This is a genomic window from Pseudovibrio sp. WM33, from assembly GCF_001623165.1.
GTDB lineage: Bacteria > Pseudomonadota > Alphaproteobacteria > Rhizobiales > Stappiaceae > Pseudovibrio.
On sequence record NZ_LMCK01000090.1, the window covers coordinates 259078 to 316748 of the forward strand.

The 57671-nt window shown below is 51.9% G+C and carries 47 protein-coding genes and 2 tRNA genes; 17 read left to right on the forward strand and 32 right to left on the reverse strand.

Features of this window, described 5'->3' with window-relative positions; genetic code table 11:
• Positions 1–184 precede the first annotated feature (184 nt).
• On the reverse strand, positions 185–1297 hold the full coding sequence (tsaD, locus tag PsWM33_RS16540) for a tRNA (adenosine(37)-N6)-threonylcarbamoyltransferase complex transferase subunit TsaD (RefSeq protein ID WP_063301121.1): 1113 nt from the start codon (positions 1295–1297) through the stop codon (positions 185–187).
• 127 nt (positions 1298–1424) lie between these two features.
• Here tsaD and hemC point away from each other — a divergent pair, with 127 nt between their 5' ends.
• The 7 genes from hemC (at position 1425) to PsWM33_RS16575 (ending at position 9670) form a co-directional block, all read left to right on the forward strand.
• Positions 1425–2348, forward strand: coding sequence for a hydroxymethylbilane synthase (gene hemC / locus PsWM33_RS16545; protein ID WP_063291779.1), 924 nt, complete (start codon positions 1425–1427; stop codon positions 2346–2348).
• Complete coding sequence (locus PsWM33_RS16550; protein WP_063300940.1) at positions 2348–3058, forward strand: uroporphyrinogen-III synthase; 711 nt, start codon at positions 2348–2350, stop codon at positions 3056–3058. Before hemC ends, PsWM33_RS16550 begins: the two co-directional genes overlap by 1 nt.
• Before the next feature lie 202 nt (positions 3059–3260).
• Entirely contained in the window at positions 3261–5174 is a 1914-nt protein-coding gene (locus tag PsWM33_RS16555; RefSeq protein WP_063300941.1) for a COG4223 family protein, read from the forward strand.
• A gap of 21 nt (positions 5175–5195) precedes the next feature.
• Positions 5196–7004, forward strand: coding sequence for a heme biosynthesis protein HemY (locus tag PsWM33_RS16560; RefSeq protein WP_063300942.1), 1809 nt, complete (start codon positions 5196–5198; stop codon positions 7002–7004).
• Between the two features lie 160 nt (positions 7005–7164).
• Positions 7165–7240, forward strand: a tRNA-Thr gene (locus PsWM33_RS16565).
• Positions 7241–7433: 193 nt separating this feature from the next.
• Positions 7434–8633 (forward strand): AGE family epimerase/isomerase, encoded by a 1200-nt coding sequence (locus PsWM33_RS16570; protein WP_063300943.1) that lies wholly within the window; start codon positions 7434–7436, stop codon positions 8631–8633.
• A gap of 32 nt (positions 8634–8665) precedes the next feature.
• Entirely contained in the window at positions 8666–9670 is a 1005-nt protein-coding gene (locus PsWM33_RS16575) for a Gfo/Idh/MocA family protein (protein ID WP_063300944.1), read from the forward strand.
• 117 nt (positions 9671–9787) lie between these two features.
• Here PsWM33_RS16575 and PsWM33_RS16580 read toward each other — a convergent pair whose 3' ends face one another.
• The 3 genes from PsWM33_RS16580 to PsWM33_RS16590 form a co-directional block, all read right to left on the reverse strand.
• The gene (locus PsWM33_RS16580; RefSeq protein ID WP_057461904.1) at positions 9788–10942 is read right to left on the reverse strand and encodes an alpha-hydroxy acid oxidase; all 1155 of its coding nucleotides are present in this window, start codon (positions 10940–10942) and stop codon (positions 9788–9790) included.
• An 832-nt stretch (positions 10943–11774) separates the two neighbouring features.
• Positions 11775–12611, reverse strand: coding sequence for an RDD family protein (locus tag PsWM33_RS16585; protein ID WP_063300945.1), 837 nt, complete (start codon positions 12609–12611; stop codon positions 11775–11777).
• A gap of 201 nt (positions 12612–12812) precedes the next feature.
• A tRNA-Arg gene (locus PsWM33_RS16590) sits at positions 12813–12889 on the reverse strand.
• A gap of 261 nt (positions 12890–13150) precedes the next feature.
• Here PsWM33_RS16590 and PsWM33_RS16595 point away from each other — a divergent pair.
• Positions 13151–13903, forward strand: a complete 753-nt coding sequence (locus tag PsWM33_RS16595; protein WP_063300946.1) for a hypothetical protein — start codon at positions 13151–13153, stop codon at positions 13901–13903.
• Between the two features lie 84 nt (positions 13904–13987).
• Positions 13988–15394, forward strand: coding sequence for a M48 family metalloprotease (locus PsWM33_RS16600; protein ID WP_082827061.1), 1407 nt, complete (start codon positions 13988–13990; stop codon positions 15392–15394).
• Positions 15395–15419: 25 nt separating this feature from the next.
• Here PsWM33_RS16600 and PsWM33_RS16605 read toward each other — a convergent pair whose 3' ends face one another.
• The 5 genes from PsWM33_RS16605 to PsWM33_RS16625 all read right to left on the reverse strand — a co-directional run bounded on the left by PsWM33_RS16605 (position 15420) and on the right by PsWM33_RS16625 (position 21305).
• A complete protein-coding gene (locus tag PsWM33_RS16605) occupies positions 15420–16289 on the reverse strand; it encodes an RNA polymerase factor sigma-32 (protein ID WP_063290335.1) in 870 nt (289 codons plus the stop codon).
• A 121-nt stretch (positions 16290–16410) separates the two neighbouring features.
• Positions 16411–16998, reverse strand: coding sequence for a CarD family transcriptional regulator (locus PsWM33_RS16610; RefSeq protein ID WP_063300947.1), 588 nt, complete (start codon positions 16996–16998; stop codon positions 16411–16413).
• Positions 16999–17410: 412 nt separating this feature from the next.
• Positions 17411–17749: a ferredoxin FdxA gene (fdxA, locus tag PsWM33_RS16615; protein WP_057461898.1), complete on the reverse strand. Its 339-nt coding sequence runs from the start codon at positions 17747–17749 to the stop codon at positions 17411–17413.
• A gap of 186 nt (positions 17750–17935) precedes the next feature.
• Positions 17936–18337: an RNA-binding S4 domain-containing protein gene (locus tag PsWM33_RS16620; RefSeq protein WP_063300948.1), complete on the reverse strand. Its 402-nt coding sequence runs from the start codon at positions 18335–18337 to the stop codon at positions 17936–17938.
• A gap of 22 nt (positions 18338–18359) precedes the next feature.
• Positions 18360–21305, reverse strand: coding sequence for a helicase-related protein (locus PsWM33_RS16625; RefSeq protein WP_063300949.1), 2946 nt, complete (start codon positions 21303–21305; stop codon positions 18360–18362).
• 959 nt (positions 21306–22264) lie between these two features.
• Here PsWM33_RS16625 and PsWM33_RS16630 point away from each other — a divergent pair.
• The 3 genes from PsWM33_RS16630 (at position 22265) to PsWM33_RS16640 (ending at position 27678) form a co-directional block, all read left to right on the forward strand.
• Positions 22265–22984 (forward strand): LuxR family transcriptional regulator, encoded by a 720-nt coding sequence (locus tag PsWM33_RS16630; RefSeq protein WP_057461895.1) that lies wholly within the window; start codon positions 22265–22267, stop codon positions 22982–22984.
• Between the two features lie 341 nt (positions 22985–23325).
• The gene (gene pyc / locus PsWM33_RS16635) at positions 23326–26772 is read left to right on the forward strand and encodes a pyruvate carboxylase (protein WP_063300950.1); all 3447 of its coding nucleotides are present in this window, start codon (positions 23326–23328) and stop codon (positions 26770–26772) included.
• Between the two features lie 300 nt (positions 26773–27072).
• On the forward strand, positions 27073–27678 hold the full coding sequence (locus PsWM33_RS16640; RefSeq protein WP_063298606.1) for an acetate uptake transporter: 606 nt from the start codon (positions 27073–27075) through the stop codon (positions 27676–27678).
• A gap of 50 nt (positions 27679–27728) precedes the next feature.
• Here the strand turns inward: PsWM33_RS16640 and PsWM33_RS16645 are convergent, their stop codons facing one another.
• Both PsWM33_RS16645 and PsWM33_RS16650 read right to left on the reverse strand, forming a co-directional pair.
• On the reverse strand, positions 27729–28478 hold the full coding sequence (locus PsWM33_RS16645; RefSeq protein WP_063298605.1) for a glutamine amidotransferase: 750 nt from the start codon (positions 28476–28478) through the stop codon (positions 27729–27731).
• A 15-nt stretch (positions 28479–28493) separates the two neighbouring features.
• The gene (locus tag PsWM33_RS16650; protein WP_063300951.1) at positions 28494–28973 is read right to left on the reverse strand and encodes a tellurite resistance TerB family protein; all 480 of its coding nucleotides are present in this window, start codon (positions 28971–28973) and stop codon (positions 28494–28496) included.
• Between the two features lie 365 nt (positions 28974–29338).
• On the opposite strand from PsWM33_RS16650, the gene PsWM33_RS16655 reads away from it, so the two are divergent.
• Entirely contained in the window at positions 29339–32323 is a 2985-nt protein-coding gene (locus PsWM33_RS16655; RefSeq protein ID WP_063300952.1) for an AsmA family protein, read from the forward strand.
• A gap of 109 nt (positions 32324–32432) precedes the next feature.
• Here PsWM33_RS16655 and PsWM33_RS16660 read toward each other — a convergent pair whose 3' ends face one another.
• Positions 32433–34715, reverse strand: a complete 2283-nt coding sequence (locus tag PsWM33_RS16660) for a xanthine dehydrogenase family protein molybdopterin-binding subunit (RefSeq protein WP_063300953.1) — start codon at positions 34713–34715, stop codon at positions 32433–32435.
• Positions 34716–34717: 2 nt separating this feature from the next.
• The gene (locus PsWM33_RS16665) at positions 34718–35182 is read right to left on the reverse strand and encodes a (2Fe-2S)-binding protein (RefSeq protein WP_082827038.1); all 465 of its coding nucleotides are present in this window, start codon (positions 35180–35182) and stop codon (positions 34718–34720) included.
• A 100-nt stretch (positions 35183–35282) separates the two neighbouring features.
• Here PsWM33_RS16665 and PsWM33_RS16670 point away from each other — a divergent pair, with 100 nt between their 5' ends.
• A complete protein-coding gene (locus PsWM33_RS16670; RefSeq protein ID WP_208994594.1) occupies positions 35283–35975 on the forward strand; it encodes a TetR/AcrR family transcriptional regulator in 693 nt (230 codons plus the stop codon).
• Here PsWM33_RS16670 and phnN read toward each other — a convergent pair.
• Genes phnN through phnG form a run of 10 tightly spaced genes read right to left on the reverse strand, consistent with a single transcriptional unit; the run spans position 35965 to position 43838 of the window.
• Positions 35965–36558, reverse strand: a complete 594-nt coding sequence (gene phnN / locus PsWM33_RS16675) for a phosphonate metabolism protein/1,5-bisphosphokinase (PRPP-forming) PhnN (RefSeq protein ID WP_063300955.1) — start codon at positions 36556–36558, stop codon at positions 35965–35967. The two genes, PsWM33_RS16670 and phnN, sit on opposite strands and share 11 nt — an antisense overlap.
• Before the next feature lie 27 nt (positions 36559–36585).
• Entirely contained in the window at positions 36586–37734 is a 1149-nt protein-coding gene (locus PsWM33_RS16680; RefSeq protein ID WP_063301122.1) for an alpha-D-ribose 1-methylphosphonate 5-triphosphate diphosphatase, read from the reverse strand.
• 41 nt (positions 37735–37775) lie between these two features.
• Positions 37776–38474: a DUF1045 domain-containing protein gene (locus PsWM33_RS16685; RefSeq protein ID WP_063300956.1), complete on the reverse strand. Its 699-nt coding sequence runs from the start codon at positions 38472–38474 to the stop codon at positions 37776–37778.
• A gap of 58 nt (positions 38475–38532) precedes the next feature.
• A complete protein-coding gene (locus tag PsWM33_RS16690) occupies positions 38533–39156 on the reverse strand; it encodes a DapH/DapD/GlmU-related protein (RefSeq protein ID WP_063300957.1) in 624 nt (207 codons plus the stop codon).
• A 32-nt stretch (positions 39157–39188) separates the two neighbouring features.
• Positions 39189–39899, reverse strand: a complete 711-nt coding sequence (phnL, locus tag PsWM33_RS16695; RefSeq protein WP_063291759.1) for a phosphonate C-P lyase system protein PhnL — start codon at positions 39897–39899, stop codon at positions 39189–39191.
• Positions 39900–39909: 10 nt separating this feature from the next.
• Positions 39910–40707: a phosphonate C-P lyase system protein PhnK gene (gene phnK, locus PsWM33_RS16700; RefSeq protein WP_063291758.1), complete on the reverse strand. Its 798-nt coding sequence runs from the start codon at positions 40705–40707 to the stop codon at positions 39910–39912.
• Positions 40707–41618, reverse strand: a complete 912-nt coding sequence (locus PsWM33_RS16705; protein ID WP_063300958.1) for an alpha-D-ribose 1-methylphosphonate 5-phosphate C-P-lyase PhnJ — start codon at positions 41616–41618, stop codon at positions 40707–40709. Before PsWM33_RS16705 ends, phnK begins: the two co-directional genes overlap by 1 nt.
• Positions 41615–42730, reverse strand: a complete 1116-nt coding sequence (locus PsWM33_RS16710; protein ID WP_063300959.1) for a carbon-phosphorus lyase complex subunit PhnI — start codon at positions 42728–42730, stop codon at positions 41615–41617. Before PsWM33_RS16710 ends, PsWM33_RS16705 begins: the two co-directional genes overlap by 4 nt.
• A gap of 3 nt (positions 42731–42733) precedes the next feature.
• A complete protein-coding gene (phnH, locus tag PsWM33_RS16715) occupies positions 42734–43366 on the reverse strand; it encodes a phosphonate C-P lyase system protein PhnH (protein ID WP_063300960.1) in 633 nt (210 codons plus the stop codon).
• Position 43367: 1 nt separating this feature from the next.
• Positions 43368–43838, reverse strand: a complete 471-nt coding sequence (gene phnG / locus PsWM33_RS16720) for a phosphonate C-P lyase system protein PhnG (RefSeq protein WP_063301123.1) — start codon at positions 43836–43838, stop codon at positions 43368–43370.
• 195 nt (positions 43839–44033) lie between these two features.
• Here phnG and phnF point away from each other — a divergent pair, with 195 nt between their 5' ends.
• On the forward strand, positions 44034–44774 hold the full coding sequence (gene phnF / locus PsWM33_RS16725) for a phosphonate metabolism transcriptional regulator PhnF (protein ID WP_208994595.1): 741 nt from the start codon (positions 44034–44036) through the stop codon (positions 44772–44774).
• Between the two features lie 8 nt (positions 44775–44782).
• Here phnF and PsWM33_RS16730 read toward each other — a convergent pair whose 3' ends face one another.
• The 5 genes from PsWM33_RS16730 to PsWM33_RS16750 form a co-directional block, all read right to left on the reverse strand.
• Positions 44783–46336: a CYTH and CHAD domain-containing protein gene (locus tag PsWM33_RS16730; RefSeq protein ID WP_063300962.1), complete on the reverse strand. Its 1554-nt coding sequence runs from the start codon at positions 46334–46336 to the stop codon at positions 44783–44785.
• A 197-nt stretch (positions 46337–46533) separates the two neighbouring features.
• Positions 46534–47280 carry an FCD domain-containing protein gene (locus PsWM33_RS16735; RefSeq protein ID WP_063298590.1) on the reverse strand — a complete coding sequence of 249 codons (747 nt, stop codon included), beginning with the start codon at positions 47278–47280 and terminating at the stop codon, positions 46534–46536.
• Between the two features lie 146 nt (positions 47281–47426).
• Positions 47427–48437, reverse strand: coding sequence for a TRAP transporter substrate-binding protein (locus tag PsWM33_RS16740; RefSeq protein ID WP_063300963.1), 1011 nt, complete (start codon positions 48435–48437; stop codon positions 47427–47429).
• Positions 48438–48784: 347 nt separating this feature from the next.
• Positions 48785–50998, reverse strand: a complete 2214-nt coding sequence (locus PsWM33_RS16745) for a heavy metal translocating P-type ATPase (RefSeq protein WP_063300964.1) — start codon at positions 50996–50998, stop codon at positions 48785–48787.
• Between the two features lie 270 nt (positions 50999–51268).
• Complete coding sequence (locus PsWM33_RS16750) at positions 51269–52147, reverse strand: LysR family transcriptional regulator (protein WP_063300965.1); 879 nt, start codon at positions 52145–52147, stop codon at positions 51269–51271.
• A gap of 98 nt (positions 52148–52245) precedes the next feature.
• Here PsWM33_RS16750 and PsWM33_RS16755 point away from each other — a divergent pair, with 98 nt between their 5' ends.
• The gene (locus PsWM33_RS16755; RefSeq protein WP_063300966.1) at positions 52246–53583 is read left to right on the forward strand and encodes a serine hydroxymethyltransferase; all 1338 of its coding nucleotides are present in this window, start codon (positions 52246–52248) and stop codon (positions 53581–53583) included.
• Positions 53584–53682: 99 nt separating this feature from the next.
• Here PsWM33_RS16755 and PsWM33_RS16760 read toward each other — a convergent pair whose 3' ends face one another.
• Positions 53683–54291, reverse strand: coding sequence for a GNAT family N-acetyltransferase (locus PsWM33_RS16760; RefSeq protein ID WP_057461872.1), 609 nt, complete (start codon positions 54289–54291; stop codon positions 53683–53685).
• Positions 54292–54482: 191 nt separating this feature from the next.
• Positions 54483–55382, reverse strand: a complete 900-nt coding sequence (locus PsWM33_RS16765) for a LysR family transcriptional regulator (RefSeq protein WP_063300967.1) — start codon at positions 55380–55382, stop codon at positions 54483–54485.
• Positions 55383–55467: 85 nt separating this feature from the next.
• Here PsWM33_RS16765 and PsWM33_RS16770 point away from each other — a divergent pair, with 85 nt between their 5' ends.
• Positions 55468–56091: a class I SAM-dependent methyltransferase gene (locus PsWM33_RS16770; RefSeq protein ID WP_063300968.1), complete on the forward strand. Its 624-nt coding sequence runs from the start codon at positions 55468–55470 to the stop codon at positions 56089–56091.
• 6 nt (positions 56092–56097) lie between these two features.
• Here PsWM33_RS16770 and PsWM33_RS16775 read toward each other — a convergent pair whose 3' ends face one another.
• Both PsWM33_RS16775 and PsWM33_RS16780 read right to left on the reverse strand, forming a co-directional pair.
• On the reverse strand, positions 56098–56874 hold the full coding sequence (locus tag PsWM33_RS16775) for an endonuclease/exonuclease/phosphatase family protein (protein WP_208985897.1): 777 nt from the start codon (positions 56872–56874) through the stop codon (positions 56098–56100).
• A 305-nt stretch (positions 56875–57179) separates the two neighbouring features.
• On the reverse strand, positions 57180–57635 hold the full coding sequence (locus PsWM33_RS16780; RefSeq protein ID WP_063298582.1) for a hypothetical protein: 456 nt from the start codon (positions 57633–57635) through the stop codon (positions 57180–57182).
• Between the last annotated feature and the right edge of the window lie 36 nt (positions 57636–57671).

The following is a 57671-nucleotide window of genomic DNA, read 5'->3' on the forward strand; positions in this document are numbered from 1 at the left end:
GCCCGGTAGCCCCGCCCAGCCCACGCCGAACTGATGGACGGTCCACCAGCTGCCCGAATACGTGAGCACAACACTGAGAATAAGCGCGGTTGAGGACAGGGGGATAAGTTTTAGCGCTTCAGAACTGAAAAATCCCGCAGGCGAGGCGGGATTTTGGAAGTATGTTTGTGCCGTGTGGTCGTCGCTAAACCTTTGCGCCTTTGCGACCGAAGCCGACGACGCTTTCGGAGTTTTTGTCGAGAGGCCAGCGTGGGCGTGGGGCTTCGTTCATGTCGTCGCCCTTACCGTTTTGCTCCAGAATAGATGGGTCTTCGGCAACGAGTTTTCTCAGACGCTCAGCTCCAGCCCATGCAATCATGGCGGCGTTGTCTGTGCACAGTTTGTGCGGTGGTGCGATTAATTCCGCACTATGTTCTGCGGCAACCTCGTTGAGACGAATCCTAATTGCTTCGTTTGCAGCAACACCGCCTGCGATAACCATTTTGACAGGCGTATCCGGATAGCGATCTTTAAATAATTCGAAGGCTCTTGCACTGCGTTTTCCGAGAACATCCGCGACAGCTTCCTGGAAGGAGGCGCACAGGTTGTTGACGGTTTGCTCGCTGACAGGCTCTTCTTTTAAGGCGGCGGTGCGCACTGCTGTCTTCAACCCGGCAAAAGACATATCGAGGCCGGGGCGGTCCAAAAGTGGCCGTGGCAGTTTGTAAACGGTTGGATCACCAAGTTTTGCAGCTTTTTCTACAGCCGGACCGCCGGGATAAGGCAGGCCGAGCAGTTTGGCTGTTTTGTCAAATGCTTCACCAATCGCATCATCAATGGTTGTGCCCAATCTTTCGTATTCCCCAAGAGCTTTTACGAGGAGATACTGGGTGTGACCACCGGAGACGAGGAGCAGGAGGAATGGGAATTCAACCTGATCCGTCATGCGTGCGGTGAGGGCGTGTCCTTCCAAATGATTCACTGCAATCAATGGCTTATCGATTGCCATGGCGATAGATTTTGCTGTCATCAAGCCCACGATGACGCCGCCAATGAGGCCGGGGCCAGCGGTTGCAGCAACTGCGGATAGATTAGAGTACTTCACATTTGCTGTTTTCATCGCCTGATCTACGATACCATCCAGCAACTGAATGTGGGCGCGCGCCGCAATCTCTGGTACAACACCGCCGAACGGTGTGTGCTCATCGATTTGAGAATGCACCACGTTGGACAAAATTACGCATTTGCCATCTTGATCAATCTCAAGGACAGCAGCGGCAGTTTCGTCACAACTCGTTTCTATGCCGAGGATGGTCAGCACGTTTGGTCTCCTTTGGCCGCTTGGTTTTTGTCGTTCTCTCATGCGCAAAGCATGGTTGATTTCGCGGGCCGATGATTTTATGTCGCTCATCTAACATGAGCCCCTAGCATTGGGAATGTGATCCTTGCAAACAAAACCTATAAGAATTGGTACACGTGGAAGCGCTCTGGCACTGGCCCAGGCGTATGAAACACGCGCTCGTCTCGCGAAGGCACACGGGTTAACCGATGATGACTTCGAGATTGTTGTTATAAAAACAACGGGAGACCAAATTCAAGATAGGCCTCTTTCCGAAGCAGGCGGCAAGGGCTTGTTCACCAAGGAAATTGAGGAAGCTTTGCTGGATAAGTCCATTGATCTGGCAGTTCATTCTTCCAAGGATATGCCGACAGTGCTGCCGGATGGTCTGGGCATGACCGCTTACCTTCCACGTGAAGATGTGCGCGATGCTTTCATTTCTCCAAAGGTAGAAAAACTGACAGATCTTCCACAGGGTGCTGTGGTCGGATCTTCCAGTTTGCGTCGTCAGGCACAGATTAAGCGTCTGCGGCCTGATCTTGATGTGGTGATGTATCGTGGTAACCTACAGACCCGTTTGCGCAAGCTCGGTGAAGGTGTGGTTGACGCAACCTTCCTTGCTTACGCTGGTCTGCGACGTCTGGGACAAGGTGATCTGGTGACCTCGCTGATGGATGTGGAGCACTTCCTTCCTGCTGTCGGGCAGGGCGCGATTGGTATTGAGGCGCGTCTTGGTGATGAAGAGACTGCGCGCATTCTTGCGCCGATCCATCACGCTGAGACTGAAAGCCGCCTTTTGCTGGAGCGTGCTTATCTGGCTGAGATGGATGGTTCTTGCCGTACGCCGATTGCTGGTCTCTCCCATGTGGAAGGGGATCGTATCCGTTTCCGCGGTGAGGTGATCAAACCGGATGGCAGCCAGACGCACACAGTTGAAGGCGAAGGCCCGTTAAGCGATGCTGAAGAGATTGGCCGCGAGCTTGGCAAAGAGCTGAAGGCGAAGTCTGGTCCAAACTTTCTGGAGCTCTAATGAAAATACTCGTGACCCGTCCTCAGCCTCAAGCGGATAAAACTGCACAGAAGCTGATTGCTATGGGACACGAGGTGATTGTTGAGCCGATGCTGAGTTTCCAGCAGCTGACCGTTGACGGTGATGTGGCTGGGGACGCCAAAGCGATTGCTGTGACGAGCGCGAATGCCATTGAAGCCCTTGTCTTCAATGGTCTTGTTTCACAGCTACAGCACCTTCCTCTCTATTCTGTGGGTGAGGCGACAGCCAAAGCTGCAGAGGCTTCCGGTTTCCAAGAGATCATATGTGCGGATGGGGATGTTGATTCCCTTGGCGGACTGATTGCGGACAGCAAACAGGCGGGGCCTGTCTTTTACCCTGCAGCGATTGAACGCAGTGGTGACCTGGTCGGACAACTTGAGCAGCACGGCATTGCCTGCCGTATGGTGGAGGTCTACCAAATGGCTGCTGCGACTGGCTTTTCTGAGAAAACCCGTGAACTGATTGAAGCAGGGATGCTGGATTGTGCGTTGTTTTATTCTCCGCGAACAATTCAAATTTTTCTCAGCCTTTCAAATCTTGAAAAAACCATAGTGTTTCTTAACTCTATGAAAGCATTATGTGTTTCTAAGCGGGTTGCAGAGCAGGCTGGAGCGTTTGGCGAGGTTTTTACTGCGAAAACGCCGCGTGAGGATAGCTTGTTTGAACTTCTCAATGGTTCGATAAGTTGAGAGGAAGTGATTTGCACTTCTCTGAGCCCTATGGAGAAGTCGCAGTTTGTTTGGCAAGGTGCTAATTCTCCCTGATAGCAGTTTGCTAAAGGGATGCTTATGTTAAGAAAGAGGCCTCTTAAGAGGCCTTGTTAAGATTGCGTGACTATGAAAATTGGCGCGGCTGGAAACTGCTTGAAACGCGCCATTCTAGGAGGTTTTGATGGCTGCTGATGACAAAAAGGGTGGGGCGTCCACCGGGGCAGGCTCGGGTGGTGGAACATCATCACGGAAATCTCCGCTCTCCAGTGGATCCCGAAAGCCTGTCACGATTGACCTGCCTGCGAAAGACGTTTCCAAGACTGATAAGCCTGCCGCGAGCGCTGGTCCTGCGGCCAAGCCTGCTGCGAGCAAGGCGACTTCTACCAAGGCGGGCTCTGTGCCGCCAACCGGTAAACAACAATCACAATCATCCGCGAAGACTGAAAATACTGAAGCGACGAAAGCTGCTGCTGCGAAGCCTGCAGCGGGCGCTAAACCAGCTGCGGGGGGACCTTCTGCCTCAACAACAGCCAAGCCGACTGCTGCTGCAAGCGCAAAGGCCGCAGTTGATGAGAAGAAGGACGCTGCTGCATCCAGCACAGTAAAGTCTTCTGCTACGAAGACGACAGGCGCCAGCAAAACTGCTGCCGCGAGCAAAACCTCCACCGCTTCTGCTGCGAAAGAGCCTGTGAAGGGCAAGGACGATAAGGCTGGTTCGGGTGGCAAGGATACGCCTCCACCACCACCTCCTTCCGGTAAAGGCCCCGGCGGGCCTGCTGATAAGCCTCCGCATCCGCCTAAGCAAGGTGCTGGATTTGGCGCGATGCTTGCTGCTGGCGTTATTGGTGCGCTGATTGTTGCAGGTGCTGGCGTTGGTCTGCATCAGGTTGGCATGCTTCAGATGATTGGCGCCGGCTCTGGTCAGAATGCGACCGAGGTTCAGGCTCTTCTGGAAAGCTCCAAGAACCGCTATTCGCAGCTGAGTCAGGAAATTACCGCGCTGAAAGATCATGCGGCGGGTAGTTTTGCGGCTAAGGAAACCATTCAGAACCTGACTGATCAGCTGGATGCGATCCAGAAAGAAACCAGCAGTAAATTGAGTGATGCGACTGCAGGTGTGACCGCGAAGGTGCAAGAGCAGGTTTCGACGCTTGGTGCTGAGATTAAAGAGCTGAACGAGCTGATTTCCAACGGTGCTGCCGGTGATGGTGCTGCTGTTGCCAGTATGAAGAAGACTCAGGATCAGCTGACAAAGCAGGTTGCTGATCTGACCGCAGCGTCCCGAAAAAATGCCGAGCAGGTTCTTAAGGGCGTGCAAGGCAGTCTGACGGATTTGCAGAAACAGTTTCAGGCATTGAAAGAAGCGCCGACACAACTGAAGGATCTTGGTTCACAGTTGGCTGTGACTGGCTCCAAGGTGGATGAAGCGCTTGTGCAGATTGGCAAGTTGACGGCTGAGCAGAAAGTTCTTGAAGGCAAGATTGAAGCGTTGACGCAGGCGAATGCCGAGACAACACAGCAGATTACAGCACGTGTTGACCGGTTGGAGAAGGCTCTGGGGACTGCAAGTGCTCAGGAACGTGCCGCACGTGCCATCGCGATTGCCTCTTTGCGCAATGCTGTGGACTCTGGTGAGACCTATGAAGCGGAACTGGCTGCTGTTGAAGCTGTGCTGCCAGGGGATGCTGCTGAGCTGGCGCCGCTTAAGGCGAGCGCTGCGAGTGGTATTCCTTCCTCTGCGGCGTTGATTGCCGGATTTGGTAAGGTCGCGCGTGATATGAGTGCTGTGTCGTTGACGAGTGAGAATGATGATGTGGTTGATCGTCTGTTCTCCAGTGCCAAGTCACTTGTTTCTGTCCGTACGCCGACTGACAGTGATGGGACGAGTTCCAGCGAGCTGCTTGGCACGATGGAGTCCCGGGTTTCTGCGGGTGATCTTGGTGGAGCGATTAAAGCTTATGATGCTTTGCCAGAGCCGATGCAACAGGTTGGTGCAGCTTGGGCTGAGCAGGTGAAAGCCCGGTTGGCAGCAGATGAATTGGTGAAGAAAATCACCGCTCAAGTTTTGAAGTCGCTTGTTTCTGAAAACAAGTAGTATCGGAAAGGAGCGAAGGACATGGTCCGCGTTCTCATCTTTTTCGCGTTTGTATTTTTACTGGCTCTTGGCGGAGCCTGGATGGCAGATCGTCCGGGCGTCGTTACGCTTGAATGGCAAGGGTATGTTGTTCAGGCAAGCTTGCTGACAGCTGTTGTTGCGTTTGGTGCTTCCATTGTGGCGTCGATTGTGGCCTGGGGTTTCTTCCGGTTGATCTGGAAATCACCAACGCTGGTCTCCCATTTCATGCAGAGCCGCCGCAAAGACAAAGGCTATGATGCCTTGTCTCAGGGACTGCTGGCTCTTGGTTCTGGCGATACGCTACACGCGCGCAAGTTTGGCCTGAAGGCAGACAAACTGCTGGACGGTAACGAGCCTGCTGCACGTCTTCTCTTGGCGCAGACTTCGCAACTGGATGGTGATCATGCAGAAAGCCGTCGCCGGTTTGAGGCGATGTTGGAAGATGATCGCTCCATGGCTGTGGGCTTGCACGGCCTTTACATTGAAGCGGAGCGGGAAAGTGAACCTGCAGCAGCGCGCCACTTTGCTGAGGAAGCCTTTAATCTGGTTCCGGGTCTGCGTTGGGCAGGCAATGCAGTACTTGGGTATCAGGCCGTTTCCGGTGATTGGGAAGAAGCTATTGCAACGCTTGAGCGCAACTATGCCGCTCGCATGCTGGATAAGAAAACCCTTCGTCGCCAGAAAGCTGTTCTGCTGACTGCGCGTGCTCTTGAGCTGGAGAACGAAAATCCGGATCGTGCGCGTACGCTTGCTGTTGAAGCGCATGGCCTTGCGCCTTCGCTGGTGCCTGCCGCGATTGTTGCGGCCCGTCTGCGGACGCGGACAGGTGATGTTCGTAAAGCAAGTAAGATCCTTGAGGCGACGTGGAAGTTGAGCCCGCACCCAGATCTTGCCGATGCTTACGCCCATGTTCGTCCTGGTGATTCCGTCACTGATCGACTGAGCCGTGTCAGAACACTGGCGAGCATGCGCGCTTACTCTTCTGAGGGGGCGATTGCGATTGCTGTTGCCGCGATTGAAGCCAAGAAATTTGATGAAGCGCGTGATCAGCTCAAGCGCGTTCTGCGCTCTGAGCCAACGCAACGTGCGTTCTTGCTGATGGCTGATCTTGAAGAGCGCGAGCATGGTGATCAGGGCCGCATTCGTGAGTGGTTGTCTCGTGCTGTGCGTGCGCCAAGCGACAAGGTCTGGACTGCAGACGGTGTTGTTTCTGCCAACTGGGCTCCTGTTTCTCCAAAGACAGGCCGTGTGGATGCCTATGAGTGGGCAGCGCCGGAAGGTGCCGTGGATCAGGAACAGTTAATCGAGGTTATCGATGACAAGCTGTTTGAGCCGCCTGAACTGGCTGCCCCTGTACAGGTTCTGAAGGAACCGGTGGAGGCGGATATCGTTGTGCCTAAACCGCAGGAGGTAGAAAAACCCACTGCAGTGAAGGACGAGCCTGTGGCAACCCCAACGGCAATGCCTGACGCCGCAGAGCCTGTTGTTGTGACAGAAACGGCGAAAGAGACATCTGCTGAGAAAAAGCCGGATGAGAAAGCCAAGGCTGAAGAGCCTCGTGCCACTGTCGTACCTGTGGAATCTTCTAGCTGGGCGCCGACCAAAGCTAATGAGAAGGCCGAGGAAAAGGTAGAGGAGCCTTCCAAGACTGAGGAGGAAGGCGCGAACTCATCCTATGAAAAGCCTGAGAAGAAAGATGAGAAGCTGGTGGAGTTCCCGCTTTCTCAGCTTCCTGATGATCCTGGGCCTGAACCAGACGATGAAGATCCGAAAACGCCAAAAGATCAGAGTTTTAGGTTCTTCCGCTAAGAAAAATGCATAGGCAAGGCGGGCGTCTCTTTTCGCGTCTCTTGCCTATGTAGATTGTTGGTGGATGCATTCTCTACCAATGCAAATCATACTTGCATCTTATTGGGAGCTTGGGTATCAAACTTCCACTTTCCGGCACACCCCTTGTGCCAGTTGGAACGCCGCTGTAGCTCAGATGGTAGAGCACGTCATTCGTAATGATGGGGTCGAAGGTTCGAGTCCTTTCAGCGGCACCACTAACTCTCTGATACTTCATAATCCCCCAAAAACTTGCTCGTTTGGCTTTGTCTTATCGCCTACTCGTCGTAGGTTCGGATTTGTGTTTTTTGGTCCTTTAGTCGAACCTTTCAGCACGATGATTTCATTTGCATATATGGAGGCCATCTGGGTTTCGTGGGAGCGGGCTGCGGATGGTGTGGAGTACCGGAAGTGATTGTCGATCACCTGAATAAGTTGCGCGCGTGGTTGTTTGAAGATGCATTGCCGCTTTGGTTGAAGGCTGGCGAAGACGCCGCAAATGGTGGTTTTGCTGAGACCATCACACTGGACTGTGAAGGCAGCGCGGATAACAGACGTGGTCGCGTCAACCCTCGTATGGTGTTTGTGTATTGTGAGGCCGGACGTCTGGGCTGGGATGGCCCGTGGATGGATGTTGCTCTGCGCACGCAAGCCTATGTGGAGCGGGTGTACGGCACTGCTGATGGATATATCGGTGCGCTTGCGACACCAAATGGTGAGTTGCTCGACACTTCGTTTGATCTTTACAATCAAGCCTTTGCGCTACTGGCTCTTTCCAGCATTGCTGATGTGAACAGTGAACAGCGTGAGGAAGCCTGTGCGAAAGCTGGGGCTTTGCTTGATGTGTTGAAGAACCGCTTCAAGCACCCTGTTGCTGGTTTTCAGGAAGCTGAACCTGCACGTGCGCCACTGGGTGCCAACCCGCATATGCATCTGTTTGAAATGTGCCTTGAGTGGGAGCGCTCTGAGAATCTGAGCACTGAGCAGAAAGCTGTCTGGTCCGCGCTGGCAGATGAGCTCGGCGAGCTTTGCCTCAAACACTTCATCTGCGAGAAAACGGGCGGTTTGCGGGAGTTCTTTGCGCTGGACTGGTCTCCGATGCCAGGTGATGAGGGCAGGGCGCTTGAGCCGGGGCACCACTTTGAGTGGGCTTGGTTGCTGAGCCGCTGGAACAAGCTGCGTGGTGATGAGCGTGCTAAATCTGCTGCTGCACGTCTCTTTGAGATTGCGGAGGTCTACGGTGTGGATCGTGAGCGCGGTGTTGCGGTGATGGGCATCAATGATGACTTCTCCATGCGTGATCCACTGGCGCGTCTGTGGTCTCAGGCTGAGTGGCTTAAAGGCTCTATCGCCATGCTGGAGAGTACTCCTGAAAGTGAGTGGCCTCGGTATCGCCAATCCATGCAGGATGCGCTGAAGGCGTTGGAGCTGTTCTTTGAGGATGTGCCAGCAGGTCTCTGGAAAGACAAGTTTTTGCCGGATGGTAGCTTTGTGAAGGAAGCGGCGCCAGCTAGCTCACTCTATCACATCATCTCGGCTATTTCTGAACTCGACCGTTTTTCAAAAACTGAAGTTGGGCAGAAAGTGGTTGCTTGTGAGAGCACTAAATAGCGGTTCCTGCAGTATAGATTGGGAGAATTATAATGGTTAAATGGGGTGTGCTCTCGACTGCACGGATTGGCCGCGACAAGGTTATTCCTGCGCTTCAAAAAGCCAAGGGCGTTGAGGTTGTCGCGATTGCTTCTCGTAATGAGGAGAATGCGAAGAAGGTCGCTGCTGAATTAGGTATTGAGAAAGCCTACGGCTCCTATGAGGCTTTACTGGCCGATCCTGATATTGATGTGATCTACAATCCGCTGCCAAACCACATGCATGTGCCAATGACGATTGAGGCTGTGAAGGCTGGAAAGCACGTGCTTTGCGAAAAGCCGATTGCGCTTGATGCAGATGAAGCGCGCCTTCTACTGGAAATGCCGGACAACCGCTTCGTTATGGAAGCCTTTATGGTTCGCGCGCACCCGCAATGGCAGCGAGCGCTTGAGATTGTTGAATCCGGTGAGCTGGGCAAGCTGCAGAGCATTCAGGCGTTCTTTGGTTACAGCAATCAGGATCCGCAGAACATTCGCAATAAAGCAGAGCTTGGCGGTGGTGGGCTGATGGATATTGGCTGCTACCCGATTGTGGCGTCGCGTTACTTCTTTGATGCTGAACCAGAGCGTGTTGTCAGCCTTGTTGATCGTGACAAGAACTTTGGCACGGACCGTCTGACGTCTGTGATGATGGATTTTGGTGAGGGGCGTCAGGCTCAGTTTACGGTCTCAACCCAGTCTGCTCCGTATCAGCGTATCAATCTGGTGGGGACAGCCAAGCGTCTGGAAATCCTTATCCCGTTCAATGCACCTGCTGGTGAGGAGACTATCTTGCGTCTCGATTCTGGCAGTTTGCCGGGAGATGGTGCGATTGAAGTGGAGCGCGTTGCTGCCTGTGATCAGTATACACTGCAGGGAGAGCTGTTCTCTCGTGTGGTCAAAGGTGAAGAAGAGCTGCCTTATGGTGTTGCAGATGCAATCCAGAACATGGAAATCATTGATGCGATTGTTCGTTCTGAACGCAATGACAGCTGGGAGACCGTTGGGTCTCCCGACTGAATGTCTTGCCAGCGTTAGAGCATGTTGCGCTCATTTGCATTCACGCCTCATGCCCTAACTTCTTTATTTTGAGCGAATTCTTGTCGTTTGATTGGATGCAATCAAACGGAACGCGCTCTAGACTTTTTCACCTCTGATGGAATACAGGTTGTCGCGATTGAGTGTATTGAGATCGCGACGGCCACACAGCGCCATGGTGGTATCCAGTTCCTTCTGGATGATTTCCAATGACTGTGTCACGCCTTGCTTTCCGCCTGCGCCCAGACCGTACAGGAATGGTCTGCCGATGTAGGTGCCCTTTGCGCCAAGACAGATGGCTTTCAGTACATCCTGACCTGAGCGAATGCCGCCATCGATATGGATTTCCACCTTATCACCGACCTCGTCCACGATTTCCGGCAGGATTTCGATAGAGGACGGTGCACCGTCGAGCTGACGTCCGCCGTGGTTAGAGACGATAATCGCATCACAGCCAGAGTCGACTGCGTGGCGTGCGTCTTCCTTATCCAGAATGCCTTTGAGGATCAGCGGGCCGCCCCACTGTTTCTTGATCCACTCAATATCATCCCAGCTCAAGCGCGGGTCAAACTGCTCTGCTGTCCATGAGGACAGGGAGGAGAGATCGCCAACCCCTTTTGCATGGCCGACAATGTTGCCGAAGGTGCGGTTTGGCGTTGTGAGCATTTTCATGCACCACATTGGACGTGTTGCCATCTGCCAGATGTGTTTTGGCGTAAACTTTGGCGGGGCAGACAGGCCGTTGCGCAAATCTTTGTGGCGTTGACCCAGGATTTGCAGGTCGAATGTGAGAACCAGTGCAGAACAGCCCGCGTTCTTTGCGCGGTCGATCAGGGCGTTGATGAAGTCTCGATCCTTCATCACGTAAAGCTGGAACCAGAATGGCTTCGTGGTTTTTGCCGCAACAGCTTCAATAGAGCAGATGCTCATGGTTGAAAGCGTGAAAGGTACGCCGAATTCCTCAGCTGCCTGTGCGGCGAGAATTTCGCCATTGGCGTGCTGCATTCCGGTTAGACCGGTTGGTGCCAGCGCGACAGGCATGGAGACATCCTGCCCGACCATCTTGGTGGCAAGTGTGCGGTCTGTCATGTCGACCGCGATGCGCTGACGCAGCTTGATCTTCGCGAAGTCGCTCTCGTTTGCCTGATAAGTGCTCTCGGTCCAAGAACCAGAGTCGGCATAATCGAAGAACATCTTTGGAACGCGTCTGCGAGCGCGCTCTTTGAGGTCACTGATTTCTAGTATTGGTGCCATGTACGGGCCTCCCCCCGAAACATTAGTTTTTATGTATAGAGGGATTGCACGTATCGGTGATATGTCAACATTACATGTATACGACTTCAGTCTACCAGTATTGGGAAAAGCGTTATTCGCATTCATCTATGAATGCCGTAAGTACTCTGAAATATCTTTGAATTGTCAGTCCTGACTAAAGCGTAACGGTCAAATAACTATCTGAATTTGCTTGTTTTGTTTGTTTGCATAAACGTTTGGCGAGTGTCTGGCCGAGACTTCATCTTGCCTAGGTACTATTTGTGATATGTAACTGAAATATATCTCAAAAAGCGACATAGGCTCACTTTGCCGATGCCTAAAAAATAGATTTAGTGAGTGAAAATACGTAGCTTGTCGATGCGTGTTGGTGGGGTGGGGGCCTGTAATCTCATGTAAGAACGAGTGCAGATGAGAGAGGCGATGCTATAAACGAGGGGCGTTGACAGTGAGTGCTTGTCTTGCCGTCTTGTTGAACAATCCGGTTGATGAGTTCTTCTGATTTTGCGCAGCTGAGACGGTGGGAAGCGGAGGTGCAGCTTCCCATTCTTAGTATATGTATGGGAGGATCAGGGAGGCTTTGTGCTCTTATTTCTTCTGCCGACTGATCCAGGCCATCCAATTGTAAAACCAGTTCCGAAGGTTATCTCCGCACCGTTTGAGCACATTGGATATATAGTTCATGGCTTACCCTCCATGTGCAGTTTTGGCTGCCTCAATGGTGGGCTCAATTAGCTAAATGCAAATGAAAGAACTGCTTCAAGATTTAAGTTTGGATGGCGAGCCGAAGAGAGCTCACCATCCAATTGGCGGTTTACTTATCAGCGATAACCTTGTCGGCTTCGGCTTTTCTCATTACCAAGTCTTCTGTCTTACTCGTCGTAAGATTTGCGAACTGGTCCCAATAAGTGTGGCCTCTCCATCGTATGAATGAGCCAAACTCAAACCAAAAGGCAGCGAGACTGAGAACAACCCCGCCTACGATCCAAAGCCAGAAATTTCCTTGTCCGAGGTTTTGAAGTAGTTCCTGAGCTTGTTTTCCTGCTTCTACCAAATCTAACGTGACGATCTGATAGAGTGAGTAAAGCCCAAACAAGGCTGTGATGATGAGAACTGTCGCTTTAAAGTACTCACGTTTTAATGCTGACTTTAGGTCAGGCTTCTGAAGAGAGGCATTATATACATTCAAATTGAGTAGACGCTTTCCTGGGGTCTGACCCATTCTAGCAAGAAACAAGGCAAATACGAATGGGGCGAGCAAATAGAAGAACGGCTCTGATGGGAGGTAAGTTCTTTGATTACCGTATTCATCAGAGTAGTAACTCACTGAGACAGAACGTGTGACATTGCCTTCCTTCCAGATTTTCTGAAGAGCCGTTATGTGGAAGCTACTTGCAAACATGTTTGTTTGCTTGCAGAGAATTTGCTGGCGTTGATGGCCTGGTTCGAGCGGTAAGATCTCATTCATACGCTCTTGCGAGATCATGTCAAATTGAGGTGCACAGGCAGTTGTCTTGAGAAGTTCTGGCGCAAGAAATCGTGTAGAAAAAACACTGTTATATGCGACGACAATAGCGGTAATGACAAAGCCGAGGATAAACAGATCTAGTAGATACGCGAATGCTCTTCGCCAGAAGTACTTTGCAGTCATTGGATATGTACCGGCATTTAATGCTAAGTACCTGAGGAACTAGAGTGATCGCAGATACCGCAAAAACTGATTAAAATTTTGTTTCTATATACAGTCTTAGGTTCAAGGAAATCAAAGAATTAATCGTATGCAGAAGGGAGAAAGAGGCCTGTTCCCGTAGTAATTATTTTCTCATGCCGGGTCATTATAATTTCATATAAATGGTGACCCCGAGTGGATTCGAACCACTGACCTGCCGCTTAGGAGGCGGCCGCTCTATCCAGCTGAGCTACGGGGCCTTTAGGCGTGTCTTGATCCGTGACCGGATCGATCCGCTTAAGATGTTATCATCCGTTGAGGATGCAGCGCGTTTTCAAATATCATGAAATTTGGCTGTAGGCGAGATAGATTGCTTCTCTGTGAACAAGCTAGGTATCAGTTCAAGCAAGAGAATTTGTTCAACCGGCGTCTTTGAGGTTTGCTCTCAGAGAGTTCTCGGGGGCGTTCCGACTGCATCGACCTGATATAATTCCCAAATAGGACTTTGTTGGTGGGTTGTTGTGTTCCGGGGATTTGTTGCTTTTTTCTGCTTTTTGCTGAGCTGTATAGGAACCGTGTTAGCGACGCCGTGTGATGAGCGTTCGGTTCTTGATGAGAGCTTGCCGACCATCATGATGGAGGAGGTGCTCGCAAATCCTTTGAGATTTACCGCGAGTGACGGTGAGTTTTATTATCTCGCAGATTTGACAATGGCAGAGCAGGATTTGCTGCTGGCTGATGACTTTTTTGAGGAACGGGAAGTCAGGGTAAAAGCGTTGATTGAGCAAACGGATCGGTGGGGACGCCGACCTGCGATTCTGGTTGATCCTGAATTGGGTGATTTGTCGGTCAGGCTGGTCAAAGCTGGAATGGTCATTGTTAGGCCACAATTAAGAGCTTTCAATTGCTTGAAATTCCTTATTAAATTGGAGAGTATGGCTCGCGAGAAAAATGTTGGATTATGGGTCATTAAAAATGTAATTAATGACTATAAGTCAATTAGCTACGAGCAAATCGGCCTTTATGGAATTGTGGAAGCCAAGCTGATTTCTGTTGGGCAAACACGATCCAAAACATACTTGAATTTTGGTGAGCGCTGGACAGAGGATTTAACCGGGATTATTCAAAGGGGAACGCTGGCGGATTTTTCGGAGTTCGGGCATGATCTTTCAGTGATGAAAGGTAAGCGAGTTCGCCTCAGGGGCGTTATGCAACTGAACCAAGGACCATTAATAGAGCTAAAGCACCCAGCGCAGTTGGAGCTTCTGGACTAAGGCAAAGAGCCGGAAACGCGAATGACTTTGAGTAGTGCATTGTCTGGACTTCAGACAAGCCTGAGAATGCTAGTGATATCTGCAGTGACCGTAGCTCTTGTTGCGTGTCAGCTGACCGGCTCTGCCAATCAAGGCGCTCAAAAACCAGGTAGCTTGCGAACCGGGCTTGGGAGTGACGTTGGGGCGAGAGAGCATCCGCGTGTCGTCGCGACTTATGGCGGTGTCTATAAGGATGGTAAGGCTGAAGCAGCTATTGCACGTGTTGTTGGTGGTCTTGTTGCAGCTTCGGAAGATCCTGAAGCGCACTACCGCATTACTTTGCTCAACAGCCCTGCAGTCAATGCCTTTGCTCTTCCTGGTGGTTATCTTTATGTGACGCGCGGGTTGCTGGCGCTTGCCAACGACACCTCAGAGCTTGCTGCTGTGCTTGCTCATGAAATGGCACACGTGACAGCGCGCCATGCGATCAAGCGCCAACGTCAGGCTGAAGAGGCTGAGTTCGTCACCAAAGTGATGACCAATATCGGCAAAGATCAGCAGACCATTGATGCAGCAGTCAAAGAAAAGCAGGTGCAGTTCGCGCGCTTTTCTCAGGAGCAGGAGCTTGAAGCTGATGATGTGGGTGTGAGAACGCTTGCTGGCGCTGGGTATGACCCTTACGCCGCAGCGCGCTTCCTGAACACGATGGGGCAATTTGCACGCTATCAGCAGCTTGGTGGGCAAAGCAGTTCAGCGCCAGATTTTCTTTCTTCTCATCCAAACACGCCTGATCGTATTCAACGCGCTGTGCGTAGTGCGCGGCAGATTGGGGCGCCGGGGATTGGTCTGAATGGTCGTGAAGACTATCTGACCAGCTTGGATGGCATGTTGTTTGGTGATGATCCACTGGAAGGGTATGTCCGTGCGCGGCAGTTCCTTCACAAAGGCCTTGGCATCTCCTTCAGTGTGCCAAAGGGATTTGTGCTTGAGAACTCAGCAGAGGCTGTGTTGGCGAGTAATAACTCCGGCACTGCCATGCGTTTTGATGGTGCTGATCTGACGGGATATGCCAGCTTAACTGATTACATGTTATCTGGCTGGATCAATGGCCTGATTGATAACAGTGTTCGCCCAACCACGATCAATGGTCTGCCAGCCGTTATTGGCTCTGCAATTACAGATGGTTGGTCTTTCCGCATCGGTGTTGTTCGCATTGGCTTAACCGGATATCGGTTTATCTTTGCAAATCGTTCGCCAACCGCTGTTTTTACTCGTGATTTTGAAAAGTCGCTTGGTAGCTTCCGACAGTTAAGCCCCACGGAACAAGCTCGACTTAACCCACTTCGAGTTAAGATTATTCAGGCGAAGGGTGGAGAGACAGCTCGCAAGCTTGCTGTTGGCATGAGCGGCATTGAGCCATCGCGCCGGTTGGAGCTGTTCACGATCCTCAATCAGGTTAAGGCGAACCAACGCTTCAAGCCAGGTGAACTCCTGAAGGTCATTACCGACTAAAGAAGCTCGTTTTTCAGGCAGTGCGCTATAAGCCGCTGGCTTCATAGCCATCCGAATGCGTGAGAGCGTCTTTTAACTTTTGCATTGCTCGCGACTCAATTTGCCGGACACGCTCCTTTGAAACACCCAGTTTCTTGCCAAGGGCTTCCAGTGTAACGCTTTCATCTTTTAGCTTGCGATCTTTAATGACGCGCTGCTCGCGTGGTGGCAGCGTTTTAATCGCATTGAAAAGACGACGTTTTGCGCGTTCCTGATCTAAGTGCACTTCGACGAGTTCGTCTGGCAGAGGTTCTTCAGCCGCGAGAGTGTCCTGAAGCTGCAGGTTTGTTTCGCTGCCTTTCAGGCTCGCATTGAGGGATGTGTCTTTCCGGCCTAATCTGGAAGACATCATTCTTATATCCCTCAGTTTTGCTCCCGTCTTTTCTGAGATTTGCTGATGCAGCTGTTCCTCATTCAAATCAGGATGTTTGCTTGAGAGCTCTGCGCGCAAACGCTTGAAGCCGAAAAACAACATTTTCTGGCGAGAGGAGGTTCCTCCGCGAACAATCGACTGGTTGCGGAGCACATAGTCCTGAATAAAGGATTTGATCCACCAAGTTGCATAGGTGGCGAAGCGGACGTCTTTGGAGAGCTGGAACCTATTGGCTGCTTCCATAAGGCCGATATGGCCCTCCTGAATTAGATCAGAGAGCGGGACACCATAGGACTTGAACCGAAGTGCTTGAGCGATGACCAAGCGGGAGTGAGACAGAGATAGCTTATCGAGTGATCTGTGATCGCCTCTGACAATCCAGCCTTCCAAGAGCTTGTATTCTTCTTCTTTTGACAGATATGGGGCTTTTCTTGCCAGACGGGCAAGAGGCCCGAGACTTTGGTCTCTTTCATAATGAGCCATTTACGCCTCCCTCGATTAAACTGAGATACGGCGCTGAAGTTCATTTGGATCTTTTGACAAAAAAAGAAAGCCCCGCTTGGAGCAGGGCTTTCTTTTAATCAGTTAGATTAGGAGAGGCTGATTAAGCTGCCTCTTCCTGACCTCCGCCTTCACCATCAGTTGTTGCTGGAGCAACTTTAGCAGCACGACCTGGAGACGTGGAAAGAACGCCTTCGATCTGTCTGATTGCTTCTGTGTCAGTCTGTTTCTGAACAGCTGCGATTTCACGTGCCATACGGTCTAATGCGGCTTCGTAAAGCTGACGTTCAGAGTAAGACTGTTCAGGCTGGGAATCAGAACGATAAAGGTCACGAACAACTTCAGCGGTTGAAATGAGATCGCCAGAGTTGATCTTTGCTTCGTATTCCTGTGCGCGGCGACTCCACATGGTACGCTTCACGCGAGGTTTACCTGCGATGGTCTCAAGAGATTTCTTAACGGTAGATGCGTCAGACAGCTTACGCATTCCTACAGAAGCAATTTTTGCAACTGGAACACGGAGCGTCATCTTATCCTGTTCGAAGTCAATTACGAGGAGTTCAAGAGAGTATCCAGCTACGGTCTGCTCTTCAATTGCAGTAATCAATCCAACGCCGTGAGATGGATAAATGATGTGCTCACCTGTTTTAAACCCCTGACGCTGCGCGGTCTTTTTTGCGGGTGTGGCCATACGCTATACTTCTCCTGCGCAGTGGTTGTTTGCTGTCTGGGAGACGCAAGCAACCTAGATGCAGCGCGTTCGCCGCATCTTTCTCTTTGGAAAAACGTGAAAAGTCCAATGTATGCGGAAAGCTACTTCTCGCATCAATTGGTTCCGCGTTCAAATGTGATCAGTCGAATTCTATGTTGTGGCTACTTCGGCGAATGCTGGAGTAAATTATTGTGCGCACTTCAATTGAACTGCGACCATAAAAAAACCTCCGAGTGGGGAGGGTGCAACCAGACTGCCAAATGACTGTAAAAAACTGTATAGCACATTATCCACGGATTTCCAACCTCTCTCAAGCAAGAGAGGAATTAAGACATCCGCGGATACTGTCTGGCAAATAATAAATATTTGGTAGCTTTAAGCTTTTGAGACCTTAATCACCAGTGCCAGGCTTATCAGAGAAATACTTTTCGAGTTTTTCTGCAACACCATCAAACTCAGCAGCTTCTGGAAGCTGATCTTTCTTAACGGTCAGATTCGGCCACTTTTCTGCGTACTCAGCATTAAGCTCAACCCACTTTTCCAAGCCAGGCTCAGTATCTGGGAGAATTGCATCTGCTGGACATTCCGGTTCACACACACCGCAATCGATACATTCGTCTGGATGAATGACGAGCATATTCTCGCCTTCGTAGAAGCAATCGACCGGGCAAACTTCAACACAGTCGGTGTATTTGCATTTGATGCAATTGTCTGTGACGACGTATGTCATCGCAATCCTCTTAGTCTCTGGCGCTGCAAATTTGTCTGAAGACAAACGGCACGGGCTCTCGTGGCCCTGACGATTTTCTCGTCCTTTAAACTTGTGCTCTTTGCTACCGGTTTTCAGTGGGTAGTGCAAGCGCTGTCATAGGCGAAGAGATTGCAATATTGGGGCAAAATTTGCGTAAAGTTGCCGCTAAAAAGGATCAATTTCGTTGAAGCCCCGAATCCGGGCGATTTGGCGTCGATCTCGTTTCGTTGGGCGTCCTGCACCGGCCTCGCGCTTGGCAACCTGGACCTGTGTTTCCTTGGGTGGTGGAGGGGGAGACATGTCCTCATAAAGCAGCTGTGCTTCAGGGGCTGGACCGCGCCGGGTGCCAAGTTTTAAAACCTTAAGGATCAAAAGGCGTCGCGGCATTGTGATGGTCAGTACATCACCGGGCTTTACAGCTGTTTTGGCGGCCGCAATCTTATCTTTATTCAATCTAACATGCCCGGACACTGACAGTTTTTGTGCCAGTGTCCGAGATTTTGTAATGCGGGCATACCAGAGCCATTTGTCGATGCGAAGAGACTCTTGTGCTTCTGGTATTGCCATATCAGTTAGCCCGAAGGGGCGACTATTTGTCGCCCTTTTCCAAGTTCTGTTTCAAGGACATCAGTGCTGCAAACGGAGAATCCGGATCCAACGGCTTGTCTTTGCGTGGAGCAGGCTTGCCTTGCTGGCCGCGGTTCTGGTCTTTGCTAAAGCCACGGCCTTTACCGCCAGGCTTACCAGGATTGCGACGCTGCTGAGCGTTGTTGCTGCGAGGACCGCCACGACGTTCGTTGCCACTGCGTGTATTGCGCTGACGTTCGTTGTTGTTGCGACGTCCACCGAAACGACCCGGGCGCCAGATTTCAACAGTAACTGTTTCCATCTCTGGCTCGCCAGCTTCGTCCTCAGAAGCTTCAGCAGGTGCTGCTTCTTCAACTGGTTCAGCTGGAGCCTCTTCGGTTGCAGGTTCTTCCGCTATCGGTGCTGCAGTTTCGCCTTCAACCTGTTCCGCTTCCACACCTTCAGGTGCTTCAACTGGAGCTTCAGGCTTTTTGGCGACAGGGCGCTGTTCTTCGCGTGTTTCCAGACGGTAACCGAGAGACTTCAGGATGTTTGTGAAGTCTTCGCCTGCACAGCCGAGCAGGGAGGTCATGGAAACAGTGACGGTGAATGCGCCGCCTTCTGTTAGGGCACCTTCTGGCGGCTCAATGCCTTCTTCCAGAGGTTTCCAGGCTACCAGCGGACGAATGATGTCTGCCAGGCGCTCCAGAATATCGACGCGTACAGCACGTGGACCACAAACGCGGAAGCCTACGACGCGATACAGCGCGCCTTCGATCTCCGGATCTACTGGAACGGACGTACGGCCAGATGCGGACAGCTGAGGAAGTTCAGTCAGGCCTTTGATCTCGCCTTTGCCTTCTTTCAACGCCCAGAGCTGCGCGAGCAGCTGGCTTGGTGCTGGTTTCAGAAGAGCAGGGACATAGATGTGATAGGCGCCAAAGCGAACACCGAGCTTGCGGAGTGAACCGCGCATCTGCTGGTCGAGCTGACGGATGTCATCAGAAATTTCCTGACGCTCAAGGATACCAAGGCTCTCGGTCAGGCGGTATGCCACGCCACGAGCGATGCCTTCGATCTCTTCGCCCTGTTCCAGGTCGAAAAGCGGCTTCAGGAGTGTTTCGATGTGTGTCTTGATCCATAGATCAAGGCGCTCCTGCACCATATCGCGTGCAGGTCCCGTCAACTGCTCATCAGCAAGAATGATCAGGGATGGGCGCAGGGTCTGTTCACCAGCTATCAGGCGGGCGATAGATTCACCCTGCCATCTTAATGTGCCGTCTGCGGAGAGGATGAACTCTTCGTTGGGCGCGCGGGATAACCGTTCTGCACGGTTTTCAATCTCGCTAGCTAGTGCTTTTTGGGCCGCAGCACGGACAGCTTTTTCTTCCTGTCCTTCTGCCGTTGCATCCGGAGCAAAGCGGAAGCCGTGAAGCTGGCCAATGTGCTGTCCTTCTACAAGGACATCTCCGGTTGCGGTGATCTCCGCTTCGAGCATTTTGTTCTCTCTCAGACGTCGCATCAATACGCTGGTTCGCCGATCCACAAACCGCTGTGTAAGCCGTTCGTGAAGGGCATCTGATAATCGATCTTCTATGCCGCGCGTCACTTCCTGCCAATGAGCAGGGTCGTTCAGCCAGTCGGCACGGTTTGCCACAAAGGTCCACGTACGGATATGTGCTATCCGGTTCGCCAGTGTGTCTATATCCCCATCGGTTTTGTCTGCCAGTTTTATCTGACTGTTAAACCAATCATCCGGAATGGCTCCATCCCGGATCAGATGGGAATAAATCCCTGTTACGAGATCTGCATGGTTTGCCGGAGCTATCTTGCGATAGTCTGGAACCTGACAGGTATCCCACAGTAATGAAACTCTTTCTTGCGTCGTCGCGAGGGAAAGAATGTCCCTGTCACGATTAGCAAGTTCGAGAACACCGATATCCTCCGCCGGAGGGGCTTTGGTCAAGCCCTCTTCTCGCGGAGAATGCTCCAAACTGCGCAAAAGTGCGCGAATCGAGGAAAAATCGAGATTTGGGTTGCGCCATTGCAGCACTTTGAGGGGCTCAAACTCGTGAGATTCGAGTTGATAGACAAGTTCGTCGTCAAAACCGGGGACCCGGCCCGTTACACCAAAAGTACCATCTCGCAGGTGTCGACCTGCTCGTCCGGCGATCTGGCCGGTCTCTGACGGGGTCAACTGGCGGTACTGATAGCCATCAAATTTGCGGTGCCCGGCGAACGCGATGTGGTCTACATCCAGATTGAGACCCATACCTACAGCGTCGGTGGCAATGAGCCAGTCAACGTCACCGTTCTGGAACAGGTCAACCTGAGCGTTGCGCGTTCTTGGAGAAAGGGAGCCGAGGACAACTGCTGCACCGCCGCGCTGACGGCGGATTAGTTCTGCGATGGCGTAGACTTCATCGGAAGAGAAGGCGACGATTGCAGAGCGACGCGGGAGGCGGGTGATCTTTTTAGACCCTGCGTATGTCAGAATGGACATGCGTGGGCGGGTGATCACATTCAGACCTGGCATCAGCTTTTCGAGCAGGGGGCGTATTGTCGAGGAGCCAAGCAGCAGAGTTTCCTCTCTGCCACGCAAATGCAGGATGCGGTCGGTAAAGACATGGCCACGTTCCAGATCGCCAGCCAGCTGCACTTCATCAATGGCGACGAAGTCCACGTCGAGATCTTTTGGCATTGCCTCTACAGTAGAGACCCAGAAGCGTGGGTTCTTCGGGATGATCTTTTCTTCGCCTGTAATCAGCGCGACAAGATCGGGTCCCTTCTTCTCAACAAGACGCCCGTAGACTTCTCTGGCCAGCAGACGGAGTGGTAATCCGATAAGGCCAGACGAGTAAGCGCTCATCCGCTCGATAGCCAGATGCGTCTTACCAGTGTTCGTTGGCCCCAAAATCGCAGTGACAGACCGTGATCTTGTTGTTCGGTGCAGCGTGTTCTTGTTCATCTAGAAGTGCAATTCCGTAGTCTATGGCCAAACGTATCTCGGTACCCAATTCTTCGGCTGGGATACTGAAAATGCCCGTGCGGTGCCTCACCCAATGAAGTGGCATTTATATGGCAGAGAAAATCGCTGTAAAGCTCTGGAATGAATAAAGACGAAAAATGCTGATGATGAGTGCTGGAATGAAGTTTCAGTTTCATACCGGCATAAAAGGGTTTTTTGCGTATACGTGATTATCTGCCTGCTGGTTTCGCTGAATAAGATGCATGACTATAACGTGCAGTATATGCCGTTTTGGGTAGGTTACATCGTGTTAAATGGTTACAAGAAGCCTGAAGTTTTGCGGGTTATGTGTAACACATTCGCCGTTGTTACTAGCCGATTTCATTAGTAAATGTCTTGTATTAGCATAAATTTTGCCAGTTCTAATTGCCCCCAGACATGCTGCGGATAAGTGTTAGATAAGGCTTGTTGCCACTTCTGTTTTAACCAGTGAGTTTCATCGGGGAGGAGTTATCCCCGCTTTCCCCTCAGCTGTATCGTTAAGTTTTTTGCATCTATGCAGAATGAAAAGAAACACGGAATCTAACTGCGATACCTTGCTAATTGCTGGAATATTTTTCCTATATTACATACGCATCCGTATTGGTGAGTGTGCAATCTAAGGTTAATGTTTTATTAACCTGCTCCTAACAATAGCTTTTTTCAAAGAAATACTAATTCGATCTTTAAGTTTAAAGTTTTTCCTTCAGAGCTTTTCGAAAAAGACATAGTGCAATTTAACAATGTCAATATATATGGACGTAATTCTATTGGTATAGAAGTTAAATTGAATAGATTTCTTTCCCAATATGAAAACAATGAGCCTCGAATAGAAGATGGGTGATAGATACACCTTCTATATTGAGTGGATATTGCGTAGAGTAAGGTTGTTGGAGGCATAATATGTAGGGGTGTATAAAATGAATCCGTTGACTGCTGCACTAGAATTTGTTGAATCTATTAATAATGAAGAAACATCCGAAGGTGTTTCTAAGCGTATTGCTGAACTTGGCCAGTCTTTTGGCTTTACAAGCTTCTGTCTCGCTGCGATCCCCGAAGCTGGCGCATCTTTTGATGGGTCAATTATGTTGAGTGGTTGGCGCCCTGAGTGGCAACAACGTTATCTCGACCGTGATTACGTACAAAATGATCCGATTGTTGCGAAGGCGCGTACCGCAAGCCGTCCATTCTTATGGTCAAGCGTTGCTCGTGATCGCAATATTACTGCCGCTGCACAGCAAGTTCTGTCAGAAGCGCGCGATTACGGAATGTATGACGGCGTCTGCGTGCCAGTGCATGGCCTTCAAGGCTATCAAGGCATGTTGATCTTTGGTGGGCCGGAAGTACGTCTGAATGAACGCGAAATCAGTGTTCTTCATCTCGTTGGCATTTACTCGAGCAATAAGGTGCGGGAATTGATTGGTGCTAATACCAGTCGGCCCCGCCATCGCCTTACCCCTCGTGAACTTGAATGCCTGAAATGGTCTGCTGCAGGGAAGACAAGTTGGGAGATTAGTCAGATCCTGAGTATCTCTCAGCATACAGCAGATTGGTATCTGGCTTCCGCTGCCAGAAAACTGCATGCTGCAAACAGAACACATGCTGTGGCCGAGGGTTTCCGGCTGGGCTTAATTCGTTAAGCCAAAATGACACCTACCTATGCTCTCGGCAGGGTTCGCATCGCGAATCCTGCTGTTTGCACATGAGCGATCGGATAAAAGTTGCACCTTTAGTCGTAAAAGTAGAAAATTTTTTGTGAGATATATTAGATAAGTCAAAATTTAAGGTGTGTGTGTATATATTTTTACGTGTTTAGTTTTTCTCAATTGTACGATAAATTCCTTAGAATTTCCCCGTTTTCTTAATGTTTTGTGACCCGGTAAATATAGTAATGGCTCATGTGACTATAAATTAATCTTTCCATAGAGGGATTTGCTCGACTATAAAGCCCCAAAATACATAGAGACTGGGGGACCTAACTTTGGCTATTCAACGAATATTGGTTGCTAACCGCTCAGAGATTGCAATTCGAGTTTTTCGAGCTGCAAACGAACTTGGTCTCCAGACAGTTGCTGTCTTTGCTGAAGAAGACAAGCTGGCTTTACACCGTTTTAAGGCTGATGAAGCTTATCAGGTGGGTAAAGGCCTGGGTCCAATCGAGGCTTACTTGTCTATCGACGAGATTATCCGCGTCGCGAAAGAGCAACGCGTTGATGCAATTCATCCGGGTTATGGCTTCCTTTCCGAGAGTCCAGAGTTTGCTGAAGCATGCGCTGAGAACGGCATTATCTTTATCGGCCCATCGCCAGATACAATGCGCCGCCTGGGTAACAAAGTAGCAGCACGTGAACTGGCGATTAAAGCTGGCGTTCCTGTTATGCCTGCGACGGATCCGCTTCCTGAAGACATGGAAGAAGTGAAGCGTCTTGCTTTGCAAATTGGCTATCCGGTGATGCTCAAGGCGTCATGGGGCGGTGGTGGCCGCGGCATGCGTGTGATCCGTGATGAAGAGACGCTTCTTCGCGAAGTTGTTGAAGCGAAACGTGAAGCGAGAGCAGCGTTCGGCAAGGACGAGGTTTACCTCGAGAAGCTTGTTGAGCGCGCCCGTCACGTTGAAGTTCAGATCCTTGGTGATCAGCATCGCAATCTCGTACATCTGTTTGAACGCGATTGTTCTATTCAGCGCCGCCATCAAAAAGTGGTTGAGCGTGCGCCTGCACCATATCTTGATGAAGAAAAACGTCGCGAGCTTTGCGAATACGGTCTGAAAATTGGCCGTGAAGTGGATTATTGCGGTGCGGGCACCGTTGAGTTCCTGATGGATGCGGATACCGGCAAGGTTTACTTCATTGAAGTGAACCCACGTATTCAGGTAGAGCATACCGTTACTGAAGAAGTTACCGGCATTGATGTGGTTCGCGCGCAGATCCGCATTGCAGAAGGTGGCCGCATTGGTGATAAAACGGTTACCGGTGTTCCTGAGCAGAACGCGATTGAGTTGAATGGTCATGCGCTTCAGTGTCGTATTACGACGGAAGATCCTGAGCACAACTTCATTCCAGATTATGGTCGCCTGAGCGCTTATCGTGGTGCGACCGGATTTGGTATCCGTCTTGATGGTGGCACGGCTTATGCCGGTGCGGTGATCACCCGCTTCTATGATCCACTGCTTGAGAAAGTGACTGCCTGGGCACCAACACCAGAGGAAGTATGCGCACGTATGGATCGTGCACTGCGCGAATTCCGTATTCGCGGCGTTGCGACCAACCTGATTTTCCTTGAGCGGATCATTGGGCATGCGTCCTTCCAAAACAATTCTTATACAACGCGCTTTATTGATGACACGCCTGAGCTGTTTGAGAACATTAAAACAGCTGACCGTGCGACGAAACTACTGAACTACATTGCTGATGTCACTGTAAACGGCCACCCTGAAACAAAGGGACGTCCGAAACCACCAGCTGATGCACCGGCACCTGTGGCGCCGAAGTTCAAGCTGCCAGTAATGGATGGGACGCGTCAGAAGCTGGAGCAACTTGGCCCTAAAGAGTTTGCCAAGTGGGTAAAAGCTCAGCCGCAAGTGTTGGTTACCGACACGACGATGCGTGATGCGCACCAATCTTTGCTTGCTACACGCATGCGTACCTACGATTTGGCGCAGGTTGCTGATAGTTATGCGCAGGGTTTGCCTGAGCTGTTCTCTCTGGAATGCTGGGGTGGCGCGACCTTTGATGTGTCCATGCGCTTCCTAACTGAAGATCCGTGGGAGCGTCTGCGTCTTGTCCGCGAGAAAGCACCTAACCTGCTAATGCAGATGTTGCTTCGCGGATCCAACGGTGTGGGTTACGCGAACTATCCAGATAACGTTGTTCAGCATTTCGTGCGTCAGGCTGCAGAGTCTGGTGTTGATGTGTTCCGTGTGTTTGACTGCCTCAACTGGGTTGAGAACATGCGTGTGTCTCTGGATGCCGTTCAGGAGCAAGGCAAGCTGTGCGAAGCAGCGCTTTGCTACACTGGCGACATTTTGAACAGCGCACGTCCGAAGTATGATCTGAAGTACTACGTCAACCTAGCGAAAGAGCTTGAAACTGCGGGTGCGCATATTCTTGGTATTAAGGATATGGGCGGTGTGTTGAAGCCGCAGGCTGCGAAGGTTCTGATTAAGGCGCTGAAAGATGAGATCGACATTCCGATCCACTTCCACACCCATGACACCTCCGGTATTGCAGCCTCTACAGTTTTGGCAGCTGTTGAGAGCGGTGCTGACATTGTTGATCTGGCGATGGATTCTCTATCAGGTCTGACATCTCAGCCGTGTATGGGCTCTGTTGTTGAAGCTCTGAAGGGAACGTCTCGCGATAGCGGTCTGGACACAGATCGTATTCAGCAGATTTCCTTCTACTGGGAAGCAGTTCGTACTCAGTATCGTGCATTTGAGAGTGATCTGCGCTTTGGGGCTTCTGAAGTTTATCTGCATGAGATGCCTGGTGGTCAGTTCACCAACCTGAAAGAACAGGCGCGTTCGCTTGGTCTTGAGATGCGTTGGCACGAAGTGGCGAAAGCCTATGCGGACGTGAACATGATGTTTGGTGACATCGTAAAGGTGACGCCAAGTTCCAAAGTTGTCGGTGACATGGCGGTGATGATGGTGTCTCAGGGTATTACACCGGAAGATGTTATTGACCCGAACAAGGAAGTCTCTTTCCCAGAATCCGTTGTCAACATGATGCATGGTGACCTTGGTATTCCTCCGGGCGGCTGGCCTGTTGAGTTGCAGAAGAAAGTTCTGAAGGGGCAAGAGCCGATTACGGTTCGTCCAGGTTCTTTGCTTGAAGCTGAGGACATGGATGCCAAGCGTAGTGAGCTGACAGGTATTCTGGGTCGCAAAGGTTCTGAGCAAGAGCTGTCCTCTATGCTCATGTATCCGAAGGTTTACACTGAGTTTGCCAAGGCTCAGGACAAATATGGTCCGACCAGCGTGCTTCCAACGCCAACCTACTTCTATGGTTTGAAGGTTGGTGATGAGATTATGGCAGAGCTGGAGCCGGGTAAGACAATGGTTATCTCTTGTCTTGCGATTGGTGAAACTGATGAGCACGGTGAAAAGCGTGTGTTCTTTGAACTGAACGGTCAGCCTCGGAACATCCGTATTATCGACCGCACTCATAGTGCTGCAAACACACCTGCGCGTCGTAAAGTTGATGACGACAATGAGCTTCAGATTGGTGCACCAGTACCGGGCGTTATCTCCACGCTAGCTGTGAAAGCTGGTCAGGCTGTGAAAGCTGGTGATCTGCTTGTCTCCATTGAGGCAATGAAGATGGAAACATCTGTTCATGCCGAGCGTGACGGTGAGATCAGCGAAGTCTGTGTGGCTCCGGGTGATCAGCTTGATGCGAAGGATCTGATTGTTACCTTTAAGGGATAAGCCCTGAAGGTATTTACTAGTTTGGATTAACCAGCAATGCGTTTGGTGCATGAGCACTATGCATTGCTGGTTTTTTCGTTTTAGTGACGAAAATATATATAATTATCAGAATGTTATGTGTTTTCGATTGCGATGCGTGACGTTAGGTATTGCTACGTTCCGTAGTAGTGCGGTTGTTCCTGTCTGTGTCCTTCTGTACTCAGCGCTCCAACTAATTCAACAATGTGTTTCCCAATTTCTGATCTTTAGGAACTGCCTTCCTACCAGGCCAGAGTTGGGTTTTTTATTGAGGGTGCAACCGTGCAAACTAAAACAGGAAACCCAGCAGTTATCGGCCTTGCTGGATTTGGTATGACGACTTTTGTTCTGCAAATGGTGAACATTGGTCTTCTGGAAAACATGGGCCCAGTGCTCTGGCTTGGCGTTTTTGTTGGTGGTCTTGCGCAGTTGGTTGCTGGTTTCCAGACAGGAAAGACCGGCAATAACTTCGGTTACAGCGCTTTCACCATTTACGGTGCATTCTGGCTGGCGTTTGCAGGCATCCTTGTTGGCAACAAACTGAGCTTTTATACATCTTCCCATTCTGACATCGGCTTCTTCTTGCTGCCATTCACCATCTATACCGGCATCATGTTCTACGGCGCGTTGCACATTCACACTGCAGAAGCTTCCATCTTCGGCAGCCTGCTGCTCGGTTTCATTCTGTTGGTTCTGGGCCATTTCGGTCCGGCGTTCTTCAACGTGATTGCTGGTTACGTGCTGATCCTGTGTTCATTTTGCGCTTGGTACGTTATGGCGCACATCATCTACAAAGATGTTTGTGGTCGTGATGTTTTGCCAGTTGGCTCGCCAATCCTGCAGCCGGGAGAAAAGATGTCTGGCGCAGAGGCTGTTGCAGCTGAATAACTAGAGTGTAAACTTATATGAAAAGGCCCGGCAACGCCCGGGCCTTTTTGCTATTTAGCTGAGTGAGATGACCAGTGACTGGCGGGTTCGGATGCGTAGCCGATCCAGTTGTCCATGAAGTTTTCCAGCCAATGTAGAACTGCCGGGTCGTACACAAAGCGCTCGCGGAAGTGCTCGCCGCGCTTTTTGGCTCCAGGCAACACAAGACGACTTGCAGCGCGAGTGGTCCAGCGGCTCATCATGGCGTAGGTGAGTTCCGGGTGAAACTGGATGCCGAATGCATTATCGCCCACGCGGATCGCTTGATTTTTGTAGGTCGGGCTTGAGGCCAGAAGTTCGGCACCCGTGGGAAGAGAGAAACCTTCCCGGTGCCATTGATAGACCTGCTGTGGCCATTCCATGAGGTCAGTGCCAGACTGAGTTGCTTCCAGCGGATAATAGCCGATCTCAACCAATCCATCATCATGGCCTGTGACTTGGCCACCAAGGTTTTTGGAGAGCATTTGTGCACCAAGGCAGATGCCCAGGAAGGGTTTGTTTTCTTTGAGCGGAACGCTGACCCAGTCGATCTCTTGCTTCACGAAGTCATCGGTGTCATTGGCGCTCATTGGACCACCAAAAATGACAGAACCCGCGTGGTCAGCAAGAGTGTCCGGCAGTGGGTCGCCAAAACGAGGGCGGCGAATATCCAACTCGAACCCGCGTTTGACCAACTGCTGCCCGACGCGACCGGGATTTGATGTTTCCTGATGCAGCACCACCAGAACTTTGGCTGGGTGCTGATTATTCCGCTCTAACATTGTAAATCAAAACCTTCAGGTCGAAGAAGGGCTACTGCCACTTTGTCGCTTGGCCACTTTTTTCTTAAGCTTCATGCGGTCTCTGGAGGACACGCCTAATAGCTCGGCAACGCGCCAAATTGTGTTGTCTTCAAATTCATGGACGGACCCATCTGCGTAGACCATTTCCCAGAGAGCCTCGATAACTGTCAGACGCTGCTCGGGCTCCAGCTTGCGCTTGAGGACTGATGTGAAACCGTAGAGATCTACTGCATCCTCATCACGTACTTTGGCGAGGTCCATCAGCTCTTTTGTGTCTTCCTCATTCAGCTCATACTGCTGTTGTAAGACGCGTTTTAACTGGTCCAGCTCCTGCTGCTCAATCTCGCCATCTACAGCGATGATATGGAACATGAGCGCTGCGACCGCCAGCCGTTCATCGTCTTCAGAAAAGTGGCCTGCCTCTTCCTGCTCGTTTGACAGGTCTTTGAAGAACTTTTTCAGGGCGTCCAGCATTCATGTGCTCCATGCAACTATTGGTTTTCTTGCACTTTTAAATAGTGCTTTTCTGTTGTGCTTAAAGGTGATTCAGATCCGAATGGAATACTAGTGATACGCAAAAACAATTACAAAAGCCAAGGAAAAGGACAGAAATACGCCAATTTGTGGCCATGTGATACTGCGACAATTGGGAGCAAATATGATAGAACGCACTGGTTCAAGGTAGGTTGTGCTTTTGTTCTGGGTCTTGAGAGGCGTTAACCAATCATAATTTAGACGTTTTCTACGGGCTTTTTGCCCTGTATTTGTTGAGTACGAGCTGCTTACATGAGAGTCCTTTTTCGGGCCTCACGAAACTGTCCACTAGGATATAAGACTAAATGAAACGCTCTCTTCTTATTTTTGGAGCTCTTGCCGCTCTTGTGGTTTGTGGTCTGGTGCTTGCGCCACTTCTCGTTCCGCAGAAACAGCTGAAAGCCCAAATTGCAGAGTCTTTTGAGACAGCAACCGGATGGAAGCTGCGTCTTGATGGGCGCACGAGTGTGGATCTGTTTCCGACACTGGCGATCGAAGTTGATAATGTTGGCGTTGCAGGTGTTGCGCGAGCTGACGGGATTGAGTTTGCACGGGTTGAGAAAGCCCGGTTCGAGCTGAATTCTCTGCGTTTGCTGACTGGTGGCAACATCATCCGTAACATTGAGCTTGTTGAGCCAAAGTGGACCCTTGAGTTTGATCAGAAAGGCGGCGCGTCCTGGCAGCCGCAACTTTCTGAGGGTGAAGAAGGGGAAGCCTCTCTGGTTGCTGCAAATATTGCAGGACGAGTTGCTTCCTTTATGCAGCAATTGGACTTAGACACCGTCAGCATTCAAAAAGGTGTCGTTTCTTACAGTGAGCCAGAGCAAGAAGCACCAATAGTTCTTTCTGAGATTGATCTTGTGCTAAATTTCGAGCATGGCGGTGACGGCCTGACAGCCGAAGGTGCGTTTAATCAGAGTGACGAGCGTTACATTGTTGGTGGGCGTGTTGGATCAGTTACCGCGCTGAGCGAGGCTCGCGCGACGTCTGTTGAGGCTCATGTAACTGGACCTGCTCAAGAGAAAGTTGGTTTTAATGGTCAACTTGCCTTTGGTGCACGGCCTGTTGGCACACTACAAGTTTCTGTTGAGTTACCGAGCCTTGCTGCCGTTGCTGCGCAACATGATGTGGCCTTTCCAGAAGGGGTTGGCAGCGGTGCACTGACAAGTGAGCTGCAGTTCCGCCAACGTGGGGTTCGCACAAAAGACCTTTCCATTACTGCTGGCTCTGTTGGCTTTGGCGGCAATATTGCGCTGAACTACCTTGAAGACGGCTATGAGTTAAAGGGGCAGGTCAGCGGACAGTCCTTGAATTTTGAGCAGATGCTTCGCCTCGTTGGGCTAGACGCCTCTGCATCCGGTTTTGCCAATGTGGATGCATCTTTCTACGGCGTTGGCCAATCCTACGATGAGTTGGTTGCTGCGCTGGAAGTTGATGGTGGTGCGATCCTGCGGAAGGGGCGTGTCGCTGACATTCGCCTGCCAAATATGCTGGCGGTTGAAGGGCGCGACGAAGCTCTTGATGACATGGACCTGACTTTTGTCTTCTCCGGCCTGTCTCAACCATTGCAGCTGCAAGGCACGGCGCGCTGGCACGGTGAGCCGATTGTTCTGCAAGGTGGTCTCCGTTCTGATGCGAATATCGACCTTGCGTTCTCCAGTGAGATGTTCTCCGGGAGTTTGACTGGTCCGTATTCTTTGCGTGATGGTTTTGACGGAATCTTTGCCTTCCAGACGGATGACTTCAGTAATTTTGCTCGTTGGTATGGGCGACCTCTGCCTCGCTATCTGCGTGGTCAGAAGCTGGAGCTTTCTGGCCAGTTTGAAACTGATGATAGTGGTGTTGCCTTTGAAAATGCGCGGTTTGTTCTGGATGATACAAGCCTCAAAGGAACTGGCCGTCTGGATACAGGTGAAGTTCCAAAGCTCAGTGGTGAATTGGAAGTTGCGCATGCGTCTTTCGATAAGATGTTCTCTCGCAGTGATGAGAAGAATGCCAAGGGCGAGGGCACTTATGACTTCTCTGTCCTGCGCAGCTTTGATCTGGACTTGGCGCTTTCCATACAGGACCTGAAGCTCGGTGCGCTTCGAGGACGAAATGCAGAGTTGAAAGCAGTGTTGTCTGATGGTCGATTGGCTTTGGATGTTGCCCGTGTTGGTCTTTATCAAGGTGAGGGTGCTGGTAAGCTTCTTCTGAACGGCGCAACGGTTAAACCGGGTATCTCTGCTGAGTTTTCGCTGAAAGGTATTGATGCAGCTCCATTTCTTGCATCGCTCAGTGATATGCCGCGTGTTGATGGTAATTTGTATGCTGAAATGGATGTGAACACCTCCGGTAAGACACCAAGTGATCTCTGGGTCAATATGGGTGGAGCGCTCAGCTTCCAGCTTGGCAATGGCATGTTGCATGAGTTGGATGTTGATCGATTGGTTGCTTCTGTCGGGGGCAAAGGCATTACGGGTTGGCCGTTTACGGACAATGATCAGACTGAATTTTCCAGCTGGGGTGCTGACGTAATTTTTGAACAGGGTACTGCAAAATTTCAGGCACTAACGTTGCAAAGCAAGACTGCGCTGGTTGAAGGACGTGGTGCGATCAACATCAAAGATGGCGAAGTACTCTGGTATCTGCAGCCAAGCCTGCTCGATCAGTCCAAACTGGATGATGATGGAGCTGCAACGACGCAGACCGCGGATATGGCGCCGCTGAAGATCCGTGGATCGATCAACCTTCCGAGCTTTGAGCCCGTCGATGTTCAGGAGTATGCAAGCGCGTCTTTTGGTGATGTGAAGCAGACACAAAAGCTTTCTGAAAAGCTGGCGAAAGATCTTGAAACTGCAAAGACAGTTGAAGAGGCGCAGCGTTTGCGGGCTGCTGCTGCAAGAGATGAGGCTGTTGCGTCACCTGAAGCAGCTAAGGATGTGGTAGCCAAACCAGCCGTGCTTGCTCAGCCATCAGCGGAAGATAGTGATGTGACTACAGCTTCGGTTGGAGACGGCGATCTGCCTCCTCTTGCTGAAGGTGCTGTCGCGAACACTGATACTTCCAAGATTGTCATGCCTGTGGCTAAGCCGGGTGAAGCATCGGCGCCTGCGGTTGCGGCTACAACACCGAAGAAGTCAAAGGTGATCGCTGCACCCAAGCGTGATCTGAAGCGACGTGATGTGGTGCCGCGTGGGCCGGGGAATGTGAATGTGGAAGCCGTTGCAGATGGAACAGCGGATACGGATGCAACGTTGACCTCTCTGGAGCAGGCATTTGGGATGCCCGCTGGCTTCCTTTCCGATTGATCAAGCCTTTATACAGAAATGAAAAAGCCCGGAGCGGTTAATGCTCCGGGCTTTCTTGTTTTGAACGAGTTTTTGTCGTTTGATTGAGTACAATCAAACGGAACGTGCTCTAGATAAAGTGGATCTCGTTGCTGAGTGGCATCTGTCTGATGCGCTTACCCGTTGCTGCGAAGATCGCATTTGCTAATGCTGGCGTTGATGGTGGTGTACCAGGTTCGCCTGCACCACCCATGCGTGGAGAGTTCTCCAACAGCTCAATGGTGATTTTGGGGGCTTGATACATGCGCATGGCATCGAACGTGTCGAAGTTTGCTTGTTCGATCTCGCCAACAACCCATGTGATTTCCTGTCCCAGCGCCTGACTGAGCCCGAAGTTGATACCGGACATGATTTGATCCTTGAATATACCTGGATCAAGAACGATGCCCGGATCGGCAACGGCCCAGACTTCCTCAATGGTGACAGTGTTGTCGGTGACGTCTACCTGAACCACTTGTGCGGTCCACGTTCCGAAAGACAGAACGTGGGCGATGCCACGGCCTTTGCCTGCGGGTAGCGGTGTACCCCAGCCGGACATTTCTGCGACGCGCTTCAAGGCTTCCCGTGCTGGTCGGAATTCATCGCTGGTTAGATGAGCCAAGCGGAACTCAAGTGGATCTTTGCCAGCTTTGTGCGCTGCCTCATCCATAAAGCTCTCATGGAAGAAACCGTTGACTGAATTGCCGACTGAGCGCCAGAAACCAATAGGCACCTGAAGATCTGCCACGTGAGCCTGACAGCGGATGTTTTCAACATCCAGCGGCTGATTGAAGGCACCATCGAGTACAGTGTTGTCTGGACCTGCGGGGCTGATACCCGGGAAGATCCGTGGCATTACGCTCTGGATGATGGATGGGGAAGCCACCTGCATGTCCATGGTCTTTAACCTGCCATCCGGTGTCACCTGACCTTTGAACTGGCCAATCGCCATTGGACGGTAGGTGTCGTGCTGCGTGTCTTCTTCGCGCGTCCAAGTCACTTTTACTGGATTTGGTGCAGTTGCTTTAGCGATGACGGCAGCATAGAGCGCAAAGTCGACTTCCAGACGACGTCCAAAGCCTCCACCGAGACGGGTAGTGGTAACGTCAATGTCGGCGCTGTCCATGTCGAAGTGACTGGAGACAACAGACTGGATTAGGCCGGGAGCCTGTGTTCCGGTCCAGACACGGATCGTGTTTTCGTCGTGCTGGGCTGTCGCGTTCATTGGCTCCATGGTGGCGTGGGCCAGGAATGGGACACGGTATTGCGCTGATACGGCTTCACTTTCCGAAATAGATGTAAAGGCGTCTGCATCAGACCCGGTGCCACCTAGTTCGAATGTGGCTTCTTGCGTCAGTGCGTTTTCAAGGACGGACCACATCTGATCGGAGTTTTGAAGGGAGAGTGGATCGTCCCACTCGATCTCCAAGGCTTCAGCGCCTTTGAACGCTGCCCAGGTGTTGTCAGCCACAACACCCAGACCTTCACCCGTGATTGTTCTGATTTCGACGACATCTTTGACGCCGGGAATGGCGAGTGTTGCGGTCTTGTCGTAGCTCTTGAGGCTGACACCTTTGCGTGGGGCCATTTTTACGGTGCCGTAAAGCATGTTTGGCAGTTGTACGTCGATGCCGAAAATGCGGCCTCCGGTTACTTTGTCTTTCAGTTCAACACGCTTTTGCGATTTGCCGAGGATCTTCCAGTCACTGGCTTTCTTAAGCTTCATCTCGCTTGGAGGTGAGACCGCAGCGGCTTTGCTTGCCAGCTCTCCATAAGTGACAGACTTGCCGGAGGCTGTATCTGTGATGGTACCGTCTGCAAGTGTGAGATTATCTTCTGAGGTGCCGAAGTGTTCTGCTGCTGCTTTTAGCAGGACGAACTTTGCGGCATATCCGGCTTCGCGCATCTTCAAAAAGGCGTCGGTGGTGGAAGAGGAGCCACCGGTCATGTTCAGACCGAGGAACTTGGCGACGATTTTCATCGAGCCGCGCGCAAGTTCTGCCAAGACACTTTCATCATAAAACGGGAAGGGGGTAGATTCCTCCAGCATTGCAGCGTTGAAATAAGCCGGGCTGGATGGACCATGTTCCACAACCACCTGCTCAAGCGGAACTTCCAGCTCTTCGGCGACCAGAGCTGCCAGTGTTGTGTGGACGCCCTGACCCATTTCAGCACGAGGGGCGATGATGGTGATTGTGTTGTCTTGATCAATCATCACATAAGGATTGAACGGTGTTTCACCTTCAGCCTTCTTAGCGTCCAATGGGTTTGCATAGGGTTTCTGGTAGAAATAGAAGCCCACGGCAAGGCCACCGGCAGCTGCAACGCCAAGGCCGAGAAAGGCACGGCGGGTGTATTTTCCCAATCGGCTCATCTTCAAGCTCCCAGCGTTTGTGCTGCGTCTTTGATCGCGGCTTTGATTTTTGGGTAGGTGCCACAGCGACACAGGTTTGTCATGGCATCGCTGATGTCTTCATCGGTCGGGTCCGGATTTTCTTCCAGCAGAGCGACTGCCGCCATGATCTGGCCGGACTGGCAGTAACCGCATTGAGGAACGGAGTGTTTCATCCATGCTTGCTGAACAGCATGCAGTTCGTCGCCTTGGGAAATACCTTCGATGGTGGTGATCTCACCTTCGACCTCTCCGACAGGCTGAGAGCAAGAGCGCACGGCCTCCCCATCAATCAAAACAGTGCACGCGCCACAGGCTGCAATACCGCATCCGAATTTGGGGCCTTTGATATCCATAATGTCCCGAAGCGCCCACAGAAGTGGCATTTCCGGGTCGGCTTCTATCTCTTGTTTTTGACCATTCACGGTCAGAGGTATTTTCGGGTACATTTGTCTGGCGATCCCGTAAATTTATAGTTAGGAGACTTTTGTTCTCTTAACTTATGGTCTGACAGATGTTTGTCAATGGACCTTGCCAAGTTTAATTGACATGGATTGGAATGAGACCTATCACCAAACTATGACCAACCAGAGTTTTCAGCGCGCCAGATCTGCCGAAGCGAAGGCACAGCGCCATAATGATCTTATACGTGCCGCGACCTGCGTGCTTGAGCAGGACGGCGTAGATGGACTGACCTTGCAGGCAATTGCCAGCCGTGCAGGTATCGTGAAATCCAACATTTATCGGTATTTTGAAACGCGGGAAGCCATTCTGGTTGAGTTGCTGCTACGTGATTTTGTCAAGCTGATTGAGGATCTGGAGCAGGAAGTCCCCGGTGAGATGGCTCCCGCTGATATGGCGAAGCTTCTTGCTGAAATGTTTGCGTCTCGGCAGGTGCTATGTGAGCTGATGAGTGAAATTGCTCCAACAATGGAGAAGAATATCTCCATTGATTGTGTACGTGATTTTAAACGGGCATTACTGGTGGAGGCTGCTCAGGCAACAAGCGCTTTGCAAAAAGGGTTGCCGTGGCTTGATGCGGAAGAGGCGATGAGTGTCTTCTTCAGCATTCATGTGTTCGTTGCCGGACTGTGGCCAGTAACCAATCCACCGCCAGTTCTAGTGACACTCTACGAGGAGCCAGAATTTGCTCCACTCAAGTACGAATTCGCTCCGGCTTTGTTTGGCATGATCACTGCGCATCTGCTTGGCCTGGAGGCAATGAAAAAACTCAGCGCGTAAACGTTGCGATTGCTTGTTGCAGCTGCTTGATACCGACCTGAGGGTCGTTTGTGTTTTGTATCTCCACCAGATGCGGTAGTTCCGGCAGGGACAGGTCTGCGCGCCTTAACCGTTGCTCGATATCTTCTGCAGTTTCGCGGCCTCTCATGGAGAGGCGTTGTGCGAGCACGTGGATTGGTGCCGTAATATGTACGACCAGCAGTTTCTCATACTTGCAGACAGCGTCTGCCAAGGCTTTTCGGGAGCCATTTGCGACGGCAATCCCGCCCTTGGCGATGTGATGATCCACGCATTCTGGCAGGGCATAGGTCAGCCCATGGGCTGGCCACGACAATGCTACGCGTCCCTGATCGATAAGCTCTGACATTTGCTCGCGGCAGACTGCTTTGTGCGGTTCTGAACCGGCATCTGTCGGGCGGGTGATCAGGCGGCGGGCGAACATGATGTTCTCATCGCCTTCGCACAATTCCTTATAGCCGTAAATCAGCGTGTCTTTGCCTGCACCGCTCGGCCCTACGACCATGATCAGTGCGCCAGGACCAAGCTTTTTTGCTTGCTCCTGAGCTGTATCCAAAACCGTCACGATAGATCCCCCCTCTCATCCGCCGTGCTAAGCGACGCGATATCCTTCGCGCCAGACACCACGGACGATTGGCACGTCGCCAACCATACGCACCTGTACAAGGTCTGCACGGCGGCCAACTTCCAGTGCACCACGGTCAACAAGGCCAACTGCCTCCGCCGGGATTTTGGTTACCTTTTGTATGGCTTCAGGAATGGAGATGCGCTCGATTTGCTGGGCCAGTAAGAAGGCAGCTTGCAGAAGTGAGACTGGGACGTAATCAGAAGACAGAACGTCCAGATAACCAGCTTCTGCCAATTCACGCGCGGAGATGTTGCCGGAATGAGATTTGCCACGCACTACGTTCGGAGCACCCATCAGCACAGCCATGCCAGCTTCGTGTGAAGCCTTTGCAGCTTCCATGGTAGTGGGGAACTCAGCGACGTTGATGCCAAACTTGTTTGCTTCCTCAACGTGGGCAAGGGTCGCGTCGTCATGGCTGGCCAGCATCATGCCTGCAGCTTTGGCGCGGTCTGCGATCGCAAGGCGGTTCTTATCGGAGTTGCGATCTGCACGGACCTGCATTTGCAGCATGAATTCCTGCATTTGCTTGTCCGAGAAACCTTTCTTGGTTTTGTAGTAAAGCTCGAACTGATCCAGAGAGGTGAACTGGCGTTGTCCTGGCGTGTGATCCATAAGTGAGGCTAATCGAACGCGTGGATCGTCGTTGAACAGTTCAAAGCCTTCCACACAATTGTCGGCGGAAACTTCGCAACGCAGGTGAATGTAGTGGTCAGCGCGCAGGCGGCCTTCCTGCTGGCCGATCTCGATTGCATCGGCCATGGCTCGCATGTCCTGTGCTGTCAGGTCCGCATCATCTTCCATTCCAACGCGCAGGGCATCGAACACGGTGGTGATGCCGGAACAGGCAATCTGCGCGTCGTGGGCCTGAACAGCAGAGACTGCGTTCCATGTGACGCCGGGGCGTGGCTTGTAGTGGTTTTCGAGATGATCGGTATGCAGCTCGACAAGACCGGGAATGAGATAGTCGCCTTCACAGTCCAGTGCGTTGGACGTGTTGCCGTCGCTTAAGTCGCTGATCATGCCATTTTCGACTGCCAGTGTGCCTTCCAGCGTCTGGTCCGGGAGGATCAGTTTTGCGTTGGTGAAGGTCATTGGTGTGTGTGGCTCGACCATTGTTGATGTCTGATGTGGCGCTTCGCCGACTAATACATCGCTCATGCTACTTGTCCTTCCAATGGTCTTATTTCAATGACTTGAAATGGCGCCCCAGCCTCTGGTTCAACGCAGAGGGCGAGGTGCGAAATGGAGATTGGTTGATGAATGACAGGCTTGAAGTGGTCTTCTGCGGCAGCTTTGAGAGCTCTGCGCTCTCTCTCGTCTTCAAGTCGTTTTGACAGGGTCATATGAAAATGGAAATGCTTGAAAATGTAGGGGTAGCCCCATTCCAGCATGTAGGCATCCTGCTGTGGTGTCAGGTTCGTTTTGCGGCGTCGTTTGATGTCTTTTTCGCTTAAAGGTGCGCGAAGATGGTCGAACTGTTTGATGCATTGCGCTGCCAACCCGTTGAGCTGGTCTGACGGCTGCGTCGGTGTCAGGGCCAGAAACTTGCCGAGGAAGTTTGGCGCCAGTCCTTCGATGGTGAAGGCAGATGTTTGTTTGGCGAACGCACTGAAAGCCGCTTTTGCATCTTCCTGCGATTTACCTTCCGCCAGATGGAATGGTGGTTTCATGGTGGCGTGGAAGCCATAGCGGCGTGCGTCTTCGGTGATTGAGTGCAGGTGCCCAGGCTCAAACTCGTTCAGGTGCGGGTGTGCGAGGCTGTCATTGGAAAAGGCTGAGCGCCCGAGCCATTGGCTTCCCAACTCAGTGAGTTTGGCTGACTGTGGGTGTGTGAAATAGATTGAGTAACGCATATCCAGAATATCCTTGGGCTTCGAAGTACCGGGCAAACGGTGTCAGTCCTATGACACCTCAGGCTGGTTCGAAGTGTTCCAGAAACCTTTCCACAGTCATCGATTGAAACAGAGGGAGCCGTTCGAATATTTTGTCCTCAGGCCAATCCCACCATTTGAGTTGGATCAGCCGGTTAGCAGCTTCCTTGGAGAAGCGTCTCTTGATCGGCTTTGCCGGGACACCGCCTACGATGGTGTAGGGCTCCACGTTTTTTGCCACCACAGCGCCTGCTGCGAGGATCGCACCGTCGCCAATCGTTACGCCGGGTAGCACGGTTACGCCATGTCCGATCCAAACGTCATTGCCGATAATGACACGCGCGGCTCTGCGGTCAGCAAAGAACTGGTGATCCCGTTCTTTATCTTCGCGGTAGTATTCGGGGGTGTAGGTAAAGCGATGTTGGGAAACCCGCTCCAAGGGATGATTGGGAGGGCCAAGGCGAACATTGGATGCAATGGCCGTGAACTTGCCGATTGTTGTGTCCGCAACCGTCGAGTTCGGGCCAATGTAGGAGTAGTCGCCGATCTCACAATATTCCAGATAGGTTGGACCAAGCACTTCGCATTGCTTGCCAACCGCAGCCTCTCGATGGGTGACGGTTGACTCGATGACCGTCTCCGCAATTTTGGGGGGCTTTGTCATGGAGTGAGTTTCCCTTTTCCACGCATAGTGCGTTAAGCGGCCGTTGCGAAGGTTGTTACATCGATGATCCGGTCTGCAATGGCATCGCGAACGTCATGATCGTGAAGAATGCCTACCATTGCTACACCTTGCGTTTTCTTCTCTTCCACCAGCTCCACAACAACGGCTCGGTTTGCTGCATCGAGTGAGGCTGTTGGCTCGTCGAGAAGAAGGATCGGGTAATGTGCGATGAAGCCTCTTGCGATGTTAACGCGTTGCTGTTCACCACCCGAGAAGGTTGCTGGTGGCAACTGCCAGAGACGCTCTGGCACATTGAGGCGTGAGAGCAAGTTGCCAGCACGCTCAAAAGCTTCGTCTTCTGCAACGCCTTGCGCCATGAGAGGTTCGGCAACCAGCGTGAGAGCAGGGACGCGTGGGATGGCGCGCAGGAACTGTGAGACGTAACCGATTGTGGTTTCGCGCAGGCGGATAATGCGGCGCGGTGTTGCATCGGCGACATTGACGATCTCGTCGCCATCCGTGATCAGGATCTGCCCTTTCTGGCAACGGTAGTTGGCGTAGATCATTTTCAGAATTGAGCTTTTACCCGAACCTGACGGACCGCCAAGAACCACACATTCTCCTGCTGAAACGGAGAAGTTTACACCGGAGACGACCGGGATTTCCAAGCCATCTCGCAAGTGCATCTTGAAGGACTTGGCAAGGTCAGAAACAAGCACCTTGGTTTTAGGAGTGTTTGTCATTGTCTTGTCCTTATGGCTGCAAGATGGAGGAGACGAGGAGCTGGGTGTAACTCTCTTGCGGGTCGTCCAGTACCTGATCTGTCAGTCCGCTTTCGATGACATGACCGTGGCGCATCACCAGAATACGGTGTGAGAGGAGGCGGGCCACTGCCAGATCATGGGTCACGATGATCACGGAGAGGCCAAGGTCAGCAACAAGACCGCGCAGGAGGTCCAGCAAGCGTGCCTGAACAGACACATCCAAGCCGCCAGTTGGTTCGTCCATGAAGACCAGCCGTGGGGCGGTGACGAGGTTGCGGGCGATCTGGAGACGTTGGCGCATTCCGCCGGAGAATGCGCGTGGGTCATCGTCAATGCGGTCTTCTGCTATCTCAACGCGGCCGAGCCAATCGGTGGCAGTTTCACGGATGTTACCGTAGTGCCGAGCACCAACTGCCATGAGGCGTTCGCCCACATTGGCCCCTGCAGAGACAGTCATGCGCAATCCGTCTGCTGGATGCTGGTGGACAAAACCCCAATCGGTGCGCATGAGCATGCGTCTCTCGGCTTCGCTCATTTCATAAAGGTTCCGCATCTGGCCCATGCGGTTGCGATAGTTGACCGAACCTGAGGTCGGGGTGAGGCGCGTTGCAAGGCTGTTGAGCAGCGTTGTTTTGCCCGAGCCACTCTCGCCTACAATTGCAAGCACCTCACCCGGATAGAGATCGAAGCTGACATCTTTACAGCCGATGCGGCCGCCATAGAGTTTTGTCGTGTTGCTGACCTGAAGCAGCGGAAGGTCTTCAGAACTTTGAATATCCAGAGACATTAGTCGTTTCCTTCTGCTTCCAGAGGATTGGTTCCAAGGTGGCCGACATGACCGGCATCGCGGCGTTCCTCGCAGAAATCACTGTCAGAGCATACGAACATGCGGTTGCCATCGTCATCCAGAATGACTTCATCCAGATAGACCTCTTCTGCGCCACAGATTGCGCAGGGTTGTTCGAACTTAGTCACTTCAAATGGATGGTCCTCAAAATCGAGGCTCACTACTTTGGTGTGTGGCGGGATGGCGTAGATGCGCTTTTCGCGGCCTGCTCCGAACAGTTGAAGTGCTTCCATCTGGTCCATCTTCGGATTGTCAAACTTTGGTGTTGGAGAAGGGTCCATGACATAGCGGTCCTGCACCATGACCGGGTAGGCGTAAGCCGTTGCGATATGACCGAACTTTGCGATGTCCTCGTAGAGCTTCACATGCATAAGGCCGTATTCTTCCAGCGCGTGCATCTTGCGGGTCTCGGTTTCGCGTGGTTCCAGAAAGCGGAGTGGTTCAGGGATTGGAACCTGATAGACGAGCACCTGATCCTTTGTCAGCGTTTCTTCCGGGATGCGGTGACGGGTCTGGATGATGCTGGCGTCTTTGGTTTTTGTGGTGGTGTCTACACCTGTTGTCTCAATAAAGAAGTTGCGCAGGGCGACCGCGTTTGTCGTGTCATCTGAACCCTGATCGATCATCTTCAGGCAATCATTCTTGCCGATGACTGCCGCAGTCACTTGCACACCGCCGGTTCCCCAACCGTATGGCATTGGCATTTCGCGGGCAGCGAAAGGAACCTGATAGCCAGGGACCGCAATGCCTTTGAGGATTGCGCGGCGGATCATGCGTTTGGTTTGCTCATCCAGATAAGCGAAGTTGTAATGCTCGCCGGAGATGCCTTGTGTTTCAACGCGCTCGGTCATTGTGCTGCCTCCGCTACGAGTTCCTGTTCAGCTGCTTCGCGTTTCTCTTGCCACTCTTTGCGCACCTTGCGGATCAGCTCCAGTTCTGACTGGAAGTCGACGTAGTGCGGGAGCTTGAGGTGTTCTACGAAGCCAGTGGCCTGCACATTGTCTGAGTGAGACAGAACGAACTCCTGATCTTGCGTCGGAGAGTCTATTTCCTCGCCCAGCTCTTGAGCCCGCAAAGAGCGATCCACCAGAGCCATTGCCATGACTTTGCGCTCTCCCTGACCGGGGACCAAACCGTAGCCGCGCGTGAACTGTGGCGGTGCGGAAGCGGAGCCCTGGAATTGGTTGATCATCTGGCATTCGGTGACTGTCATGGTGCCAAGGGGAACTTCGAAGCCGAGCTCTTCCATGAAGAAGTCAACTTCGACCTCTCCAAGACGGATTTCTCCTGCAAAGGGATGGGTTCTGCCAAAACCACGCTGGGTGGAGTAGCCAAGTGCCAGCAGAAAACCTTCGTCGCCGCGTGCCAAATTCTGCAAGCGCAGATCACGATCAGCGGGGAAGGTGAGCGGTTCGCGAGTGATGTCACCTACTGGAGCATCGGGTGCGATTGGCTCATCTGGCTCGATCAGACCTTCATCATTGAGAAGATCAGTGACGCGCGGTACCACCTCTTCCTTCTCGAACCCCTGTGTTTCTGGTGCTGGTGCTTCCCCATCAGCAACCAGCTTAAAATCGAGAAGGCGCTGGGTGTAATCGAAGGTGGGGCCAAGCAACTGTCCGCCGGGGAGATCCTTATAAGTCGCGGAAATGCGGCGGCGGATCAGCATCTTGGCAGTATCGATTGGTTTGGAGTATCCGAAGCGTGGCAGAGTGGTTCTGTAGGCGCGCATCAGGAAAGCAGCTTCAATGAGATCGCCACGGGATTGCTTGATACCGAGTGCTGCCAGTTCTGCGTCGTACAGAGAACCCTCTGCCATCACACGGGAGACAGAGAGGTAAAGCTGTTCGGAGACTTGCTTGAGGCTCAGGGATGACACGCTGGTATCGCCGCGGCGATCCCGTGCCATGAGCTTGTGAGCGTTACGGATGGCTTTCTCGCCACCTTTCACAGCAACATACATGAGTTAAGCCTCCAAACCGGTGATTTTAGTGGAGCGGGGCAGGCCTGCGACCTGACTGGTTCCAGCAAAAATGATATCGATGCCGAGTGGGTAGAGTGTGCTGTTGTCTTGCATCTGCTGCCAGAACATTGCTGGTGCGGGAGCAATGCTGAACTGCTTCTCGGTTTTGATGCCCGGACCTTTTAACGTGATGCCGTCGTCCTCAGTGAGCTCAGCGACCATTAGGATGATTGTAGTTGAGCGGTCTGGATACTCGGCATTGCCAGCGGCAAAGCTTGCGATAGCAGGGAGCAGTTTTGTATCCGAGACCAGCGCAAAAGCAGCCGCTGCCGGGCTTTCAACGAAGGGTGCTGCAGTGTGGAAACGGATGTAATTCTTGACGGTTTCATTGGTTGCCAGCGCAGGATCCAGCCAGAGCGGTGTGTCATAATCGCAAAGTGTCAGCACGAGCGCTGTCGCAGCTACTGACAGTGGAGCAGGGGGGCTGAGTGTGAGAATGTCCAGCTGCTGCACTGTTCCCGGTTGCGCCAGTGCGTTCATGGCGGAGCGGAATACGGACTGTGCGTCGTGGACTGGATCTGCCAGGCCCGGAGCGGGTGCTTTAGCGAAGATTGAGGAGGCTGTTTGCGTGCTCATATTACTCTCCCCGTACCATGGTGAAGAAATCAACTTTGGTGGCAGCGACTTCTGCGCGTGTTTCGTTTTCCGCTTGTTCCTGAGTGCTGGCCAGAGGCTGTAGAACTTTCGTCTCAATGAGATCACGGTGTTCTGATTGCTGCCAGAGCGCGTCTACCAAAGCGGCCTGTAGAACCTTTTGCTTGTCGCGACCAAGAGCCTGACCAAATCCGGTGGTGCCATCGTCCAGTGCGATGACACATCGTGTGACGGTTGCCTCGCACATGTTGAAGGGGGCACCTGTGCCGCCGGCGCGGCCACGAACCATCACAAGTCCGATTTCCGCCGGGCGGATAACGGTATAGTTCGGTTCTAAGCCGAGGTTTTTCCACGTTTCTGCAAGGTCTTGCGCTGAGGCCTTTGCCAGAATGCCCATGGCACTCTGCCTAGCTGCAATTTCCGGTGATTGCTCTTTGAGCGAACTTGCCGTCATTTCAGCCCCTTTAACTTTCAGGAACACACTGGTTCTCTGGCATTGTGTGGTGACGCCCTGTGGTTTCACGAAGAACTGTGTCTGGGCGCCTGAATTTGGTTGCTAAGCTAGAACTAATGTTGTCTAGTTGTATAGACAAATATTTTGCTCGCCAACTGACTAGTGTTGTTTCATGACGAAGGGATGACGAATGCGATGAAATTTGATTTTTCTCCTGTTGAGCGACGTGCGGGCGTTGCCATGTGGAAGCAGATTGCTGAAGTACTGCGCTCTGAGCTTTCTCGAGCTGAGGTTTCTGAGGGGGAGAAAATCCCAACAGAACAAGAGCTTGCTCATAGTTTCGAGGTCAACCGCCATACTGTTCGGCGTGCGATTTCCACTCTGATTGAAGAGGGCTTTTTGCGCTCAGATCAAGGACGTGGAACCTTTGTCGCAAAGGCTCCACTGGTCTATCCAATTGGTCCGCGCACACGGTTTTCGGAGAACTTGTCGGGTCAGGCGCAGGAGGTTTATGGGGATATCTTCCGCACAACCGAAGTGGCTGCAGATGCTTACACATCGGAGTTGTTGGAGGTTGAACCGGGCACTGCGTTGTTTAAATGCGAATCCGTAAGTTATGCAGACGGCACGCCGGTTATCGCAGGAACGCGCTGGTTTGAGGTCTCTCGTTTTCCCAATCTGCCTTCAGATTTGAATGAGACCAATTCGATCACCAAGATCATGGAGAAGTATGGTTTTGGCGATTATCGGCGTCAGGAAACCCGGATTACGGCAGCGCTTTGTAGTGCGCATAATGCGGAGTTGCTTAAGATTTCCGAGGGATCGCCTGTGCTTGTGATGGAATCCATCAACGTGATTGCGAGTGGTGAGCCTATACAAATTGGTCGTGCCTATGTGGCTGCTGATCGGATGCACCTAACAGTCAGAAATGATTAGGCTTTTGCTCAGAGCCAGTACTTGGGTGCTTCTACGGCGGCGTTCCAACGTTCCTGAGCTTCCAGCCATGCGTTGTCGGCGCGGGCCTGATGCCAGCCAGCGACAAAACCGATGACCGTTGAAACTTCGTTGTTTTGTAAGGACTGCGGAAGCTTCATTGCGACCAGACGGTCAGCCATGGCTACATCGTTGAGGTAGCCGAAGGTATTTTGCAGGCGTTTCAGGCACTTAAGGAAGAGATGCAGATCTTCTGGTTCATAGAGAGAGCGGAAGAACTCAACCGTATAACGCAGTTTTTTGAGCGATTTGCGGAGATCGTGTCGTTGCTCAATGGTGAGGTCCTGCAAGTTCTCTGCGCGCTTTTCGCAGGCCTTCCAGCGCTTGGACAATGCGTTCTGAGCGAAAATCTCGATTGGTAAGTCCAATTTCTTGAACTCACTTACTCCCAGGTTCTCTTTCCAAGCTGGGCTGTGTGCGAGCTCTCCCAATTGGAGTAGGAAGTTGTTGAGTTTTGGGTCGATCAGTTCTTGTCTCAGTTCGACTTGCGCTTCCACATGCGCCAGTTGAATGGCCTCAAAGAGAGGCTCTACAGAATGTGTGTCTGGCAGTAACGGGATGACCGGTGTGATGATATCTTCTACTAGTACATCGATATCCCTTTGATTTCCTGCAGTTGTCGCGAGTTGCTTTGCGGAGGTATCGAGTTCAGCGATGATGTCATTGTCCGGAAACGCCGCTTTGTAGATGTTGAACGCACTTCTTAATCTGCGCAGCCCGACACGTAACTGATGTGGGCCTTCGGAGATATTTTGCTGAAGGACGCAAGAGCGGTTGGCGACGATTTGGTTGAGGCATTCGTTGAGGATTTTTTGGAAGGCTGAGCCTGCGTTGTCTTCTGGTTCCAACTCGATGTAGTTGGAGTGGAGCGCTTCTGATGGGAGCTCAGGTGGTTCACCACTTGCCAGTCGATAGCCAATGCCTGCTTTGTTGCTGTTTGAAAACAGAATTGGTCGATCTCTCATGAGTGCGCCTGCCAGTTTGTACAGGCTTTCGACCGGGCCTTCCATCAGCTCCAGCTCTACTTCATGGATTGGATGCTCTTTAGAGGTTGTTTTAGCTATGCCAGAATCCAGAGCCACTTCAATCTTCGCACCTGCTTTATCTGTATAGTAGGTCAAAGTGCGCGTGATGGCGGTCTCGAACAGAATTCCCCACTGCTTGCCCTCAAGCAGAGATAACAGCTGCTGCTTGATTTCGTTATCAGAAATCACGTGGAAGTCTGGCTCAATTCCGGCTATGGGCAGTTCCAGCTCAATCCGTTTGGAGAGCCCGGACTGCATGCCACCGCCTTGTTTGATGGTTTGCAGCCAAATGGTGCCGTTATGGCGTGTTCTTAGTGAGATACGGGCTTTCTTGAGCGCGTGATCCGGCGTGTCGTAATACACGGAACGGAGACGTTTTACGGATTGTTCACTGACCGCAAAGCCTTTTGCTGGTTTTGCTTTAGCCAGTTGCTCCAGAGTTGTTTCGTCTACAGAAAGCTTAAGCTCAATCTCGTGCATGATTGCCGGGCCACCCTATGCACAGTGTGCGAAGTGGAAGCTTGTTCCATCCCACTCTTGTTGATTTTACGTAGTAAACATCTCGCGAACGTATCCGCCTGTAAAGGGTGCAAAACGTCTATGGGAATTTATCAAAGATATAATCCCCATTTGGCAATGGTATTATGAATTGTGCTCTATTAATGCCCGTTGGTGGGTTATGCAGGCGTTAGCGGATCCTGCTGGAACAGGTAGGCATCAAAGGCCGGATCGTCGACGTCAGATAAATCCATCAGGCGTTTCTTGACGTTCTCAAGGTGTTGCCACATCGCTTGTTTTGCTGCTTGCGGGTCTCTTCGCTTCAGGGCATCGAGGATGTCCTGATGGTCGTTGAGCCACTCTTCGCGGTATGTGTTGTCGAAGATGCGTTCGTGCAGCTTATCCCACATTCTGGAACGGGTGCGCTGTTGCCAGAGGTTTCTGACCATATCGACCAGTACCGAGTTCTGGGTGGCTTCTGCTATGAGCAGGTGAAATTCCTCGTCCGCTTCATATCCGCCGGAGCCTTTTGCCAGGTCTTCGCGTTCACGCTCCAAAGCATCGCGCATGCGCAGGATATCTGCTTTGGTGACCATGGAGGCTGCGAAGGCGGCGATGTTGCTTTCCATAAGCTGGCGTGCCTGAAGGAGCTCAAACGGGCCGATGTCTTCCAGGTTTGAAGTAGGAGTAACTTGCTCTGCATCCGGCAGGCGTACAACGTAAGTGCCTGATCCTTTGCGCACATCAATCAAGCCTTCGATCTCAAGCATGATCATAGCTTCGCGCAGAAGTGAGCGGCTGACGTTCATTTCTTCAGCAATCTGGCGCTCCGGGCACAGGCGGTCTCCAACCTTGAACGTTCCGTTGCCTAACTCTTTGCGCAAGACCTCAGCTACTTCCTGATAGCGGCGACGCTGACCATCCATTTCGCTTATTCTCCCATGCCTGCGCGGTTTGGCGGATTTTCATGATTGCTGCACGCTTAAGATACTAAATAAAGCAGATTTGCAAGCGAGACAAAAGGCCAGAGATTTGCCTTGTTACTCTGGCCTTTCTTATTCCATTAGAAGGCTTATTGGGTCAATGCTTTGATGCGTGTGATCAAGGAACCAACTCTCTCAGATTTTTCCGCGGCTTCTGCATGCATTGGCAAAACAGCTTCGATGAATGGTGCTTTATCCACCTCAATGAACTTCACATTAAGCTCGGACTTTGCCTGCTCTATATGCTCCTTGGTCATTTCGTTCCATTGCGCACGATGGAAGTGCATGGAGGACTTGGCAGCAGCACGAATTGCTGTTTGCTCATCGGAGTTTAATGAATTCCAGACAGTGGTTGAAATGACCACGATGGACGGGATCATTGTGTGGCCGTCATCGGAGTAAACCTTGGAGACTTCACCATGACGGGCCGTGGTCAGCGCCAGTGGGTTATTCTCTGCACCATCAACCACGCCCTGCTGAAGTGCGCTGTACAATTCGCCCCAGGATATCGGCGTTGGGCTACCGCCGAGCAGCTCTACCATGCGGATTGCGGAGGGGGATGGCTGGACGCGGATCTTCATGCCTTTGAGATCAGCTGGTGAGTGGATTTCCTTGTTGGCGTAGAAGGAGCGGGCGCCTTCCACGTAAAAGGTCAGACCAATGAAGCCTTTGTCTGCCGATGCTGCAAGGATGTCATCACCGATTGGGCCACTGAGAACATCGAAATAATGGTTCTCGTCTACAAAGATGTAAGGCAGGTTCAGTGCTGAGTAGGACTCTTCAAAGGCTTCCAATTCGCTGGCATTGGTTTTGGCCATTGCGAGGGTGCCTTCTTGCACTAACTCCATGGATTCCCTTTGTGTTCCCAGGGCGCCGTTGCCGTAGATGCGGATTTTGAGAGAGCCATCAGTGGCTTCTGCAACTTTGTCTGCCATGTGCTGCATGGAAACTTTGTCTGCCATGTGCTGCATGGAAATGTGCAGAGGATGCTCTGGTCCCTGATTATGGCTGAGTTTCAATGTCTTCGCGTAGCCGAATGAAGTTGTTGCAAGCAGAGCTGCACACAGAACTGTGGCTTTGGCAATCTTTCTCGTAAACATACACTTCCCCCCGAGTGATCGCAGCGAATGTATTCGTGAGATGAAACTATAGAATGCTGAGGCTGCGATATGTAATGGAAAGAATTGGATGGATTTGAGGAGTTGTCAAACCATTTTATATATTGGTTGACCTTATGAAGAGCTTATTTGTTTTCCGTCTAACCGAATTATTTGTAATGGATCAGCTTGATAGAAGAATAGAAGCATTATTCTTCACTTTTGCTCTCGTATGATTGGTCGGAGTTCTTCTAAGAAATGGTTGTATTGGTCAACCATAAGACGAGAAGGTACAAAAAAGCCCCTGAACTTGTTATTCAGGGGCTTAATTGATGATCTCAGTTCATGTTTTACGGTTTCCAGCGCCGCAGCAGCATGGCGTTGGTAACCACGGAGACAGAACTCATGGCCATGGCAGCTCCTGCGATGACAGGGGAGAGCAATCCCAGTGCTGCCAGCGGAATGCCGATGATGTTGTAGATGAAGGCCCAGAACAGGTTTTGTCTGATTTTTCTGAGAGTTGCCTTGGAGATGTCCAGCGCTGCCGGGATCATCTTCGGCTCGGAACGCATGAGTGTGACGCCTGCGGTTTCCAATGCAACATCAGCGCCGGAGCCCATTGCGATGCCAAGGTCTGCAGCTGCCAGAGCAGGGGCGTCGTTGATGCCGTCGCCGACCATGGCAACTCTATAGCCTTGTTCTTTCAAGTCATTTACAACTTCGTTCTTGCCCTCTGGCTGAACGCGTGCCTGAAATTCGTCAACGCCGACCTGATCTGCGATGTTCTTTGCCGCGAGTTCGGTGTCACCGGTGATCATTACTGTGCGAATGCCTTGTTTCTTAAGGGATTCTACAGCTTCACGGGCGGAGTCTCGTGCCTGATCAACAAACGCTAGAACACCGATTGCACGATCACCAAGGGCGACTGTGACTGCGGTTTTACCTGAGGATTCATAAGTCTTTACAAGGCCGTCACCCATCATGGATGGGGCGACATTCAGGTCTTTCATCAGGGCCGCATTGCCGATGGAGACCTGCTGTCCGGTGAGCTCTGCAATCAGGCCCTTGCCGGGGATAGCCTTGATAGAGCGTGGGCGGGTGAGCTTGAGGTTACGCTCTTCTGCTGCGCGGATAAGTGCGCTTGCAAGTGGGTGCTCGCTGCCCAACTGGATGCTGGCTGCGATTGTCAGCAGGCGGTCGTCATTGCGGTCAAAAGCCTGAGCATCTGTCAGAACTGGCTTGCCGATGGTCAGCGTGCCGGTCTTATCGAAGAGGATGGTATCGACCTTATGAGCGCGTTCCAGCGCTTCGATATCGCGGATAAGTATGCCCGCCTTTGCAGCAGCACCGGTGCCCGCGACCAGTGCTGTCGGGGTAGCAAGTCCCAGTGCGCAAGGGCAGGCGATGACGAGGACGGCGACGGATGCACTGACGGCTGTTGTGACGTCGCCGGAGTAAAGCATCCAGCCAGCGAAGGTCGCGAGGGCGATCAGCACAATAACGGGAACAAAAATAGCAGCGACTTTGTCGACTAATTTTTGCAGCGGTGCCTTGGAGGCCTGTGCGCCTTCAACAAGGCGGATAATTTGAGCTAAGCGTGTTGATTCACCAAGGGCAGTGGTGCGCACAAAAATTGCACCTGCTCCGTTGATTGTTCCAGTGGTTACCTGATCACCCTTGTTTTTGTGTACGGGCAGGTTCTCACCGGTGAGCATAGATTCATCCAACTCGCTTTCACCCTCTTCAATCAAGCCATCGGTTGGAACGCACTCGCCCGGTTTGATAACTATGTAATCACCGAGGCGCAGATCTGAGATGTTGACGGGGATAATCTTGTCGCCGACGATCTTGTTGGCCGTGGTGGGTCGCAGAGCGATCAGAGAGCGAACTGCTGCTGAGGTGGAGCGTTTTGCCCGTATTTCCAGATATTTACCCATCAGAATGAGCGTGAGGATGACGGCGGATGCTTCAAAATAGAGGTCTGTTGCCTGCGCCTGTGTGGCGAAGAAGACGTTATAAACGCTGTACAGATAAGCGGCGGATGTGCCGAGCGAGACGAGGACATCCATGTTGGCGCCGCCATGACGCAGTGCTGCAAACGCACCCTTGTAGAATCGCGCACCGACGAAAAGTTGGATTGGCGTTGCTAATGCAAACTGCAGTACGCCAGAGAGCTCGAATTGCACGCCAAATGCCATCAAAACCATTGGAATGACTAATGGAATCGCAAGGAGCGTTGATAGCGCGAAAAGTTGAAAGGTTTTGCGTTCTTCTGCGTCGCTATGTGCTTCGCGCTCTTCAAAAGCCTTCTTTGCTGCCTCTGCCTCGTCCCGGCGCTCTTTAGCCTCAAAACCAGCTGTTGAGACCACGTCCACCAGATCATTTGCGGCGACCTGAGGCAGGTGTTCCACCTCTGCCATTTCAAGTGCGAAATTGACCGTGGCTTTGACCACACCTTCGGTTGCCTGGAGAGTCTTTTCCAAGCGAGATGCGCAACCTGCACATGTCATTCCGGTGATGTCGAGTTTGACGGTTTGGGCTGCAGAGGCTGAGGGTGCGTTCATCAGAGCTATCTTCGGTTGCCGAGTTTAGACCCTCAGGACTTATTACCATTGGTGAGGGCGGGTCAAGTGGTTGTAGAGAGGGTAAATACGCAAGCTCTCCTATGTGATGTAGTCGTGTTGTGATCCTGATCGAAGCCGAGACCACAGCCTGATCAATTTTGCAGGGAACACATAGGGTTTTGCGTAGTTTGACCTGTCCCTGACCTTTCAGTGCGGAAAGGCGCTCTGTGGATAGTCACGTAATGGGAACGAGCGGTGTCTGCTCAATGGCTATGCTAGTAGCAAAGAGATGATCTGTGTGATCTCTTTTGATGGGGTTGGCAGGCTGGCGCATTCCAGGATGAGGGATTTTCCGGTTGATTGCCATTGGGTGAAAGGGGCTTGGAGGTCGCCTTTCTTCAGAGACGGTTCGACGAGGGCTTTGTGACCCATGAGGATGCCTGCACCGTTTTTCGCTTCTTCCATTGCTATGGCATAGAGGGAATAGTTTGGGCCGTCGCTCAAGCTATTCAGAGTTGGTGCGTTTGTGTTGGCCCAGACCTGCCAGTCGTCTGCCCAGATCACATCGTGTAGGAAGGTTTCTGCCTCAAGGTCCTGTGGTTCATTCAGGCCTTTTGCTGTTGCTGGTGAGCAGACCGGGGTGATGAGATCCTCTGCGATGATGCGCTCTTGAGCTGTGCCTTTGGGTTTGCCGATGAAGATGGAGAGATCGTAGATCTCGCGGTCCAGATTGGGTGGTGTTTCCAGTGCGATGACAGAGATGTTGGTGTCTGGCAAAGCCTCTCTGATTTTGGGCAGGCGGGGAGAGAGCCAGAGTTGCGCGACGCTTGGCAGGGCAGCAATGTGAATGGTTTTGCGGCTGGTTTTGGCTCGTAATTGGCGGACGGCGTTGCCCAGTTCATCGAAGGCCTTAGAGAAGTGCGGGGCGATGTCCTGTCCCAGCTCTGTCAGGTGGACGCCTTGAGAGCGGCGCTCGAACAGGTCCGCGCCAACCCATTCCTCCAATGCCTTAATGTGCTGGGAGACAGCGCCTGCGGTGACGCTCAGTTCTTCTGCTGCATTGGCAAAGCCACCAAGGCGGGCGGCTGCTTCAAACGCACGAAGGGCGTTGAGAGGTGGCCCTTTGGGGCGGGAGGGAGAGACTGACATGGCTTAGCCTTAGTTTTTCTAGGCCAATAATTACATATTCTGGTTTGCGCTCTCAAGCGTTCTGTCCGCACACTCCTCTCAACAATTGGGAGGTTGTGATGGTTTTAGCGAAACGAAATTGGGTTCCGGCTCACTGTGAAGCACTGGTGCAGGAGGTTGCGCAGCGTACGCAAACGCAGAGTTCTGCGGCTCTTCTGGGGCGACTGGATGCGCTGGCTTCTCAAAACAGGGAAATTCATGAGGAGCAGTGCTTCAATCTGAACCCGGCAACGAATGTGATGAACCCAAGGGCTGAGGCGTTTCTGGCCTCTGGCATTGGTTCTCGTCCGTCTCTTGGCTACCCCGGTGATAAGTACGAGATGGGGCTGGAAGCTATTGAAGAGATTGAGGTGATTGCGGCTGAGCTGAGTGCGGAAGTGTTTGATGCGCAGTATGCGGAGATCCGTGTACCGTCTGGCGCCATCGCCAATCTTTATGGGTTTATGGCGACCTGTCAGCCGGGTGATACGATCATTGCGCCGCCAGCTTCCATTGGCGGGCATGTGACCCACCACATTGCAGGATGTGCCGGGCTTTATGGTTTGCGCACTGTGCCTGCTCCGGTGAACGCGGATGGCTACACCATTGATGTGGAGGGGGTTCGTGAGCTTGCTAAAGCGGAACAGCCGAAGCTGATCACAGTTGGTTCCAGCCTTAACCTGTTTGAGCATCCTGTGCGCGCTATTCGTGAGATCGCCGATGAGGTGGGTGCCAAAGTGATGTTTGATGCAGCGCATCAATGCGGGATCATTGCTGGCAAAGCCTGGGCGAATCCGTTGGAAGAAGGCGTTCATTTTATGACTATGAGCACCTACAAGAGCCTTGGCGGGCCTGCGGGTGGTCTGATTGTCTCCAATGATGCTGAGTTAATTGAGCGGATGGATGCCATCGCGTTTCCCGGGATGACTGCCAACTTTGATGCGGCGAAGTCTGCTGCACTGGCGGTGACCATGCTGGATTGGCGGGACTATGGGCAAGCGTATGCTGCTGAGATGATTGCCCTTTCCAAAGCACTGGCGCAGGCGCTTTATGCGGAGGGCATTCCCGTGTTTGCCAAGGCGCAGGGCTTTACGCAGTCACATCAGTTTGCTGTTGAAGCGGCTTCCTTCGGTGGAGGGCAGGCGGCTTCCAAGAAACTCCGCAAGGCTGGTTTCCTTGCCTGTGGCATCGGCTTGCCGATTGCGGAGGTGGAAGGCGATATGAACGGGCTGCGTATTGGAACGCCTGAACTGGTGCGCTGGGGTGTTGGTGTCAGCCATGCAGGTGAGATGGCGCGGTTGATTGCAGCAGCGCTGCGCTCTGATCAACCTGAGCAGTATCTGCCCGAGGTTTCTGCTTGGCGGCGGCAGTTCAATAAACTGCATTATGTGATGGCTGGAGAGCCTGTATCAGCCTAGCGGTTGTTACGGCGAAACAAAGTCTGCAATGATGAGGTCGCGTTTACGGGGGTGAGTTCTTTCTTGTTGCTTAGCTTGAGGCGGTAGGCATCAGGGGCGTCACACAACGCGGCCCATCCAGATTGTTCTAGAAGCAACAGCATCTAGTTCGCTAAATCCGTGTTTTTGCCAAAAGCGAATGGCTCTAGCGTTCTTTGCATTCGCACCAACATGTATAGCCGCTACTTGGTATCGTTTTGCGCATTGCATCCATTTGTTGAGGAGCAGGGTTCCGATGCCTTGCCCTTGAGCAACTGGGAGAAGGTTCATGTGTAGGTGGGCAGGAAAGCGTATTGAAATCTGTTCTGGTGTTTTCTCCGGAAAATGGATCATCTGGTACCTGCGTTCATCCGCAGTCCAAGTCGATCTCGCTCCTTCCTCCGGTTTGGGGTACTTACGTCTTAAGCTTGGCCACCATTGAGTTTCCAGGGTCGCTTCAAACTTGACGGTGTTAATTGTGCCTACACAGTAACCAACGACTTGGTTGTCGCGCTCAATCACGTAAGAGAGTTGAGGTGAGTACTTTAGATAGGGGGCTGAGTATATGTGCCCCATCATTCGATAATCGGCATACAAGTGGCTGGCATCATTACCCAAATGGCCTGTTTGAACCGAAATGCGGTAGAGTGCCTCCAAATCATCATGGCCAGCTCTGCGAATCTTGTTCATTTCAATGTTCCCATTTGGAGTGCAACCGATTTTACATCTTATGAAGACCAAATATTGTCAGCCAGCTGAAGATAAGTGCTTTAAAGATCTGTGGGTCATAAAGAGGCACTCAATGCATTTCCTGATGGGTAAGAGTGTTGGAGCATACGTTGAATTTTGAATACTGTTGCTTTGCAAAATTTGTAGCACCGTCACAGCAAAGTTTTGCTTGAAAGCGTGTCCGCCAGAAGGTCGAAGACCAGGCGGATGCGCTTTGAGGTGTGCAGTTCGCGGTGGGTTGCCAGCCAGAAGGGCACGACGAATGGCTCAAAGCTTGGCAGTACCTGTTCCATTTCCGGGAACATTTCCGCGATCTCTTGAATCATGACGATGATGCCGAGATCATTTCGGACCAGTTGCCACCCCACCAGCCCGCTTGCGGTTGTTAGTTTGAAGTTGCTTTCTTTGAGTGGCAGACCAGACTCGGTGAAGTACTTGAGGAACTTGTCTGGCCTGTCGAAGGCGATGAAGTCGTGGTTTGCCATGTCATTGGCCGATTGTGGGCGGCCCTTGCGGTTCAGATAGGTTTTGCTGGCATAGAAGTGTGCGGTGGTTTCCCTCACAAGCCTTGCGGTCAGGTCTGGTTGTTCCGGGCGGATATGGCGGATGGCGATATCTGCTTCACGCTGCTGCAAATCACTGACGGTGTTGGTGGCGATGATCTCCACGTGAATGCCGGGTGCGATCTCGCGCAGTTGCTTCAAAATGGGTGTGAGGATGAAGGCTGAGGCGGTGTCGCTTGCGCTGATGCAGACGGTTCCGTCGATTTCCTGAGACTGGCCGGACGCTGCCAATGAAATGCGGTTGGCGGCCTCTCCCATGGATTTCACATGCTCCAGAAGTTCAAAGCCTGCTTGCGTGAGGGAGAGTGAGCGGCCAACACGCTCGAACAACGTCACGCCGAGTGCTTCTTCCAGTGCGGAGACCTGTCTGCCCAGTGTGGGTTGGGTGAGGCCGAGGGCCCTTGCTGCAGCCGAAAGGGAGCCTTCCTCTGCTGTGACAAGGAAAGCGCGGGCTTGATTCCAATCGAATGAGACGCTCTGCCAATTCATGCATATTTGTATACCTCAACTGCGAATTTTGGCAATTTGTTTTGATAATATGCATGGATACACTGCAGGAAATGGAGGGTTTCCGATGCAGAATTCCGCAGGATTTTGGGATAAACATGCGCCGGGTTATGTGGCGCGACCAATGAAAGACGTTGCTTCCTATGAGAAGGCAATGGACCGTGTCCGTTCTTATCTCACACCGGAGCAAGAGGTGTTGGAACTGGGCTGTGGCAGTGGGGCGACGGCGATGCTTTTGGCCAAGCATGTCAAGCACATGACCGCTAGCGATATTTCCGGCAAGATGATTGAGTTTGGGCGTGAAAAGGCATGGGACGACGGCGTTGAGAATGTGAGTTTTGTGCATGCTCCCGCAGGTGGATCAGTGCTTGATGGCAAGACCTATGATGTGGTGATGGCGTATAACGTTATTCATTTGATCAAAGGTCCGGCTGATGCAATCAATCAGGTACAGCGACTTGTGAAGCCGGGTGGATTGCTCATTTCCAAGACGCCATGTTTGGGCGATTCCGCGTTTTACTGGCGCTGGCTGATCAATGTGATGCGCCTTGTTGGGTATGCGCCTTATGTGACCTACTTCAAGCAGGTGGAATTGGGACGTCAGATTGAGCAGGCAGGCTTCAAGATTGTTGAGACTGGCAATTATCCGGCGTCTCCCATGGGGCGTTTCATAGTTGCGCTTAAGACTTAAGGCCGCTTACAGGTCTACGCGGGCAAATAAACCGTGGTGGTCGGAGCCGTAGTAAGGGCGGAGAAAGGTCTTTCCGCCCTTTGGTGCGAGGACGTGGTCAATGCGCATGGCATAAGTGCCTTTGAAAAGGAAGCTTGCTTCAAATGGACCGGCCAGCTGAGTGTCCGTGGCGTCGGTGTATTCATCCAGATTGTGCGACCACGGGACCATGTTAAAATCGCCAGCAATCATCTTCAGTCCATCCAGCTCTGATAAGATCGAGATGATTTTCCCAGCTTGTGTCTCTTGAGGAAACGGCCATGGCCAGTGCTGATGGATAGACACCACCCAGAGCGGTCCCTCTGAGCTTTGGATGTGCAGTGCTGCTATGCCGAGGCCGATCTCACAGCGATAAGCATCAGAAGCAAGAGGGAGGCGTGAGAGCACAGCGACTGCGCCGACGGCTGTGAAGGGACAAACGATGTGGTAGGGATACTGCTTCTTGAGTGAGTTGATGAGAGGAAGATGCCTTTTGTGCACTTCCTGAAGCGTGATCACTTCTGGCTGTAGCATGAGGATGTCATTCAGGACATCCATGCGGTCTCCGGCACGGAAACTCAGGTTCTTTTGATAGACCGCCAGATCGTAATTCTCTGGGACGCGCACTCCCTGATCGGCCCACAATACCGTTCCGCTGCTGATTGATGCGACTAGAAAGCCGATGATCATCAACTTGGGCTGGCGGTATGAAAACAGTGTTAGAATTGCAAGCAAGACGGCCAGAGGCAGCCGGAGAACAGACAAGCTGTCGCCGATTGGATGTATAATTCCCAGGAAAGATATGAGGAGTAAGCTTGTTACTCCAATTATTGAGTTGCGCAGGAACATGACAATCTTCGTTCATGGGGTTAGAAGGCGCGAACCTGCTATGTATAGTCGAAACTATGTTCATTATTTGACAGCGCAATCATTTGGCGGAAAGCCTAGGTTTTTGAGGATTTGTCGTTGGTATGTGAGGGGGCGTGAATTAACGACGCAATGTAAAAAAAATGCCACGCCACTTATGAATGGCGCAGCATCAGCATTTGAATACGTGAGTGGCTGTTACGTCAGGATTTGTCTTCATGATGAACGGTGATGTGCCCACGACAAGTACCGTCAGAGAACACGCCTATAATCGGATTTTCACCGACCAGACCTGAGGCAAACATTTGCACTTCGACAGGAGGGGCATCTGTGCTGTCGTCGAAGACGATTTCGTAGGTGTTTGAGATTGTGAAGATACCTTCGCCAACAACACCATCAGTTTCTGCGATGAGAACGCCATCGTTATCGTCAGAAGCTGTCTGATCCTGACTTGCGTCGGCTTTGTCATCTTTGTGAGTTGCTGTAAAACCACTGGAGTAACGGGTTTTGCAGGTGCCGTCATCCGGAGATCCGTCGGCAAGAGACAGGTCAGAGAATTCGACTTTGGGTTGGCCTGTGTCGTTATTGTCGGCCAAGACTGGTGAGATGAAAAGAGCCAGTGCACCAAGGCCAGCTATGATAGCAGTTGTTTTCTTCATTTTTGCGCCTGCTTTGATCGGGAAAAGTTTACATTT

Coding starts and splice junctions, on each gene's coding strand:
- PsWM33_RS16665 (WP_082827038.1), bottom strand. CDS start 35,182: ATGTACCCGAAAATACCTCTGACCGTGAATGGTCAAAAACAAGAGATA.
- PsWM33_RS16760 (WP_057461872.1), bottom strand. CDS start 54,291: ATGAACAAGATTCGCAGAGCTGGCCATGATGATTTGGAGGCACTCTAC.
- phnH (WP_063300960.1), bottom strand. CDS start 43,366: ATGAGCACGCAAACAGCCTCCTCAATCTTCGCTAAAGCACCCGCTCCG.
- PsWM33_RS16755 (WP_063300966.1), top strand. CDS start 52,246: ATGGTTTTAGCGAAACGAAATTGGGTTCCGGCTCACTGTGAAGCACTG.
- fdxA (WP_057461898.1), bottom strand. CDS start 17,749: ATGACATACGTCGTCACAGACAATTGCATCAAATGCAAATACACCGAC.
- PsWM33_RS16660 (WP_063300953.1), bottom strand. CDS start 34,715: ATGAGCCGATTGGGAAAATACACCCGCCGTGCCTTTCTCGGCCTTGGC.
- PsWM33_RS16770 (WP_063300968.1), top strand. CDS start 55,468: ATGCAGAATTCCGCAGGATTTTGGGATAAACATGCGCCGGGTTATGTG.
- PsWM33_RS16650 (WP_063300951.1), bottom strand. CDS start 28,973: ATGCTGGACGCCCTGAAAAAGTTCTTCAAAGACCTGTCAAACGAGCAG.
- PsWM33_RS16750 (WP_063300965.1), bottom strand. CDS start 52,147: ATGTCAGTCTCTCCCTCCCGCCCCAAAGGGCCACCTCTCAACGCCCTT.
- phnF (WP_208994595.1), top strand. CDS start 44,034: ATGAAATTTGATTTTTCTCCTGTTGAGCGACGTGCGGGCGTTGCCATG.
- PsWM33_RS16630 (WP_057461895.1), top strand. CDS start 22,265: ATGAATCCGTTGACTGCTGCACTAGAATTTGTTGAATCTATTAATAAT.
- PsWM33_RS16745 (WP_063300964.1), bottom strand. CDS start 50,998: ATGAACGCACCCTCAGCCTCTGCAGCCCAAACCGTCAAACTCGACATC.
- PsWM33_RS16710 (WP_063300959.1), bottom strand. CDS start 42,730: ATGTATGTTGCTGTGAAAGGTGGCGAGAAAGCCATCCGTAACGCTCAC.
- PsWM33_RS16625 (WP_063300949.1), bottom strand. CDS start 21,305: ATGAACAAGAACACGCTGCACCGAACAACAAGATCACGGTCTGTCACT.
- PsWM33_RS16780 (WP_063298582.1), bottom strand. CDS start 57,635: ATGAAGAAAACAACTGCTATCATAGCTGGCCTTGGTGCACTGGCTCTT.
- PsWM33_RS16605 (WP_063290335.1), bottom strand. CDS start 16,289: ATGGCTCATTATGAAAGAGACCAAAGTCTCGGGCCTCTTGCCCGTCTG.
- PsWM33_RS16685 (WP_063300956.1), bottom strand. CDS start 38,474: ATGCGTTACTCAATCTATTTCACACACCCACAGTCAGCCAAACTCACT.
- PsWM33_RS16705 (WP_063300958.1), bottom strand. CDS start 41,618: ATGACCGAGCGCGTTGAAACACAAGGCATCTCCGGCGAGCATTACAAC.
- phnG (WP_063301123.1), bottom strand. CDS start 43,838: ATGACGGCAAGTTCGCTCAAAGAGCAATCACCGGAAATTGCAGCTAGG.
- phnL (WP_063291759.1), bottom strand. CDS start 39,899: ATGACAAACACTCCTAAAACCAAGGTGCTTGTTTCTGACCTTGCCAAG.
- PsWM33_RS16765 (WP_063300967.1), bottom strand. CDS start 55,382: ATGAATTGGCAGAGCGTCTCATTCGATTGGAATCAAGCCCGCGCTTTC.
- PsWM33_RS16740 (WP_063300963.1), bottom strand. CDS start 48,437: ATGTTTACGAGAAAGATTGCCAAAGCCACAGTTCTGTGTGCAGCTCTG.
- PsWM33_RS16580 (WP_057461904.1), bottom strand. CDS start 10,942: ATGGCACCAATACTAGAAATCAGTGACCTCAAAGAGCGCGCTCGCAGA.
- PsWM33_RS16645 (WP_063298605.1), bottom strand. CDS start 28,478: ATGTTAGAGCGGAATAATCAGCACCCAGCCAAAGTTCTGGTGGTGCTG.
- PsWM33_RS16560 (WP_063300942.1), top strand. CDS start 5,196: ATGGTCCGCGTTCTCATCTTTTTCGCGTTTGTATTTTTACTGGCTCTT.
- PsWM33_RS16690 (WP_063300957.1), bottom strand. CDS start 39,156: ATGACAAAGCCCCCCAAAATTGCGGAGACGGTCATCGAGTCAACCGTC.
- PsWM33_RS16550 (WP_063300940.1), top strand. CDS start 2,348: ATGAAAATACTCGTGACCCGTCCTCAGCCTCAAGCGGATAAAACTGCA.
- PsWM33_RS16620 (WP_063300948.1), bottom strand. CDS start 18,337: ATGGCAATACCAGAAGCACAAGAGTCTCTTCGCATCGACAAATGGCTC.
- phnK (WP_063291758.1), bottom strand. CDS start 40,707: ATGTCTCTGGATATTCAAAGTTCTGAAGACCTTCCGCTGCTTCAGGTC.
- PsWM33_RS16655 (WP_063300952.1), top strand. CDS start 29,339: ATGAAACGCTCTCTTCTTATTTTTGGAGCTCTTGCCGCTCTTGTGGTT.
- PsWM33_RS16735 (WP_063298590.1), bottom strand. CDS start 47,280: ATGGATGGTCAGCGTCGCCGCTATCAGGAAGTAGCTGAGGTCTTGCGC.
- PsWM33_RS16730 (WP_063300962.1), bottom strand. CDS start 46,336: ATGCACGAGATTGAGCTTAAGCTTTCTGTAGACGAAACAACTCTGGAG.
- PsWM33_RS16670 (WP_208994594.1), top strand. CDS start 35,283: ATGGATTGGAATGAGACCTATCACCAAACTATGACCAACCAGAGTTTT.
- PsWM33_RS16585 (WP_063300945.1), bottom strand. CDS start 12,611: ATGACTGCAAAGTACTTCTGGCGAAGAGCATTCGCGTATCTACTAGAT.
- PsWM33_RS16610 (WP_063300947.1), bottom strand. CDS start 16,998: ATGGCCACACCCGCAAAAAAGACCGCGCAGCGTCAGGGGTTTAAAACA.
- PsWM33_RS16575 (WP_063300944.1), top strand. CDS start 8,666: ATGGTTAAATGGGGTGTGCTCTCGACTGCACGGATTGGCCGCGACAAG.
- PsWM33_RS16680 (WP_063301122.1), bottom strand. CDS start 37,734: ATGGTCGAGCCACACACACCAATGACCTTCACCAACGCAAAACTGATC.
- PsWM33_RS16555 (WP_063300941.1), top strand. CDS start 3,261: ATGGCTGCTGATGACAAAAAGGGTGGGGCGTCCACCGGGGCAGGCTCG.